The organism is Arthrobacter sp. P1_H7 (genome assembly GCF_056405215.1).
In genome coordinates this window covers 1-55,713 of sequence record NZ_JBFUCO010000012.1, presented here as the reverse complement: position 1 = coordinate 55,713, position 55,713 = coordinate 1, and the positions used below count along the sequence as shown (strand labels likewise).

The window sequence follows — 55,713 nt, the reverse complement described above, 5'->3', positions numbered from 1 at the left end:
GTCATCCAGACCGGGCACGATCCGCGGCGCTTCGTCGAGGACCTGCTGGAACGCTTCCGCGACCTCATCATCGTCCAGGCCATGCCCGAGAGCGCCCAGTCCATCCTCCGCGGCATGCCCGCGGACCAGATCGCCCGGCTGCAGAACCAGGCGCACAACCTCGGGGCGGCCGAACTCTCCCGCGCCGCGGACGTCACCAATACCGCTCTCACTGACATGACCGGGGCCACCTCACCGCGCCTGCACCTGGAACTGCTGTGCGCCCGCATCCTGCTGCCCAGCTCCGAACAGACCGAGCGTGGCATCGCGGCCCGGATCGACCGCGTCGAGCGTCGTTTGAACTACGCCGGGAACGACGTCGGAGCTCCCCTCGCCGGCGCCCCCGCACCTGCCGCCGTTTCGCCTGCACGCACGGAGCAGGCGGCCGCTCCACAGCGGCCGGCAGCGCACCTGGCCGCCGCGCCGTCACACGCGGCACCGGCTGCCGCAACCACCAACGCCCCACCCGCCCCGCCCCAGGGCGAGCAGACGCCGGCCGCAGCCACCGCGCCCGCTCGGCGGGACGAGCCCGTCCGTGAACCGCTGACGGCACCACGGGTCAGCACCAGCGACTGGCCGGTGGACGAACCCGCGGCGGCCAGCCGACTCACCCCCGCTGCAGGTCCCGCAGCCGCGGCTCCGTCCCTGCCCGCGTCAGTGACTGCCCCGGTGGCTGCCGCCCCGGCAGCCGAACCCGCACGTACGGCTCCGCCCGAGGCGGCCCCGTCCGCCGCAGCACCTTCCGCCGCTACGGCATCTACCCCCATGCCCTCCGTCCCTGCGCGGCCCGAACCTGCCGAGCCGGGCAGGGCGCCTGCCGCTGTTCCCAGCCCTGCGCCCGGCCCTGCCGCCGGCCCCGGAGCCGACGTGGAGGTTTTGCGCCGTGCCTGGCCCGAAATCCTGCAAACGCTCACCAAGATCAAACGCAGCACCTGGGCGCTGGTGGAACCCAACGCCCAGGTGGGCCATTTCGAAGACCACGTCCTGACCCTCGCGTTCACCACCACGGGACTGGCGGGGGCCTTCGGCCGGGCCGACCACGCCGAGAACCTCCGGCAGGCGATCCACAAGACGATCGGCATCGATTGCCAGATCCGGGCCGTGGCCGGCGGCAGCAACAGCCCAGCGAGCTCTGAGCCAAACCCAAAAGCGCCGGCTAGCCCGGAGACCCCGGCATCGTCTGCGACGCAGGCGACATCGGCCGACGTCGCCTGGGGCCTGAGCCCGGCTCCCCAGCAGCCGGCAGCTCCGGCCAACGACACTGCTGAAGCCGTCGCCTCGGGGGTTGCCCAGGCCCACGTTCCCGCCGCCCCAATGCCATCGGCGCAACCCACTCCGGCCCCCACGGGAGCCGAGCCGGCGGTGGAACCGCAGGCGCCCGCCCCCGCGGCCCCGGTCCGCGCAGCCGGGCCAGCATCGGAACCGCACGCGCCCGGCCCCGCGGCCCCGGTCCGCGCGGCCGCGCCGGCAGCCGAATCGGACGGCCCTTCGGAGCCTTCCGGGTCCTATGCCGACCCTGATGACGACTGGGGACCGCCCCGCGACGAGGACGCCCCTCCGCTCGACGAAGAACCGCCGCTGGATTGGGACCCGTCGCCCGCCGCCGCCGCGCCGCGCCGCGCCGAGTCCGCGGCTGCGCCCGCGGCTCCAGCCCGCAAGTCCCCGGCCGCGCAGGCATCCAACCCTGCCCGCTCCCTGGCCGGGACCTCGTCCGCAGGCCCTGACGCGTCGGCTGACGCGTGGGCCCGCGCCGTCGAGCAGTCACCCGGCATCTGGACGGTCGGCACAGATTCGAACCTCGGCCGGTACCCGACGCCGGAAGTCGAGCCCGCGGCGCCCGAGCCCGAACCGGCTCCAGTGCACTACGAGCCGGCGGCGGCACAGATCCCGGAGTATGCCGGCGTCGTGTCCGCGCCGTCGGGACTGTCCTCGGAACACCCGGCCCGGGCCGAAGCGGCTGCGGCCGTTGCCGAGCCTGCTGCGCCGCGGGTGGCCCCCGCTGCCGCTGCCGTTGCGGAGGCTGTTGCGGTGGCCGCCGTTTCGGAGGCTGCTGCCCCGACGGGCCGGCAAAGCTTGTACCAGCGGCTTTCGAACAGCCCCGAGGCCGAGGCCGGACGGGCGAAAGCCCCCGCCCGCGCAGCTGCCGCGACCACCGTCTACGTACAGGACATCCCGAGCGCCGACGACGAAACGATCGAGGAATCGGGCGTCTTCGGCCGGGCCGCCGTCGAACGCATTCTGGGCGGCAAACTGGTGGAGGAGCGCTCCCTGGACGGAAGCCCCCTGCCGCCCCGCTTCTAGCAGACCCCCCAGCCGGCCGCCACCGGCCCCACTCCAAACGAACGAGGACATTGTGTACGAAGGCGCAGTTCAAGAGCTGATCGACGAGCTCGGACGCCTTCCCGGGGTGGGGCCCAAGTCAGCCCAGCGGCTGGCCTTCCACATCCTCGAGGCCGATCCCCAGGACATGAAACGACTTGTCGATGCCATCACCACCGTGAAGGAACGGGTCAAGTTCTGCACCGTTTGTGGAAACGTGACGGAGCAGGAACTATGCAACATCTGCCGCGACCCGCGCCGGGACCCCACGGTGATCTGCGTCGTCGAAGAATCCAAGGACGTCCTGGCGGTGGAGCGCACGCGGTCCTTCCGCGGCAGGTACCACGTACTCGGCGGCGCGATTAATCCGATCGCTGGGATCGGTCCGGAACAGCTCCGGATCCGTGAACTGCTGACCCGGCTCAACGACGGCGCCATCCAGGAAATCATCATCGCCACCGACCCCAACCTCGAGGGCGAGGCCACGGCGACCTATCTGGCCCGGATGCTCAAGTCGATCGGCATCGCCGTCACCCGGCTGGCGTCCGGCCTGCCCGTAGGCGGGGACCTGGAATACGCCGACGAAGTAACGCTCGGCAGGGCCTTCGAGGGCCGCCGCAACGCCCTGAGCTGACGGACTCGTGGCAGCCACCGGCAGCGACACCCCCGGGCCCCCACCCGGCCCAGCGGACGTGCCCCGCGCCCGCGCCCGGCAACGGACATAATGCCCTCATGCCCACTCCCGCCTGCCAAGAATGAGCATGCCCCACGGGCACCGGTGAACTTGCCCACCCCCTGGCCCGCACTCCCCCACCCGGCCCAGTGGACATGTCCAGCGCCCGCGCCCGGCAACGGAAATAATGCCCTCATGCCCACTCCCGCCCGCCAAGAATGAGCATGCCCCACAGAACCAGTGAACATGCCCACCCCTTGCCCGCAACACTGGGCATGTCCCGTGGAGACAGACCCGGCGTGTCTGCCATTCGGTCACAATTCAACGGCGCGGGCAGCACGGCGATAAACTGGGGTGAGAAGTTACGCCGTCGCGCCGTTTGGTTGCCTGGCCCAGAACCCCGATGATCCAGTGAGGGTGCGCGAATGAGTTTGCCCACTACCGAAGTCCAGCCCGGATCGCAGACGCTGCCCGTCTCGGCCGCCGCCACCAAGCACCTTGTCGTGAAGAAATTTGGTGGGTCCTCGGTGGCGGACGCAGAAGGCATCAAGCGCGTCGCCCGGAGGGTCGTGGACGCCCAAAACGCCGGCGACGAAGTGGTGGTGGTGGTTTCCGCCATGGGCGACACCACCGATGAGCTCCTTGACCTCGCCAGCCAAGTCACCGATTCCGCGCCCGCCCGCGAAATGGACATGCTCCTCTCCGCCGGCGAGCGAATCTCCATGGCGCTGCTGGCCATGGCCATCAACAAGTTCGGCGCCTCGGCCCAGTCTTTCACCGGGTCCCAGGCCGGCATGATCACCGACGGCATCCACGGCAAGGCCCGGATCATCGACGTCGACCCGCATCGCATCCGCACCGCCCTGGACAAGGGGCACATCGCGATTGTGGCCGGGTTCCAGGGCATGAGCCACACGACGAACGAGATCACGACGCTCGGGCGCGGCGGTTCGGACACGACGGCGGTGGCCCTGGCCGCGGCGCTTGACGCCGATGTGTGCGAGATCTTCACCGACGTCGACGGCGTCTACACGGCCGATCCGCGTGTGGTCGCGTCGGCCCGGAAGATCGACCGCATCTCCAGCGAGGAGATGCTGGAACTGGCCGCGTCCGGCGCTAAGATTCTGCACCTGCGCTGTGTCGAATACGCCCGCCGCTTTGGGGTGCCCCTGCACGTCCGTTCCTCATTCAGCCAGAACGAAGGCACTTGGGTCCTGCCCGGCGCCGACGACAAGATCACGACTCAAGAGGGAGTTGCCTTGGAGCAGCCAATCATCTCCGGTGTTGCACACGATCGGTCCGAAGCCAAGGTCACGGTTGTCGGCGTACCTGACATCCCCGGCAAGGCAGCGGCGATCTTCCAGGTCATCGCGGACGCGCACTCGAACATCGACATGATCGTCCAGAACGTGTCCACCCACGGCACGGGCCGGACCGATATCTCCTTCACCCTCCCAATCGTCGAGGGCGCCGAGGCCCTGGCCGCGCTGCATGCCGCCCAGGACCGGATCGGCTTTGAGAGCATCGAATACAACGAGAAGATCGGCAAGCTTTCGCTGATCGGCGCCGGCATGCGCTCGCACCCGGGCGTGTCCGCCCGCTTCTTCGCGGCCCTCTCCGAGGCCGGGATCAACATCAACATGATCTCCACCTCGGAGATCCGCATTTCCGTGGTCACCCACGCGGATCTGCTCGACGACGCCGTCCGCGCCATCCACAGAGCGGCACCTGCCGCTCCCTTCCCCATCTCCGCACGTCGTCGGCCGCGTCCCCACATCTCCGGCCGCATTCCCACGTTTCCGGCCGCGACCCACGCGTCGCCCTGGACGCCCCCGGCACCCGGGGTCCCCCGGAACCGTCGGAATCGGCGAAGCGGGCCCCGTCAGACCTCTTCTTTCCCGAGATCCGCTTTCCGGACAGCGTAGTGGTGTCCCTGGTCGTCCGTCTCGACTTCGAAACCTGCCAGGTCGTCTTCCGAGGCGTGCTCGAAGTCGTCGTGCTTGTGAACTACAGGCGCCGCGGTGTCGCCTCGATTTGCGGGCCCGAACAGCAGCCTCAGCTTGTCGGTCTTTTCCATGAAAGCCCTAACAGCACGTGTCACTAGTCCCACCCCCTTTCCTCGTCCCGGATGGTTCAGGATGCTGCACAGCGGTGTGTCAGTGCCCTCATTTTACGCCCGGCGGCGGGAAATGGCCCGGGTGGGGTGGCGCTAATAGGGACCTAGCGCAGGGATTTGTCGTCAGGGTTTCGGGGGACCACATAGGTGCTGCCGTCGGGCCGGTGCAGCGTTTCCCACTTTTCAGTTTCAGCCTGCCGCATCGCCAGCAGCCGCCTGTTCTGGTCGGTCATCTCGTGGCCGAGTGAACTGCGGTTGGCCGGCCCGAACACCGCCCGGAACTTCCCGGTGGCCCGCATGAACCTCTCGACGGCGTTTTCCTTGGCCATGGCTATCCTTTCCTGGGAGCAAGACAATGCTCCCAGTGTACGCTAATCATTAGTGCACTAATCATTCGAAGGAGTCGGTGTGACCAAAGGAAGCCCAGCAATCCAGGACAAGCGCGTCACACAGGCAGCACAGGACTCGCAGGCAGCGCAGGACGACCTCCTGCTGGAACAACAGCTCTGCTTCGCCCTGACGGTGGCCTCCCGAAGCGTCGTAGGCGCCTACAAACCCGTCCTGGACAGGCTCGGCCTGACACACCCGCAGTACCTCGTCATGCTGTGCCTTTGGGAAGCAAGCCCCCGGTCGGTCCGCGACATCAGCGAGGCCCTGGCCCAGGAGCCGGCAACCATTTCGCCGCTGCTGCGCCGCCTCGAGACGGCCGGCTTCATCACCCGCCAGCGGATGGAAGGCAACGAACGCACCCTGGATGTCCGGCTAACGCCGCGCGGCGCCGCCCTTCGAGAGCAGGCCACCGAAGTCCCGGGCATCATGATGGCCCGGCTGGGCCTGACCCGTGAACAGGTCGGCCAGCTGCATGCCACCATGATGGACCTGATCGCCGCCACACGGCCCGGTCCGGACGACGCGCCCCGGCGGTAGACTGGGCAAAACAGAGGAGGACTGCTGATGCGCACGCAATCGGGCCGCCCGGCACTTGTCCTGGCGGCCGTCCTGATGGCCGTGGCTGGACTGGCCGCCTGCACGCCGAACGGCGGGCCTACACCTTCTCCCTCCACCAGCACCACGACGGGCACCCCCTCCAGCCCGTCACCCACAGCACCGTCCGGCTCCCCGTCCCCGGAGACGGAGACGACCTCGCCGGCCCCGTCCCCCTCCGCGGTCCCGCTGCCGTCCGGCCCGGGCCAGGGCAACGCCGAGCTCGCCATCATGGTCAAGCCGTCCGAAACCGGCACCGCGGCCAACCTCACGCTGGTCTGCCAGAACGGGGTTCCGGCGGCCGAAAGCCAGCACCCCAACGCCGCCGCCGCGTGCATCGCCATCAAGAACAACCCGGCCATCCTCAGCCCCGCCCCGCCCGCCAAGAACCAGACCTGCACCCAGCAGTACGGCGGCCCGCAGGTGGCGACCGTCACCGGCGTCGTGGATGGCAGGGCGGTTCAGGCGAGCTTCAGCCTGACAAACGGCTGTGAAATCGCCGCCTGGAACGCCGCCAAAGATGTTCTGGGCTCATCCGGCGGGGCGAGCTAAGCCCTTGCACCTTCAGCAGGAAGAGTGGCTGCCGCGCCAGGCCGCCCACGTCCAACGTGTCCGCCGCTACGCGGACCCCTACCTCGAGCGGCGCTCCGCAGGCCGGAAGCACCCGGTGGAGGATTTCCTCTTCACCTACTACACCCAGAAGCCCGGACAGCTGCTGCGCTGGCACCCGGGCGCCGGCGTCGTGCTCTCCGGCCCCGAGGCTGCGGCGCGGACCAGGTGGAAGTATTACCGCGCGGCCGACGCCGCGGAACTCGCGGCCGCCGGGCTGCCGGCGGAGTCGCCGGCCGTGACGGTCGACGCCGACGCCTTCCTGAGGGAGCGCCGGGAGGCACTGCAGTTCGCAGGGATCATCCTGGCCGGGACCGCCGCGCGGCCGGCCCAGTTCGGCTGCTTCGGGCTGCACGAGTGGGCCATGGTCTACCGGCAGGACAAGTTCGATCTCCGGCACGAGTACCTGCAGCTGCGGCTGGGGTCCGGGCGCACCGACGAGGTGGTGGAGGAGAACCGGATCCGGTGCTCGCACTTCGACGCCTTCCGCTTCTACACCCCGGACGCCGTTCCGCTGAACAGTATGGTTCCCAGCCGGGAGAACCAGCGAGCCATGGAGCAGCCGGGCTGCCTGCACGCCAACATGGACCTTTACAAGTGGGCCTACAAGCTGTCCCCGCTGCTGCCCAGCGAGCTCGTCATGGCCTGTTTCGAACTGTCGTGGCGGATCCGCGCCATGGACATGCAGGCCTCGCCCTATGACTTGCAAGAGTGGGGGTATCCGGCGATCCGGATCGAGACACCGGAGGGCAAAGCTGCGTACGTTGAGCACCAGCGGGCTTTTTCAGCCGAATCACAAGAACTGCGGCAGCGGCTGTTGCAGGAGCTTTCTCCCCTGCTCCAGTCGATGGGTTCCGGCCCTGCCCCCGAACGCACGGAAGGACAGCAATGAACGCTACGCACGAGCGTCACAGCCGCCACGACATCGATCTCACCGTCCGGTTGACGGAGGCCCCGGAAGCGCCGGAGTACACCTTCCGGCTGGCGGCCGACGGCGGCAGCGTCGCCCCGGCGTCCACGCTGCCGGATTCGGCGGCCGCCCTCGCGGCGGTCACGCAGCACGGCGAGGCCATCTTCTTTCCCAAGCCGGGACCGCCGAAGATGTGCACGCAGCAGTACGGCGGTCCGCAGGTCGCCGTGGTGACCGGCTGGTTCCTGGGCCGGGAAGTCCACAGCACGTTTAGCCGCACCGATGGCTGCGAGATCGCCCGCTGGCGGGCGATGGCGCCGCTGCTGGGCGGGGTTGCGGGTTCCACCGGCGCAATTTGAGCCCCGCGGAACCTCGCAGGCGTCATCACTTAACAAGCAAAGGCAATGGCCGGCGGTGCGAACCGCCGGCCATTGCCTTTGTTGTCAGGTTGAGCTGCGCCTAGATGGCGTTGTTGGGGCGCTCAAGCTCCTGGTTCTGGAACTTGGACTGCGCGGCCGCGCCTTCCGAGGTCGGCGCCACCGAGGCAACCCCTGCAGCGTTCACGACGACGCTGACAAACGTCGGCTCGCTGGCACCGTCGAAGGTGATCCGGCCAATGTAGGAGCCGGGCTTAAGACCGGTCCAGTTCAGCGTGATCTTGCCCGTCTCACCGTTCGGCAGCACCAGAGGGTTCGGCGAGATGGTCGCATTGTTCTCGTTGGCACCGAGAATCGCGGCATCAACGCTTGCCTTCGTGGCCTTGCCGCCCGGGCTGGAGTACAGGTTCGCGTAGATCGTGTACGTCCCGGCAGCGGGATCCGCAATCGAGAGCGTCTCGCTGGACGACGACGTCGCCACCTGCTCGACGCCCTGTGGCGTGACAACCCACATGTCGAAGTCCGAGTTCGGGTCAGAGGAGATGACCGAGAACTTGGCCAGCGGAGCACCCGCCGGGACCTTCACAGTCTTGACGAACGTCGAGGCATCGGCGCGGCCCGCGAAGGGTCCGGGAACCAGCTCCACGGCAGAAGAATCCGCCTTGGACAGGCCGTCCAGCGTCATGTTTACGGGCAAGTTGGTGCCGGACACAACGCTGATGTCGCCCGAACCGGTGCCGGATTCGGTGCTCAGGAAGACATCCTTCGCGGCGACGACAGACTGCGGCCGGACTGCGATCGGCGAGGTGACGGTCTTGCCTGCACCCTCCCAGCTCAGTGAACCCATGGCGAACTTGCCCAGGGCCGCGCTCTTGTTCTCAAAGCTGACCTTGAAGGTCTTCTTCTCGCCAGCGGCCTTGAAGTTCAGGGCTGCCGGAGCCACGTTGACCTGAATTCCGGGTACATCGGCTTTGACCTTGTAGACGCCCGGAGTCAGGGCGGTCAGGGTCCGGGTCACGGTGATCTTGCCGGTGAGGTTGCCCAGCGAGAAGGACGGGACGTTCATGTCCCGCGGCAGGGTGCTGGACGCCAGGCCGAGGTTGATTCCCGTGCCCTGAATGAACTTCCAGTAGTCCTCTTCGTTAGCGTCGTAGACAAGACCCGGGTCGACCATGCGTGCCGGATCCACCTGGCCGGCGCCGGTGGCGTGGACGTCGGTGTTCTTGGAGCCGTCGGCGTTCACCACTTTGCCTGCCGTGGTCATCATGGCGGACTTGACCGCTGCCGGGGACCAGTTCGGGTTCTTGCCCAGGAGCAACGCGCCGAAACCGGCAACGTGCGGTGCCGCCATGGAGGTGCCGGACAAGAATCCGAACTTTGCACCATCAGCGCCAATCGGCGACACACCGGCCAGGACTGCAACGCCCGGCGCGGTAACGTCCGGCTTCAGCAGGTCCGAATCGGTGGCCAGCAGCGGGCCCCGGGAGGAGAACCCGGCAATCTGCGGCTGCGCCTCCAGCGGCAGTCCGGTCGTGTCCTTGTTGACAAGGGACACCTTGATATCCGGGGTGGCGGTTACCTTGGCCTTGATGGCCTCGGTGGCCGGCGGGTTCACGTGCACGGTCGGGACAGCGTGCTGATCGGTGTCCAGCGAGGAATTGCTCAGGTTCACCAGGATCATGCCGACGCCGCCGCCACGGGCAACCTCGGCGCTCTTGGCGACGCGGTCGACAACGCCGCGGTCGCAAACGACGACCTTGCCGGCGACCTTCGCCGGGTCCAGGGTGCCGGGCCCGCACAGTGCGGGGCTTGACGGCGGGGTCGCCGCGGCAGCGTTGGCAGCCAGCACCACGCCCGCGTCCTTGACTTCCTTGTTCATGATGCTGGCGCCGCGGAACTTGGTGCCGTCTGCGAATTCAACGGTGCCCTGAAGCTCCTGGGAGAAGCTGCTGGCCGCAACCGTGGTGACCCAGGGGCCGCCGTGGTTGACAGTGCTTGCCGTCGGGCCGGAGTTTCCGGCCGATGCTGCGACGAAGATGCCTGCGGAGGCAGCGTTCAGGAAGGCAATCGAGACCGGGTCGATAACTGACGTCGCAGAACCGGAGATCGAGTAGTTCAGCACGTCGACGCCGTCTTTGATGGCCTGTTCGACGGCGGCAACGGACGAGGAGCTATAGCAGCCGCCCGTGTTGGGGTCGGTGTCTTCCCAGCAGACCTTGTAAACGGAGAGCTTCGCGGCCGGCGCGATGCCGCTGGTCAGGCCGAAGCTGCGCCCGTCGACGAAGGTCTCGACGTTGGCGTTGCCCGCCGAGGTGCTGGCCGTGTGGGTGCCGTGGCTGGCGACATCGACCGGGGACAGCAGTTCTTCCGGAGCACGGTCGCCCGGGGGTACGAACTGCAGGAAGTCCTCGGCGAAGTAGTGCGCGCTCAGGACCTTGGAGTTGCAGGCAGAACCGTCGAAGTCCTGGCCCTTCTGGCACTCACCGATAAATGTGTCGCCGTCGGACTTGAGCATTGCGATCTTGCCGTCCGCCATCCTGTACGGCACACCGACGACAGGCTTGCCGACGAGGGGTTTGACCTCTTCCCCGGCGAAAAACGCACTGGACGGGGTGTAGCCAGTGTCGATGACGCCGACGACGACGCCCTTGCCGGCGCCGTTCTGGCCGCCGAACTTCGTGTTCCAGGTTCCGTTGGGCCCGCTGAGCTTCAGGAAATCGGTGCTGGAGTAGTCCGGAGCGTTTTCCGTGTCAGGGGCAACCGTCAGCACGCTGGGGTCCTTGGCCAGTTTGATGGCCTGATCCGCGGTGAGGTGTGCACTGAATCCGTTGAGGGCAGCGGAGAACTGCCGATTGATCTTGACGCCCTGCTTGCCGGCCACCTGGGCCTGCTTCTGCTCCAGGTGCGCCTGGTACTTCTTCACTTCAGCCCTGTTGGCATCCAGCTTCTTGCCGGGCGCGGGCTTGGTGGCCGGCATGCCGGCCGTCCCGCCGGCATACGTGGCAGCCGCTTTCTCGGTCAGGACAACGATGTAGCGGCCGTCCTTGTAGTTGTTCGGATCAACATTCTTCTGTGCGACGCCGGCTACGGTCTGGCCTTGCGCCGGGGCCGCGTTGGCCGGGGCGATCGCGATGCTGGACAGAAGAACCGGCAAGCCCAGGGTCAGTGCCGCGGCCCTCCGGAGTCCCCCGCTTCGAAGGAAGCTCTTTCCTGGTGATGTCACGAGTGTTTGAACCTTTCGTAAAGGAACGGCCCGGCTGCAACGCCGGGCCCAACGGACTGGCGGGAACTCACCGGGCGGTCGCCCGGCCCGCCCCCACGGAGACCAGCCGATTCATACAGTACAGACTGAGAGCGAGATATGACATAGACCACAAGGGGGTATTTAAAATTTGTCACGCAATGCGACACGACGCGATGGCGACGTCGCTGAACTGCGTCAATTGGAAGTTCCGGCCGCGTGCGGCCTCACCGCCGCGGTACCTCGGTGCGCGGGGAACCGGCCCGTCATGGTCGCGGGGCCTGCCGCCGGCCCGCTCGTGACCCGCTCGTGACCCGCTCGTGGACCTCTCGTGACCCGCTGGCCTATTTTCGGGGAGTCCGGACCACGTCGCTGATCCATGCGCGGGTCTTCTCATCCAAGGGCCCGGCCACCTTCGTCGCCTTCGCCGCACGGTCGGCCTTGATCTTCTGCAGGACCATCCGGCCCAGCCCGGCGAACACTGCGACGGCCACAACAGACAACACCACGGATTTCGGATTCTCAGCCATGCGCACATCCTACTGACCCGCGGCAGCCCCGACCATAGGACGCAGCCGCCCCCCGCGGCGCCATTTCTCCAGTTCAAGGACCCGCCGGGGAGGCCGTGTTCACACTCCCAGCCCGAATACGGCCGGACGCGCCGTGGCCGGTAGAATGGGCATGCAAGCTCGCGGAGCGCCCTTTCACGCTGCATTCACCAGGCAGTCCTCAACACACAGCGGATCGGCGTGAGACGGCACCACTCCGCTGCGCCCTTACCCAACGCTCACGCACAGGAGTTGCCGGATGCCCCGGATCGTTGTCGACGTCATGCCCAAGCCCGAGATTCTGGACCCGCAGGGGAAGGCCATCGTCGGTGCTCTGCCCCGGCTGGGCTTCACCGCTTTCAGCTCTGTCCGCCAGGGCAAGCGCTTTGAACTCACGGTCGACGGCGAGGTGACCGAGGAGATCCTGGCCCAGGCCCGCGACGCCGCGGAGACCCTGCTGTCCAACCCGGTCATCGAGGACGTCGTCAACGTCGAGGTCGTTGAGGCCTGAAATGACTGAACTCCCCCTGATCGGCGAGGCCGTCGCCGTCGCCGCCAACGCTCCTGGTGCTCGCAGGCTGGCCGGTGCGAAGATCGGCGTCGTCACCTTCCCCGGCACCCTCGACGACCGTGACGCCGCCCGCGCGGTCCGTCTGGCCGGCGCCACCCCGGTGGAGCTCTGGCACGCCGGCACCACCCTGGGTGACGTTGACGCCGTCGTGATTCCCGGCGGGTTCTCGTACGGCGATTACCTCCGCGCCGGCGCGATCGCCCGCTTCGCCCCGCTGATGTCCAAGATCATCGACGCCGCCAATTCCGAGGCCAAGCTGCCCGTGCTGGGCATCTGCAACGGCTTCCAGATCCTGACCGAGTCGCACCTGCTGCCCGGTTCCATGATCAAGAACGACCACCTGAAATTCATGTGCCGGGACCAGGTGCTGCGCGTGGAGAACAACACCACCGCCTGGACCGGGGACTATGCCGCCGGCCAGGAAATCACTGTGCCGCTGAAGAACCAGGACGGCCAGTACATCGCCGACGAGAAGACCCTGGATGCGCTTGAGGCCGAAGGCCGCGTTGTGTTCCGCTACGTCGGCTTCAACCCGAACGGCTCCCGCCGCGACATCGCCGGCATTTCCAACGCCGCAGGCAACGTGGTGGGCCTCATGCCGCACCCCGAGCACGCCGTCGAGGCCGGCTTTGGCCCCGAGCTCGGCTCCGGCACCGAGGGCCTCGGGTTCTTCACCTCTGTCCTGAACAAGATCGTGGGAGACAACAAATGACGGAGACACCCGCAGTGGCGGCACCCGCGGAGACCGCCCGGAAGTTCAACATCGACACCGTCGAGAACGCTGCCAAGACCCCGGACACCGAACTCCCCTGGGCCGAGCTGGGCCTGAAGCAGAACGAGTTCGACGAGGTCGTGAAGGTCCTGGGTCGCCGCCCCACCGGCGCGGAACTCGCCATGTACTCGGTGATGTGGAGCGAACACTGCTCCTACAAGTCCTCGAAGAACCACCTGCGCCAGTTTGGCGACAAGGTGACCGAGGAAATGAAGAAGGACATGCTCGTGGGTATCGGCGAAAACGCCGGTGTCACCAACCTGGGCGACGGCTGGGCCGTGACGTTCAAGATCGAGTCCCACAACTCGCCGTCGTTCGTGGAGCCCTACCAGGGCGCCGCAACCGGCATCGGCGGCATTGTCCGCGACATCATCTCCATGGGCGCCCGCCCGGTCGCGGTGATGGATCCGCTGCGCTTCGGCGCCATTGACCACCCGGACACCGCCCGCGTCATGCACGGCGCCGTGGCAGGGATCGGCGGCTACGGCAACTCGCTGGGCCTGCCCAACATCGGCGGCGAAATGGTCTTCGACTCCGTCTACCAGGGCAACCCGCTGGTGAACGCGCTGGCCGTCGGCGTGATGCGCCACGAGGACATCCGCCTCGCCAACGCCTCCGGCAAGGGCAACAAGGTGGTGCTGTTCGGTGCCCGCACCGGCGGCGACGGCATCGGCGGCGCCTCCGTGCTGGCCTCGGAGTCCTTCGATGACACCAAGCCGTCCAAGCGCCCCGCGGTCCAGGTGGGCGACCCGTTCGCCGAGAAGGTCCTGATCGAGTGCTGCCTGGAGCTGTTCAAGGGATCCCTGGTCGAAGGCATCCAGGACCTCGGCGCCGCAGGCATTTCCTGCGCCACCTCCGAGCTCGCCTCCAACGGCGACGGCGGCATGGAAGTCGAGCTGACCTCCGTCCTGCTCCGCGACCCCACCCTGACCCCGGGCGAAATCCTGATGTCCGAGTCGCAGGAACGCATGATGGCCGTGGTCACCCCGGAGAACATCGCCGCGTTCGAAGCGGTCATGGACAAGTGGGCGGTGGAGTACTCCTGGCTGGGCGAGGTGACCGATACCGGCCGCCTCATCATCACGTGGGAAGGCGAAGTCATTGTCGACGTCGACCCGCGCACCGTGGCCCACGACGGTCCGGTCTACGACCGTCCGTACGCCCGCCCCGAATGGCAGGACGCCGTCCAGGCCGACTCCTTCACCGGGTCCGTGCAGGACGCCGGACGCCCCTCCGCCCCCGCGGAGCTGGCCGCCGCCATCACCGAACTCGTCGCCTCACCGAACATGTGCGACAAGTCCTGGATCACCAAGCAGTACGACCGCTACGTCGGCGGCAACACCGCCATGGCGTTCCCGGACGACGCCGGCGTGGTCCGGGTGGACGAGGAAACCGGCTTGGGCGTGGCCCTGGCCACCGACGCCAACGGCCGTTACACCTACCTGGACCCTTACCACGGCGCGCAGCTGGCCCTGGCCGAGGCCTACCGCAACGTCGCCACCTCCGGCGCCGTGCCGATGGCCGTCAGCGACTGCCTGAACTTCGGCTCCCCGGAGGACCCCGACGTCATGTGGCAGCTGGCCGAAGCCATCCGCGGCCTGTCCGACGCCTGCATGGTCCTCGGCATCCCTGTCACCGGCGGCAACGTCTCGCTGTACAACCAGACCGGGACCACCCCCATCCACCCCTCCCCCGTGGTGGCTGTGCTGGGCAAGTTCGACGACGTCGCCCGCCGCACCCCGTCGGGCTGGAAGGAAGACGGCCAGGCCATCTACCTGCTGGGCACGACGGCGGCTGAGCTGGACGGCTCGGAATGGTCCAACATGCGCGGACACCTGGGCGGCCTGCCGCCCAAGGTTGACCTCGACGCCGAGCGCGAACTCGGTCAGATCCTGATCAACGCCTCCCGCGACGGCATGGTGGATTCGGCCCACGACCTCTCCGAAGGCGGCCTTGCCGCGGCCCTCGTGGAGTCGTCCCTGCGCTACGGCGTGGGCGCCCGGATCGCCCTGCAGGACGTCCTGGACCGCGACGGCGTGGACCTGTTCACGGCGCTGTTCTCCGAAACCCAGGGCCGCGCCGTCGTCGCTGTGCCGCGCTCGGAGGAAATCCGCTTCACGGACATGTGCACCGCCCGCGGCTTTGCGCACGTCCGGATCGGTGTGGTGGACGCCGAGGGCGGCACGCTGGAGATCAACGGCGTCGAGACCATGAACCTCGACGCGCTCCGCGAAGCCCACGAGGCGACCCTGCCGAAGTACTTCGGCTAACAAGTTCCATCGATTGCTCCGCAGCTGCCCTTTTGACCCTCAAAACGGCAGTTGCGGAGCAATCGTTCGTTAACGGCCGGGCCGCCAGCCCGCCTGCAGGAGCGCGGCACGGACCTTGGCCACCGCGGCCTTGGCATCATCGTGCATATGCCGCTTGGAGATTCGGACCTCGGTCCAACCGAGGGCCGTGTACCTCTCCGAACGGGCGATGTCCCGGACGATCTGGCCCTCCTCACCGTGGAGTTCGCCCTCGTACTCGACGCCGATTCTGTATTTCCGATAGGACAGGTCGGGTTCGTGGTGCCGGGTTCCTGCATCGTCGATGATCGGCACGTTCAGCTCTGGTTCCGGAAGGCCGGCCCGGACTATGGCCAGCCTCAGCAAGGACTCCTGCGGCGAATCCGATCCCACCCGAATGAGGGCGATGGCTTCCTTCGCCTTGCGGAGTCCGCGTTTTCCCTTGTGGCGGTCGATCATCCGCTGCAGATCCTGCAGGCTGCAGAGCGGCACATCCCTGCCGTCGAGCTCAGGCCGGGGCATCCGGACGCAGCTGTCGCCGGCCACGACGAGTTGGTCTACGGTCAGCATTTCGGCCAGATCCAGCCAGGTCCGCTCCGGGGTGGTGATGGGAATCCCGTCCAGCAGCGTGATCTCGTCGTCGTAGAGCTTCATGCGGTGGACGATTACGTGTGGCCGGTTGAGATGGGCCGCGCCCTCGGGCCTGATCACGTGGTACATCGGTGGTGCCTCCTTCTGCTGCCGCACCGGAAGCGAACCAAGCTCCGCCGCGGTGAGGTGCGACGCGGCGCATCGCTCATTGACCTCAATGAATGGCCGCACTCGCACGCACAGGGGAAGCCCCGGCGTCGGGCTTTGCACACGGATTCCCCGGCCCAGCGCGGCCAGGGACCGGTGGCGGAGCCTTTTCGGTGACACACCAGCCGCAGCCGCTTCGACGACAGTAAAGGGGCGTCGCCGGAAATCGTCCGGCAGCGGGCGCGCGGTCTTCATGGCTTCATCAGACCAGTTCGGCGCGTACGCCGCAGGAGTTATCCACAACCCCCATCGACTGCTCCATAAGTGCCGTTATGAGGCCTCAAAAGGGCGCCTACGGAGCAGTCGACGGGGTTGGCGGAGCAATCCGCGGGGATCAGTCGTCGCTCCGGAGCTCCCGTTGCCGTGCGCTGAGGAGTTCGAGTTCGGGCCGGGCTGCCACGAAGCGTTCGACGGCGGTCAGCACCTCCACGACGTGTGCCCGGTCTGCTGCCACCAGGCCGGCGCCCAACTGCGTGCGGCGGTGCTGCTCATGGTCCCCGACCTCGGCCACGGAGACATCAAAGCGGCGCTTCAGCTCCGCCAGGAGCGGCCGCACCACGGAGCGTTTCTCCTTCAGGCTGTGAACGTCGCCCAGAAGGATGTCGAATTCAATCCAGCCGATCCACATGCGCTAAGCGTATCCATTGCCGGTTAGATGGTGAGCTCGCCCATCCGGTCCCAGCCGTCGCCGTCGAGCTGCCGGCTGATGATCCGGGGCGTCTCGGCCAGCGCCTGCGGCATGGCCGCCATGGCCTGCTTGAAGTGGGCGCTGTTCACGTGGTCCCCGGCGGCGTCGTCCTTGAAAGCCTCAACGAGGACGAATTCATTGGAGTCCTCCACACTGCGGGACCAGTCGAACCACAGGTTGCCGGGCTCCTGGCGGGTGGCCTGGGTGAAACCGTCCACGAGCCCCAGCCAGCGCTCAGACCAGTCCGGCTTGACCTTGAATTTGACGACGATGAAGATCATTGGCTGAAGCCTTTCATTGGTTTTCCGGAGGTTCCATTCTTCCAGCATGACAACCCTCCAGCATGACAACGCGCAGTCACATGGCCCGTTGCCGGGTCAACAGGCCTTGATGGCCTCGCGGGCCAGTTCCTGCTGCCGCGGGGTGCCGATCCGGTCGGCCCACTGTTCGGCGAGCTGGAACTCCACCATGGCCTCGGTGCAGCGGCCGGCGTCGTGCAGCGTCCAGCCGAGGTTGTTGTGCAGCGAGACCACCCACCGTTTGGTCCGTTCGTCGTGGACCGTGGAGGCATACTCCAGGGCGCTCCGGGTCCAGGTCTCGGCGTGGGCGGAGTCGGCGATGGCGAGCATGTGCAGCGCGTCCACGGCCAGGAATTCCTCGCCCAGGTGGTCTGCCAGTTCGGCCGCCTGCTCAAAGAGCGGCACGGCCATCTCCGGGTGGCCGCTGGAATTGAGCACCCGGCCCCGTTCCAGCAGCACCCGCACGGCCACGGTGGGCTCGTCGGCGTCGACCGAATCCAGCAGGGCGTCGGCTTCCTCGAAGCGGCCCTGCAGCCCGATGGCCCGCCCCAGCTGGGTGGTGAGTTCGGCGCGTTCGTCGGTGTCGTAGCTGTCATCCGCCGCGGCCGCCCGGAACCGGGCTTCGGACCCGGCGGGGTCCTCGAAGTTCCACAATTGGTCAAGGGTTTTCTGTTCCAGCATCCATCTGCTCCTGATCAGCTTTCACCTGCGGCCAGTTCGTGTGCACTCCCAATGTAGCGGGAAGTGACATGCCTTTGTGCCCGTCCAGCGAGGGCGGCGCCGGCCGCGTAGAACCAGTTGGACGGCCGGCTGAAGGCCGTGATTTTCAGGAACACCCGCCCCGCGGCGTCGATCTCCACTTCGAAGGCCTCCTCGCCCCGCACGGGATGCCCGGGAAGCGTGCCGTACCCGAACCCGGCTCGTTGCGGCCCGTCGCCGGGCACCGGCCGGCGCACCCACACCACCTCGCAGGGCGCGTTAATCCGGAAGGGTCCGACGCCGAATCCACTCACCACGCGCGCGCCGGGCACGACGGCGTCGGCGTCGGTGCGGATGCGCAGTCCGGAGCGTTTCTGCAGCTGCCAGGTCAGAATCCCCTGCGCCACCCTCCGGTACAGGGCCGGCCCGTCGCCAAGGTACGCCCGGGACACCAGGCAGGGAAAGCCATCCGGAGCCTGCCCGTGCTCAGTGGAGCCAATGCCCGGATAGTTCAGCCCGCCCCGCGCGCCGCGGCCGGCACCGGGATCACCGCTCATGTGTCCTCACCCCTGGCGAGTCCCGCCCAGCCCAGCTGTTCCCGCTGCTTCCGGCTGAACGAGGCGACCACCAGGTCATAGGAATCCTCCACCATGTCCCGGACCATGCCATCCGGCAGCGATCCGTCCAGCCGGACCCCGTTCCAGTGCGTCTTGTTCATGTGCCAGGCGCCGGTGATTTCCGGATGGATGGCCCGCAGTTGTTCGGCTAGGGCCGGCTCGCACTTGAGGCTCACGGACCAGTCGGCCGGGTCCATGGCCGACGCCGCGAACATCTTGGCGTCCTGCCGCGTGCCGCCGGCTGTACCCGCCCGCACCTTGAAAACCGATGTCTCCGGTCCGAAGGGAAAGTCCTCAAACGCGCCGGGGAAGCTCAGGCAAATCTGTCGGAGGGTGGCAACGTCCATGGCACGAGCCTATCCGGCTGCGCGCTATCCGGCTGCGCGGGCTATCCGGCTGCAGCCTGTCCGGCAGTGCGGGCGTCGCCGATGCTGTGCAGCCCTTCGGGAGTGGTGCCGTTGACTTCGTAGTCGCCCACGGTGCGCGCCTTGAACACGGCGGGGTTGTGGGTGGCCACGGTCCGGGCGTTGCGCCAGTGCCGGTCCAGCGATTTCGACTTCGACGTGGCGGACGCTCCGGTCACGTCGAAGAGCTGCTGGGCCGCGGACTGGACAAGTTCGGGCACCAGCAGCTGCGCCTTTTCCACCGCAATCTCGCCGCGGACGTAGCGCTCCTCCGCGGTGAGGTCCAGGCCCTGGTCGGCACCGGCGTCGAGCTCCCGGGCGGCGGCCAGCACCACGGACTCCGCCGCGAAGACCTTGGCCGAGAGCTGGCCCACGAGCTGCAGGATCAGCGGGTCGCTGCGGAACAGGTCGCCGGACCCGGTGTTGAACGTGCGCTTGCGGTCGCGCACGAGTGCCCTCGCGTCGACCAGCGCCGCCCGGCCGATGCCCGCCAGGACGGCGAGCAGGACCAGCTGGAAGAAGGCCGGCTCGTGCGTGGTGGATTCCGAGCGCCGGATGATGTTGGCGTCCGGCACCACGGCGTCGCGGAAAATCGTGGTGCCGGTGCCGGTCAGCTGCTGTCCGAACCCGTCCCAGTCGTCGAGGATCTCAACCCCCGGCTGGGTGGTGCTGACCACGGCGTACTGCCGGCCCTCCACACCCTCGGTGCTGGCCATGACGGCAATCCACTCGGCGAAGATGGTGCCCGTGGTGTAATACTTCCTGCCGTTGAGCAGCCAGTCCCCGCCGTGGCGCTTCAGCTTGGTCCCGGTGGTGCCGAGGACATTTCCGGACTTCTCCGTGGCGGCGTTTCCAAAGATCTCCCCGGCCACCACCTTCGGGTACCAGCGGTTCCGGAAAACCACGGATTCCAGCCCGACGGTTTCCACGAAGGCGAAGTGCGAGCGGTAGAGGTGGGCCACGGAGGAATCCGCCGCGGCGAGTTCGATGAGCAGCCGGAAGAAGGGCTCGAAGCCGATGCCGTCGCCGCCGTGTTCCGTGGGCACCCGCAGCCGGCCGAAGCCTTCCTCGTTCAGCCAGCGGACCTGTTCGAAGGGCAGGACCCGGTCCTGCTCGCGGGCCAGCGCGCCCTCCGCGATCCGGGCAAACACGGGCCGGAAACGCTGCGCGAGCGTCTCGTAGGCAGCTTCAGCCGAAGGTGCTGCGGCCGATGGCGCGGCGGGGGCTGTGGTCTCTGGTGCGTAGGACATGCGTTCCCTCGGTTGCTGTTGGCCGGACTAGAGCTTGGCGACGTCGGCGGCGGGATCCTGGTCCCAGGGGGTGGGCAGGATGCCCTTCTGGTAGCTGGCAAACCAGGCTTTGACCTCCGGGGACTGGAAGGCGGCCTTGAGGGCCGCAGCCTTCTCCGACCCGGCGAAATCCTTCCGCCCGGCAACCACGATCCGGAACGGGACCTGGTCCGCATCCGTTTCGAAGGCCAGCGCGTCGTCTTTGCTGTGCCCGGCGTCGGCGGCCATCCGGGCGACCAGGAAGCCGGCATCGACGTCGGGAAGGGTCTTGGCGAGGGACTGCTGGTCCACTTCCACGAACTGCAGCTTCTTCGGGTTGGCGGTGATGTTCTTCTGCGAGGTGTGGATCACGGTTGCGTCGGACAGCTCCAGCAGGCCGGCATCGCGCAGCATGAACAGGGCCCGGCCGTTGTTCGCCGGGTCCACGGGGATGCCGATCTTGGCGCCGTCCGGGAGCTCGTCCAGGGACTTGTACTTGTCAGACCAGATGCCGCCCGGCGCGCTGTAGACGTAGAACAGTCCCACGTTCTCCAGGCCCTTGTCCTGGTTGAACTGCTTCAGGTAGGCGTTGTGCTGGAAGAAGTTGGCGTCGAATTCGCCGTTGGCCACGGCCAGGTTGGGCTGGATGATGTCCGTGACGTACGTGGGCTCCAGGGTCCAGCCCTGGGCCGCGAGCAGCTTCTGGGCCAGCTTGGTTGGTTCCTGGTACGGGGCGGACTCGGTGACGATGATCTTGATCGTCTTGCCGCCGCTGGCGCCGGCACCGCCGGGGTTGGTGAGGCCGCAGCCGGTCAGTGCCGCGGCGGACACTGCGCCGGCGCCGGCGAGGGCATACTTGAGGAAATTTCTACGCTGCATGGTCTTGGTCCTTTGTGGTGGTTCGCGCTGAGCTATGGCTAGGCCGTGACGGTGGCGGGCTGGTTTTCGGCAGCCGCGGAGAATTCGGTGAAGGCTCCCCGGAAGGCGGCGGCGGGGTGGCGGCCGTTGAGGCGCGGCCCGGCGCCGAAGAGCTTTTCGCGCAGGGTTCCCGGCGCGTAGCCGGTCTGGGCCAGGCCACGGCTGCGCAGTTCCGGCAGCACCCCGTCGATGAAGTCGGTGTAGGAGCCGGGGATGGTCTGGTTGATGATGTTGATGCCGTCGATTCCGGCGTCCTGCCACTGCTCGAGGCGGTCGGCTATCTGGTCCGGCGTTCCCACCACCCGGTTGGCCCGGCTGCGGTAGAGCGCAATGTCGCGGAGGGTGGGGTTGCCGCCACGGACGGAGGCGCGGATGGCCGTGAGATGGCCCTGGCTGCCTTCGGTCTCCAGGTCACCGAGCGGCGTGTCCAGCGGCAGGCCGCCGAGGTCGACGCCGAACCCGCCGCCCACGTGGGCCAGCAGGGCCTCAATGTCCAGGCTGTCCTCGAGTTCGTCGGCTTTGCGGTTCGCCTCGGCTTCGGTGCCGCCCACCACGAAGTGCATACCCTGCAGGAACTTCACGTCATCCGGATGGCGGCCGGCGGCAACGGCCTGATCCCGGACGGCCGCGGTGTACTTCGCGGCCACCTCGGTGCTCGGCGCGAGGGTGAAGGTGGCCTCGGCGTTGGCGGCGCAGAACTGCTGGCCGCGGCCGGAGCTCCCGGCCTGGAAAAGCACCGGGGTGCGTTGCGGCGACGGGGCCGCGAGGTGGGGCCCGTCGATCGAGTACCGGGGTCCGCGGTGGTAGATCTTGCTGACTTTCTCCGGGTCCGCGTGGACTCCGGTCTCCTTGTCCCGGAGCAGCGCATCGTCTGCCCAGGACCCTTCCCACAATTTGTAGGCGGCCTCGACGTATTCGTCCGCCCAGTCGTAGCGTTCGTCATGCTTGGTCAGCTCTGTGGCGTTGAAGTTCCGGTGCGCGTTTTCCAGCACGCTGGTGACGATGTTCCAGGCCACGCGGCCGCCGCTGATGTGGTCCAGCGTGGACATCTGCCGGGCGAACTGGAACGGGTGGCTCTGGATCACCGACGACGTCGCGGCCAGCCCGATCTCCCGCGTTCCGGTGGCGAGCGCGGACAGCAGGATGAGGGGGTCGTTGGAGGGCACCTGCAGTCCCTTTTTCAGCAGCGATGCCCAGCCGCCGTCGTAGTCGCCGTAGAGACCGACGACGTCGGCGAAGAAGATCGCGTCAAACTTCGCGTCCTCGAGCTGGCGGGCCAGGTCGACCCAGAGCTGGAGTTCGTTGAACCGGTGCTGCTGGGCTTCCGGGCGCCGCCACTGGCCGCCCATGATGTGGCTGGACGTGTTCATCACGAAGGCGCTGATCAGCAGGCGGGGGCGGGGTCCGTCGAAGCGGGTACTGGGTGTTGAAGTCATGGGGTGCTTTCCGCTGGGGAGGTGGGAAGAGGGTGCTGCGGGACGCTCAGAGGCGCTTGTCCAGGCGCCGGGCAACATAGGACCCGCCCAGCTGAACGATGGTGACCAGCAGGATCATCAGGACAATCGCGGTGATCATGAGCGGAGTTTCGTAGCGGTAGTAGCCGTACCGGATGGCGAAGTCGCCGATTCCGCCGCCGCCCACCAGGCCGGCCATCGCCGAGTAGGAGATGAAGCTGACGGTCATGATGGTGATGGAGCTGACGAGTCCGGGCTTCGCCTCCACAATCAGGACGTCCCGGACGATCTGGGACCGGCTGGCGCCCATGGACCGTGCCGCTTCGACCACTCCGCCGCCGAGCTGGCTCAGGTTCTGTTCCACAAAGCGGGCGAAATAGGGGATGGCGTTGAGAGTCAGCGGGACAATGACGGCGGCCGTGCCGATGGTCGTGCCGACAATGAACCTGGTCACGGGAATGATCGCGATCAGCAGGATCAGGAACGGGAACGAGCGGAGCAGGTTGACCAGTCCGTCCAGGACGCGGTGCAGTTTTGGCCGGTGCTTGAGCCCGTTGGGACCGATGGTGTAGAGCAGGACACCCAGCGGTGTCCCGAGGAGCACCGCCAGCGGGATGGCCACCAGCAGCATGGTGAGGGTCTGCCCCATGGCGACGCCGATTTCGGGCAGGACTTCCAGGACGCGGTCAAACATTGATCAGGCCCTCCGACTCGGCTGTGGTGTGGGTGCCCCTCCCGGAGCGGTCCAGCTGGATCTCATCGGAGACCAGGTAGCGGCCGATCGACGTCGCCGGGTGGAAGCCGGGGCGCCGGAGTTCGGTGAGGTCGAACTGCTCCACCACCCGGCCCTCTTCCATGACCGCGACGTTGTCCGCGATGGCCTTGATGACGTTCATCTCGTGGGTGACCACCACGATCGTGATGCCGAATTCGGCGTTGACGTCGGCCAGGTACTGCAGGACCGATGACGTCGTCCGGGGATCGACAGCCGACGTCGGCTCGTCGCAGAGCAGCACCTTGGGCCCGGTGGCGAGGGCGCGGGCGATCGCCACCCGCTGTTTCTGGCCCCCCGAGAGCTTGGCCGGATATGTCCCCGCCTTGTCGGCGAGGTCCACGATTTCCAAGGTTTCGGCGGCCCGCCTTCGGCGTTCTGCCTTCCCGACGCCGGCGAACTTCAGGGACAGCTCCACATTTTCCTGGGCCGTGAGGTTGTTGAGGAGATTGAAGTGCTGGAAAATCATGCCGATGTCGTGCCGCTTGGTCCGGAGCTCGGCGTCGGAGAGGGTCACCAAGTCCACGCCGTCCACCAGGACGCGTCCCGACGTCGGGCGCTCGAGGAGGTTGATGTTGCGCAGCAGCGTGGATTTGCCGGCGCCGGAGAACCCGATGATGCCCTGAATGGTGCCCCGCCTGATGTGCAGGCTGACGTCGTCGACGGCCGTGAAGGGGCCAGCGGCCGAAGCGAAGGACGTGCTGACGTTCTGGATCTCGATCACAGGCCCCCACCTGCTCGGGGCCGCGGCGCTGCCGCTGTCTGCGTGTTCATGATTTCCTCCGGGCTCGCCCGAGGAAAGCCCTGGGTCCTGGCTTCCGGGCAGCGCTGAGCGAAGCCGCGGGAGCCTAAGAACACAGTGGTTCTCCATCGGTCCTGGCGGTAGCACCGTCCTCAAAGAGGGGGTTGCTGCGGCGTCACAGAGCCAGATCTCTCAGCCGCTCGGGATGGTTACGAGTCCATCTCACACGGCAATGCGGCGGATACGGAAAAAGCCGGTCACATTTTGTAACCGACTCTTCCCAACCTGTTGATCGTCATTCCCGGGCCGTTAGATGCCCACGCGCCAGCCTTCGCGGGCCGGGCACGCGTCCACGACGACGTCCAGCCCGGCGGCTTTGGCGCGGTCCGCCGCGGCCTCGTCGAAGACGCCCAGCTGCAGCCAGACGGCTTTGGCGCCTACGGCGATGGCCTCGTCAATGACGGCCCCCACCCTGTGGGAGTTGACGAAGCAGTCCACGACGTCGATCGGGTGCTTCTCCGCCGGGATGTCCGCCAGGGAACGGTACCCCTTCTCCCCGTGGACGTCGTCGCCGGGAAGGTTGACCGGAATGATGGTCATGCCCATCCGGTCCCGGACATAGAGGGAGACTTCGTACGCCGAGCGCCATTCGTTGGTGCTGAGGCCGACCACCGCCCACGTGCCTTTGGTTCGCATGAGGCGGTCAATGACTGCCGGATCGTTAACATGGGCCATGCATCAACCTTACTCCTGCGGCCTTTCCGGACAATCGCCGAATAAATGAATGATTTCGACCGGGCCCAGGCCGCGTGAACGAATATTACAGCGCTCCCAGGCGTCGATTTTGTGGAATCCTGCATCTGAAGTTCTAGTAGGTAATGACCATCCCGAGCGGCCGAGAGACCTGGATCGATGACGCCGCAGCAACCCCCGGTGACGTGAGATGACCATTCCCACGGAACTGTTCCGCCCTCCTTCGAGCAAATTCGAGGGAACCGGAGGGACCAAGGGTGCTACTGCCAGGACCGATGGAGTGCAGCAATGACCCCTGAGAATTATTCCGCCCTGCCCACCTTTCCCCGGCACGGCGCCGCCGCGACGGCGGGAACTGCCCAGGCAGAGACGGTTGCGTTCTGGGAAACCCAGGCTCTCCGCCTCGACTGGGCGGACGTGCCCGGCGGCGCAATGGAGCGCGCCAAGCCCTGGCACACCGCGCACCGCCGGGTCCCGGCCGACGTCGAGGCCGGCATCGGACCGCAGATCACCTGGTTCGAAGGGGGCAGACTCAATGTCGCCTACAACTGCGTCGACCGCCACGTAGCGGCGGGGCGCGGGGACAAGGTGGCCCTGCACTTCGAGGGCGAGCCCGGTGACCGCCGTGCCGTCACCTACGCCGACCTCCAGCGCGAGGTCTCCAAAGCCGCCAACGTCCTCCTGGATCTCGGCATCACCAAGGGCGACCGGGTGGTCATCTACCTCCCCGTCATCCCCGAAACCGTCATCATCACCCTCGCCGTGGCCCGCATCGGCGCCATCCATTCCCTGGTCTTCGGCGGGTTCTCCGCGGAGGCCCTGAAGTTCCGGGTCGAGGACACCGGCGCCAAGCTCCTGGTCACCACCGACGGCCAGTTCCGCCGCGGCACCGCCGTGCCGGTCAAGGACAACGCGGACGCCGCCGTCTCCGGCGACAACGCCATCGAACACGTCCTGGTGGTCAACCGGACCACTCCCGCGGGCGAACTGGACACCGTCCCGATGACCGCGGGCCGCGATGTGTGGTGGCACGACGCCGTCGGGTCCGCCTCCGAGACTCACGTGGCCGAGGCGTTCGACGCCGAGACGCCGCTGTTCATCATGTACACCTCCGGCACCACCGGCAAGCCCAAGGGCCTGGTCCACACCTCCGGCGGCTACCTCACGCAGGCGTCCTGGAGCTTCGAGCACCTGTTCAGCAACCCCGACCCGGCGCTGCGGGAGAAGGACGTGCACTGGTGCACGGCCGACCTCGCCTGGGTCACCGCGCACACCTACGAGCTCTACGGCCCGCTCTCCAACGGCGCCACGCAGGTCATCTTCGAGGGCACACCCAACACCCCGCACCCGGGCCGGCACTTCGAGATCATCGAACGCTACGCGGTCACGCAGTACTACACCGCGCCCACCCTGGTCCGCTCCCTCATGGGCTGGTTCCCGGACGGCGTCCCGGCCACGTACGATCTCTCCTCCATCCGTCTGCTCGGCACGGTGGGCGAGGCCATCAACCCCGAGGCCTGGCGCTGGTTCCGGGCCAACATCGGCGCCGGCACCGCCCCGATGGTGGACACCTGGTGGCAGTCCGAAACCGGCGCCACCATCCTCTCCCCCGCGCCGACGGACACCGCGTTCAAACCCGGCTGCGCGGCCCGCCCGCTGCCCGGCGTCAGCACACGAATCGTGGACGACGCCGGCAACACGGTGCCGCCCGGCGTACAGGGTTTCATCGTGGTGGACTCCCCCGGCCCCGCGATCGCCCGGACGGTCTGGGGCAACCCGCGCCGGTACTTCGATTCGTACTGGCGCCAATACGCCGAGCAGGGCTGGTTCCTCGCCGGTGACGGCGCCAAGTATGACGACGACGGCGACATCTGGATCCTCGGGCGGGTGGATGACACCCTCAACGTCTCCGGACACCTGCTCTCCACCATCGAGGTCGAATCGGCGCTCGTCTCCCACCCGGACGTGGTGGAGGCCGGCGTCTGCCCGGTCGCGGACCCAAAGACCGGCCACGCGATCGTCGCGTTCGTGGTCCCCACCCGCACCCTCCCCTCGCAAGCTCGGGCAGGGAACCCTGCGGGCGTGGGCCCAAACTCATTTGCTGAGGAGCTCCGCAACCACGTCGCGAAGCAGATCGGGCCGATCGCGAAGCCGCGGGACGTCGTCGTCGTTCCCGATGTGCCGAAGACCCGCAGCGGCAAGATCATGCGCCGGCTGCTGACCCAGCTGTTCGAAGGCACAACGCTCGGTGACACCACCTCGCTGCAGAACGAACTATCCATCGCGGGCATCCAGGATGTGCTGCGCGACCGCGCGGCGGAATTCCTGGCAACAGCAAGCCCCACCCGGAAGTAAAGGAACACCCATGACTGAGATCAGCAACGTCGCCCGTCTTTCCGAACCGCTCAAGTTCGCCTACTGGGTCCCCAACGTCTCCGGCGGCCTGGTGGTGTCCACCATCGAACAGCGCACTGGCTGGGACTTCGAGTACAACAAGAAGCTGGCCAGGATCGCGGAAAACTCCGGCTTCGAATACGCCCTGACCCAAACCCGGTACGCCGCCTCCTACGGCGCGGACAAGCAGCACGAGGCCACCTCGTTCAGCCTGGCGCTGCTGGCCGCCACCGAGCGCCTCAAGGTGATCTCCGCCGTCCATCCGGGCATGTGGCACCCCGGCGTGCTGGCGAAGTACATCATCACCGCGGACCACATCTCCAACGGCCGCGCCGCCGTGAACATCGTCTCCGGCTGGCTCAAGGATGAATTCACCAACTTCGGTCTCGAATGGCTCGAACACGACGAACGCTACGTCCGCACCGAGGAGTTCATCAAGGTCCTCCGCGGGCTCTGGACCGAGCAGGACTACAGCCAGTCCGGCAAGTACTACAACATCACCGACTTCACCCTGAACCCGGCACCGGTGGACGTGCCGGGCCGGGCGCACCCGGAGATCTTCTTCGGCGGCAACTCCACGGCCGCGCAGGCCACCGCCGGCCGGGTGGCTGACTGGTACTTCTCCAACGGCAAGGACCTCGAGGGGTTCAAGGAGAACATCGCCGGCGTCGTCGCCGCCGCCGGCGACAGCGGGCGCGGGGCCGGGAACGCCCAGCCCAATCTGCCTTCTCCCAAGTTTGGCCTCAACGGGTTCGTGATCGCCCGGGATTCCGAGAAGGAAGCCCGCGACACCCTCCGCGAGATCGTCGAGAAGGCGCACAAGCCCGCCGTGGAGGGGTTCCGCGCCGCCGTCCAGGAAGCCGGGGCGTCCACCAAGGACGGCAAGGGCATGTGGGCCGACTCGAGCTTCGAGGACCTGGTCCAGTACAACGACGGCTTCAAGACCCAGCTGATCGGCACCCCGGAGCAGATCGCCGAGCGGATCGTGGAGTACAAGAAGATCGGCGTGAACCTGTTCCTGACCGGCTACCTGCACTTCCAGGAGGAAGTCGCCGCGTTCGGCCAGGACGTCCTGCCGATTGTCCGCGAACTCGAGGCCGACCTCGCTCGGAAGAACGGCGTCGAGCTGGACCTGTCCCGGACCCCGGCGGCAAACGCCGGCACTACCAGCAAGCTGGTGAACGCGTAATGGCTGACCGCAAGTACGGATTCCGCACCCGCGCGCTGCACGCCGGCGGCACCCCCGACGCCGAGCACGGCGCCCGGGCGGTGCCGATCTACCAGACCACCTCCTTCGTGTTCAAGGACACCCAGGACGCCGCGAACCTCTTCGCGCTGCAGAAATACGGCAACATCTATTCCCGGATCGGCAACCCCACCGTGGCCGCGTTCGAGGAGCGCATCGCCTCCCTGGAGGGCGGCATCGGCGCGGTGGCGACGTCCTCGGGGATGGCGGCGGAGTTCATCACCTTTGCCGCGCTGACCCAGGCCGGAGACCACATCGTGGCCGCCTCCCAGCTCTACGGCGGCACGGTGACCCAGCTGGACGTCACCCTGCGCCGCTTTGGCGTGGACACCACGTTCGTGGCCGGCACCGATCCGGCGGACTACGCCGCCGCGGTCCGGGAGAACACCAAGGCGATCTTCGTGGAGGTGGTGGCCAACCCGTCCTCGGAAGTCCAGGACCTCGCGGCCCTCGCGAAGGTGGCGCACGACGCCGGCGTCCCGCTCGTCGTCGACGCCACCTTGAGCACGCCCTACCTCGTGCGGCCGATCGAGCACGGGGCGGACATTGTGATCCACTCCGCCACCAAGTTCCTCGGCGGCCACGGCACCACCCTGGGCGGAGTGATTGTCGAAAGCGGCCGCTTCGATTGGGGCAACGGCAACTTCCCGACCATGACCGAGCCCGTGGCCTCCTACGGAGACGTGTCCTGGTGGGGCAACTTCGGCGAGTACGGGTTCCTCACCAAGCTGCGCTGCGAGCAGTTGCGCGACATCGGCCCGGCGCTGTCCCCACAGTCGGCGTTCCAGCTGCTGCAGGGCGTGGAGACGCTCCCCCAGCGCCTCGACGAGCATCTGAAGAACGCCCAGGCCGTGGCCGAATGGCTGGAAGCGGACGAGCGCGTGGCCTACGTGAACTTCTCCGGCCTGCCCTCGCACCCGCACTTCGAGCGGGCGAAGAAGTACCTGCCGCTGGGTCCGGGCTCGGTGTTCTCCTTCGGCGTCAAGGGCGGCCGGGCCGCGGGCCAGAAGTTCATCGAGTCCCTGCAGCTGGCCTCGCATCTGGCCAATGTGGGCGACTCCCGGACGCTGGTCATCCACCCCGGGTCCACCACCCACCAGCAACTGAGCCCCGAACAGCTTGAGTCAGCAGGTGTCCCCGAGGACCTGGTCCGCATCTCCGTGGGCCTCGAGGACATCGATGACATCCTCTGGGACCTGGACCAGGGGCTGGACGCCGCTTCGGAGGCAGCAGCCCCGGATGCATCAGAGGCTGAAGCCTGCACGATCGGAGCGAACTGATGAGCGTTGAAGAACGGACTTGGACCGGACCGTCGGCGCCGGAGCGCCTGAACCTGCTGCGGCAGGCGAAGTCGATCGCGATTGTGGGCGCCTCGGACAAGCCGTCGCGGGCGAGCTATTTCGTGGCCACCTATCTGCAGTCCTCCACCCGGTACAAGGTCTATTTCGTGAACCCGGTGGTGAAGAAAATCCTGGGTCAGCCGACGTATGCGTCGCTCGCGGACCTGCCGGAAAGCCCGGACATTGTGGACGTGTTCCGCAAGCACGGTGATTTGCCGGGAGTCCTGGACGAGGCCATCGCCGCCGGCGCCAAGACTCTCTGGCTGCAACTGGGCTCGTGGCATGAGGACGTTGCCAAGGAGGCCGAGGCCGCCGGGCTCGACGTCGTGATGGATCGCTGCGTGAAGATTGAGCATGCCCGGTTCCACGGCGGCCTGCACCTGGCCGGGTTCGACACCGGCGTCATCTCTTCCAAGCGGCAGGTCCTGGCCTAAGTCCAACCCACCTGCCAACCCACCCGTTGCGCTATCACTTACGGTCGTTCTCAGCGCTCATGACCGCCCTAAGAGATAGCGCAACCGGGGTTTAAGGGCGGCCTATGGCTGGCCGGGGGCCTTGGTCGGAACGACGCCCGGCAGGGTTGGCATAATGTGGCCCGGAACGCGCGGCAGGTCCTTGCCTGCGTTTCCGCCGCCGCCCGGAAGGCCGGGTGACTCGGGCAGTCCCGGCGCCCCGGGCCGCTGGCCGGGGGTCGGCAGGATGCCGTCGCGGCCGACGGCGGGCGGCGTGGCGGGCGGCGCGTGTCCGGCCGCCAAGGAGCCCGGAGCGCTGGAGCTGCTGGGCGTCGATGCTCCGAACGGGGCAGCGCCGGGCGTGCCGGGACCCGTCGTGGCGCCGGGCACGGGAAGGGCGGGGATGGTGGACGGCGAGGGCTGGACATGCTCCGGGGCCGGCGTGCCGTGGCCCGCGGGCTGGAAGATAACCCCGACGGTGTGGCTGACGCTGTGCCGGAAGTCCTCGCTGGACGCCGCCACGGCGCCGGCACCAAGAGTCATGGCACCCACGACGGCGCCGCCGACGATGGCCAGCCGACGCTTCCGGCCGCGGCGCTCGGCGAGGCTGGTGACCCCGGCTGGCAGCGATTTATCGGCGTCATTCTTCGCGGACGCTACCGTGGGCAGCGCCGTCGTCGTGGCTGAGTCAGGGGCGGCTGGACCGGCTGCTCCGGCCGTTCCGGCGGCGAGCAGGGCCGCGAGGTCGGCGCGGGCTGCGGGAGCCGCATCCGGGACCACGGCGCGGAGCTGTTCCAGCGCGCTCCGAAGCTCGGCCGCGGATTCGAGGCCGGAGTCGCTCAGCATCGCCTGGATGCTGTCCTCCTGCTGGGGATCGCGGGTGCCGGTCATGATGCTGCGTGGTCCTTTTCGGTTACGAGTTCGCGCAGGGCACTGAGCCCGCGGCGCTGAAGCTGTTTGATGGCACCCGGCGTCTTGTCCATGATGCCGGCCACCTGTTCGATGGAAAGGTCCGCGACGATCCGCAGGACCAGGACTTCGCGTTGCTCCTCATTGAGCCTCGCGAGGGTGTCCGAGATACCGCCCAGGGATCCGAGCGCCTCGTCCTCGGCCGATGCCGAGTACCGCGCGTCGTTCAGGGGGTCGTATTCGGCCAGGTGCGGCGTGCGTTCTGCCCGCCGTCTGTAGTCGACCAGCCGGGCGTGGGCGACGGAGAAAATGAACGTCCGCAAACCCGTGTGGCCGCCGCGGACGCCGGCCAGTTTCGGCAGCACGTCCACGAACACGTCCTGGGTGAGGGCCTCGGCGTCGTCCACGCCCCGGGCCCGGAAGTAGCCCAGCACGGCCGGGGAAATGACCGCGTACACCGCGCTGAAACCAGAAGGGTCACCAGCTAAAGCGGCTGACAATTCGTCGTCGCTTAGCTGCTGTGCCAAGAGGCTGTCCTTCCGTTACTGCTGGGGTGCGGCCCCCGCAATTCTAGCGGCCGCACCCCCGAGCCCTTCAAGGTGAGGGCTCCCTCCTTGCTGTCAGACCCGTGCCGGGTCCAGGCTATACAGCCGGATATTACTTGTCGTGCTGGGGCAGCTCGACGGACGGCTGGGCGGGAACGGCCGGCACGGCCGGAGTTGCCGGAACGCCGTTGGCGCCGGGAACCGCGGGGACGGCTGGGGTTGCCGGAACTGCGGCGTTCACGTTGGCGTTGGCGTGCGCCTCGCCGGCAGCACCCTTGACACTGGCGCCGCCCTTGACGGTGGCACCCTCCTTTGAGTCCACGGAGCCTTCGGTGCCATCAACCTCGGCGTCGGCGTCGGTGTGGCCCTTGGCGGAGCCGTCGGTGGACTGAGTGGCCGGAACGGCGGGGACGGCGGGCTTCGCCGGGAGCGTCGGAGTGGCCGGGACAGCCGGGACAGCCGGCTTGGCGGGCGTAGCGTGCTTCACTTCAGTCTGCTGGGTGCTGGAAACCTGGGCCGCGTTGGCCAGTCCGATGCCGGAGAAACCTCCGACTGCCAGGATGGCGGCGCCGACAGCAATCTTGGTGGTCTTGCTAACACTCTTCATAACAGCAGTACATCCTTTGTTTTTTTGGTGGAAGGCGGGCTGAGGCCTCATAGGGGCAGTCGACAGCCCGCTCTCGCCATGGAAGGCTGGCCGGCGCCCGATGGGGACAGGCGCCGGCAAGCGCTTACGGTAAAGGGCCGACCGGAGACCAGATGGGGGGAAGGCGCCGGTCGGCGCTTACGGTGGAAGGCCAGCCGGTGTCTGGTGGGGGGTCCGAACTCCGGCGGCGCTTACAAAGAGGTAATCGCTGGGCGGGCCCGAAAGGTTACGCACCGATCGGAATTTTCTTGATTTCTTTTTTAGCCGGCGCTGGCGGGGCTTAACGACGACCGCGGGCCCCGCCAGGGAACCCGCCGCCGTCGTGCGCCGTGTCAGGACCGGAAGAGCCCACTGTAGGCGTTGAGGGCGATCTGGCCGCCGAGGTGGGCGTAGAGGACATTGCTGCCGGCCGGAATCTCCCGGCTTTTCACGAGGTCGATCAGCCCGGCGAGGGACTTTCCTTCGTAGACGGGGTCGGTGATCATGGCCTCGAGCGAGGCGCCCAGGCGGATGGCCTCCAGGGTGGACTCGACGGGAATTCCATAACGGTCCCCGGCCCAACCCTCCATGACGTTGATTTCGTCGTCGCGGAGTTCCCGGCCCAGGCCGATCAGCTCGGCGGTGTTCCGGGCGATGCGTTCAACCTGGCCGCGGGTCTTCGCCAGCGTCGCGGAAGCATCGATGCCGATCACGCGGCGCGGCTTGTCCTGGCCGGCGAAACCCGCGATCATCCCGGCGTGGGTGGAGCCGGTGACGGTGCAGACGATGATCGTGTCGAAGAAGATGCCGAGCTCGCGCTCCTGCTCTTCCACCTCGTAGGCCCAGTTGGCGAAGCCCAGCCCGCCCAGCCTGTGGTCGGACGCGCCCGCCGGGATCGCGTACGGCTTGCCACCGGCGGCCTCAACCTCTTCGATCGCGGTCTCCCAGCTGCTGCGAATGCCGATGTCGAAGCCCGCACTGTCCAGCCGGACGTCGGCGCCCATGATGCGCGAGAGCAGGATGTTGCCTACCCGGTCGGACAGCGGATCCGGCCAGTCGACCCAGTTTTCCTGAACCAGGCGGGCTTTGAGGCCAAGTTTCGCGGCCACCGCCGCGACCTGGCGGGTGTGGTTGGACTGGTAGCCGCCAATCGAGACGAGGGTGTCCGCACCCTGCGCCAAGGCATCCGGGACGAAGTATTCAAGCTTGCGCGTCTTGTTCCCGCCAAACGCGAGGCCGCTGTTGACGTCCTCCCGTTTCGCCCAGATTTGCGCCCCGCACAGGTGCGCGCTGAGCCGCGGCAGCGGGTGGATGGGGCTCGGTCCAAACATCAGGGGGTAGCGCTCAAAATCGGTGATGGCCATCGTCGGTCCTTCGCTCGCGGTGGGAAACGGCTGGGTGAGCAACAAATATGCAATATATTGCATTGTCGGATACCTGCCCCGGGAGGGCAAGGGCAATATACGATATGTTGCATGCCCGTTCCCTCGATCTCCGGAGTCCACAAGCGGCCGCTGCTGCGGGACAACGTCTTTGAATCGATCCGGAACGCGATCGTCGACGGCACCTTCGAGCCCGGCGAACGGCTGAAAGACACAGAACTGGAAGCCTGGCTGGGCGTGAGCCGGACACCCATCCGGGAGGCGCTGCTGCGGCTGGAACGCGCCGGACTGATCGTTGCACTGCCGGGCAAGGCGACCATCGTCGCCCCCTGCGACCAGGCCTCGACCCTGAGCACGCAGCAGGTGGTGGCAGGACTGCACGAACTGGCCGCCCGCCTGGCCGTCCCGCTCCTGTCGGCGGAGCACCTCTCCGCCATGGCCGAGGCCAATGCGCGCTTCGAACAGGCCCTGCAGGCCGCGGAGGTCGAGTCGGCGCTGCAGGCCGATGACGATTTCCACGCCGTCTTTGTCACGGTCAGCGGCAACCCGGTGCTCCAGAAACTCCTGGAACAAACCACCCCCGTCCTGCGCCGGGTGGAGCGGATGCGCTTCGGTTCCTTTGCCGCCCGGGAATCGGTGGCGCAGCACGCCGAAATCATCCGGCTCGCCCGCCTTGGCGACGCCGAGGCCGCCGCCAGGGCATGCCGGGAGAACTGGCTCTCGCTGCAGTTCACGCCCGCGGAAGACCCCGCTGAGACCCGGCCTTAACTGCGACGGCGGCGGGCCGCCCTTGCCAGGGTGACCCGCCGCCGTCGTACGCCGGTTGGCGACACGTTCAGCTACTGAAGCGTCAGTCGTTGATGAGGTCGTTGACCACGATTGTCTGGTCGCGGTCCGGGCCGACGCCGATCGCGGAGAACCGCGTGCCGGAGAGCTTTTCGAGGGCCAGGACGTAGTTCCGGGCGTTTTCCGGCAGGTCCTCCAGGGTGCGGGCGCCGGTGATGTCCTCAGTCCAGCCTTCGAAGTATTCGAAGATCGGCTTGGCGTGGTGGAACTCGGTCTGGGTCATGGGCATTTCGTCGTGCCGCACGCCGTCGACGTCGTAGGCCACGCAGACCGGGATCTGCTCGATGCCGGTCAGCACGTCCAGCTTGGTGACGAAGTAGTCCGTGAAGCCGTTGACCCGGGAGGCGTGCCGCGCCAGCACGGCGTCGTACCAGCCGCAGCGGCGGGGACGGCCGGTGTTGACGCCGAACTCGCCGCCGGTCTTCTGCAGGTACATGCCCATCTCATCGAACAGTTCCGTCGGGAACGGACCTGCGCCCACGCGCGTGGTGTAGGCCTTGATGATGCCGATGGAACGCGAGATCCGGGTGGGGCCGATGCCGGAGCCCACGGAGGCGCCGCCCGCGGTCGGGTTCGAGGACGTCACGAAGGGGTAGGTGCCGTGGTCTACGTCCAGGAAGGTGGCCTGGCCGCCCTCCATGAGGACCACCTTGCCCTCGTCCAGGGCGGTGTTCAGGACGTAGGTGCTGTCGATCACCAGTGGGCGGAGGCGCTCGGCGAAGGACAGGAAGTACTCCACGATCTCGTCCACCTCGATGTCGCGGCGGTTGTAGACCTTGACCAGGAGCTCGTTCTTTTGGCGCAGCGACCCCTCTACCTTCTGGCGCAGGATCGAGGCGTCAAAGACGTCCTGGACGCGGATGCCGAGGCGGGCCACCTTGTCCATGTAGGCCGGGCCGATGCCGCGGCCGGTGGTGCCGATGGCGCGGCTGCCGAGGAACCGCTCGGTGACCTTGTCCAGGACCTGGTGGTAGGGCGCCACGAGGTGCGCGTTGGCGGAGACGCGCAGCTTGGAGGTGTCCGCGCCGCGGGCCTCCAGTCCGTCGATCTCCTGGAACAGGGCTTCCAGGTTCACCACGCAGCCGTTGCCGATGATCGGAATAGCGTTCGGGCTCAGGATGCCGGCCGGAAGGAGCTTGAGCTCATACTTCTCACCGCCTACGACGACGGTGTGCCCGGCGTTGTTGCCGCCGTTGGGCTTGACGACATAGTCAACGCGGCCGCCAAGCAGGTCAGTGGCCTTACCTTTGCCTTCGTCGCCCCATTGGGCTCCGACGATCACGATTGCTGGCATGGGATCCTCCCCCATTCGTTCGGGCCGAGCTGCGTTTAATGACCAGGCGGTCACGGCAGCTCAGCGCCGTTCATGAGAATGCCCCGAATCTATCGCTGTGTTCGTATCCAACGCCAGAGTTCCGGGGCTCTTACGACCCAAGTTTAGCCGAAATCGGTGGCTGGCATCGCTTTGGGTCCTTGCTTGGACGCGCCGCCTGGCCGGTGGTGAACGCCAGGGCGGCTTCCGCGAGGGCGGGCCACGCGTCCCGACACATAGCGGGCACCTCTTGCGGGACCGCGCGGTGTGGAATTGAGTGGGAGTGAGAATCCCGAACGGCTGAAAGGAAACCGCGCCATGTCCAGGACCACCGACCACATCCGTGTGACCCATGCTGGCTCGTTGCCCCGCACGCCGGAGCTGATCGCCGCGAACGAGGCCAAGGAAACTGACGGCATCACGCCCGAATTCCTGGACCTGCTCGAAACCTCGGTGGTGGACGTCGTCCAGCACCAGAAGGACCTGGGCATCGACATCCCCAATGACGGCGAGTACGGGCACACGATGTCCAGCTCCGTGGACTACGGCGCCTGGTGGAATTACTCCTTTTCAAGGCTCGGCGGCCTGGAACCGACCGACGTGGACCGCTGGGCCGACGCCAGGGTGCACCGCTCCTCTCCCGGCCACATCGTCCTGACGTCCTTCCCCGACCGGCGGGACCGGCAGAAGTTTGAGGACGCCTACGACGACCCTTCCTCCGGGATCCTGGCCCACCGCAGGGCCGTCACGCAGCCGAAGATCGCCGGGCCGCTGACGTACACGGGCCAGGAGCTCGTGGCCTCGGACGTTGCCAACCTCAAGACCGGCCTGGCCGCGGCCGGGCTCGCCGAGGGGTTCATCGCCTCCCTCTCCCCCGGTTCGTGCGCCCGGGTGGCCAACGAGTACTACGGCAGCGACGAGGAACTCCTCTACGCCTGCGCCGACGCGATGCGCGAGGAATACAAGGCCATCATCGACGCCGGCCTGACGGTCCAGCTCGACGACCCCTCCCTGGCCGAGAGCTGGGACCAGATCAACCCCGAGCCGAGCCTGGCGGACTACCTGAAGTTCATCCAGCTCCGGGTCGAAGCAACGAACTGGGCGCTGCGCGGCCTTCCCCAGGAGCAGATCCGGCTGCATGTTTGCTGGGGTTCCTGGCACGGCCCGCACACCACGGACATCCCCTTCGCGGACATCGTCGACTCAGTCCTGCAGATCAATGCCGGCGGTTACTCCTTCGAGGCGGCCAACGTCCGGCACGAGCACGAATGGCGCGTCTGGGAGGATGCGAAGCTTCCCGAGGGGAAGGTCATCATCCCCGGCGTCGTCTCCCATGCCACCAACGTCGTGGAGCATCCGGACCTCGTGGCCGACCGTATCGTGCGCTTCGCCGAGCTCGTGGGACGTGAAAACGTGATTGCGTCCACCGATTGCGGGCTGGGCGGCAGGGTGCATCCCCAAATCGCGTACGCCAAGCTGGAAGCCCTCGGCGAAGGGGCACGCCGCGCCACCAAGCGGCTCTGGTAGCAGCGCGGGGGCGGCAGGGTCCAGTCCGGCGCTGCATTTCGCGGGGCTTGATAGACTGATAAGGATCGACCAGGAATCGGTCCACACCACATTTTCAAACCACACCATTGCTCCGCGTGCCCGTATTCGGCGTGCCTGCATCCGGTGTGGCAGCTTTGCCAATCCCGCAGGAGACCCAGCAACATATGACAGCCCTGGCCACCGAAAATTTCCGCGAAGAGCTTCTGAGCCGCCGGTACGAACCTAACGTCGCCCCCGTCAACGAGCTCCTTGACGTCCTCCAGGCAACCAAAGCTGGCACCGCTGTCCCCTACGTGGACCCCATGCACGACGTCGACGAGTGCCGGATTATCAGCCTGTACTCCAACATCGGCACCGCGGACGCGTCAGGCTTCATCACTGCCGGCGACGACGAGGCCGCCACCCGCATGCTGGGCATCCAGTGGAAGCTGGGCCTGCGCCCCGAATTCGTCATGCCGTGGAACGTCCACCCGTGGCACGTCCCCGGCGAGCCGAACGGCAAGTTCACGCCGGACCAGATTTCGGCGGGCCTGAAGCCGTTGCTGAAGTTCCTGGCCCTCGTGCCCCGCGCCTCAGTGATCGTGGCCCACGGCACCGAGGCCAACCGCCTGGCCAACCTGCTGCTCAAGACCGAAGTGCCCATGATCTGGCGCCGCGGCCTGAAGACCTACAAGGTCCGCTCGCTCAGCGGCCGGGCGTTCGCCGGCACCCCGGCCCGGCAGGAAGAGTACCTGGCGGAGATGCACACCGCGTACGCCGATGCCATGGCCCGCACGGGCCTGGCCAAAGTGAGCTAGTCCCCACCCGCACCCTGAACATTTAAACGACGGCGGGCTTCCACCTCAAGGTGGGAGCCCGCCGTCGCCGCTTAAACCCCAACGCGGGGTCACTTACGGCCCATCCACCGGGGTGGAATGGGCCGTAAGTGACCCCGCGTTGGGGTTGATTGCCCGCCTCAGCCTTCGGCTTCGATGGCCGCCTTCGCGCCGGGATCGGAATCCTTCAGGAACTTTTCAATCCGCTCCGGCTCCTCGGCCTCGCCGATCGCCGCGGACGCGCGGCCAAGCGAGTAGAGGGAGCGCAGGAAGCCGCGGTTGGGTTCGTGCTCCCACGGGATCGGCCCGACGCCGCGCCAGCCGTTGCGGCGCAGCGAATCTAGGCCGCGGTGGTAGCCGACCCGCGAGTACGCGTAGGAATCGATGGTGCGGCCCTCGTTCCAGGCCTCCTCGGCGAGGATGGCCCACAGGAGCGAGGACGTGGGGTTCTTTGCCACGAGGTCCACGGCTTCCTGGCCGAGCGCGAGATGCTGGTAGATCTCGCTCTCGGCAGGCAGGAGCGTGGGTTCGGGACCCATCAGGTTTTTGCGGAACTCGTCGGACATGGCTAGAAGGTCTTGCCGGTGGAGCCCAGCTGCTGGGCGGCCTCGACCACGCGGGCGGCCAGGCCGGCCTCGGCCGAAGCGCCCCAGACGCGGGGATCGTAGAGCTTCTTGTTGCCGACCTCGCCGTCGACCTTCAGCACGCCGTCGTAGTTGCGGAGCATGTGGTCCACCACCGGGCGGGTGTAGGCATACTGGGTGTCGGTGTCGATGTTCATCTTGATGACGCCGTAGGAGACGGCGTCCGCGATTTCCTTGTCCGAGGAGCCGGAGCCGCCGTGGAACACGAGGTCGAACGGGTTGGCCTTGCCGATCTTGGCGCCGACCTGCTCCTGGATGTCCTTGAGGATCTCCGGGCGGAGCTTGACGCCGCCGGGCTTGTAGACGCCGTGCACGTTGCCGAAGGTCAGCGCCGTGATGTAGCGGCCGTTTTCGCCGGAACCGAGCGCGTCGATGGTGGCCAGGGCGTCCTCGACCGTGGTGTAGAGCTTGTCGTTGATGGCGTTCTCGACGCCGTCTTCCTCGCCGCCCACGGTGCCGATCTCGACTTCGAGGATCATCTTGGCGGCCGCGGTGCGCTCGAGCAGTTCACGGGCGATCCGCAGGTTTTCCTGCAGGGTCTCGGCGGAACCGTCCCACATGTGCGAGTTGAAGAGGGGGTTGCGGCCGGCCTTGACCTCGGCTTCGGAGGCGGCGAGCAGCGGGAGCACGAAGCCGTCCAGCTTGTCCTTGGGGCAGTGGTCCGTGTGCAGGGCGATGTTCACGCCGTAGTTCTTCGCGACCTCGCGGGCGAACGCGGCAAAGCCGAGGGAACCGGCAACCATGTCCTTGGTGGCGGCGCCGGACCAGTAGGCCGCACCGCCGGTGGAGACCTGGACGATGCCGTCGGACTCGGCCTCGGCGAAGCCGCGGAGGGCTGCGTTCAGGGTCTGGGAGGACGTGACGTTGACCGCCGGGAAGGCGAAGCCGCCCGTCTTTGCGCGGTCGATCATCTCGGAGTAGATCTCTGGGGTTGCAATGGGCATGCTGACTCCTAATGTGAATTTCGTCTACGGGCTGGTGATCCTGGAGGGAACCTCGTCGGCTAGGAACCATCCTAGCCATTCCTGCGCCGGGGCCGTGTCTCCGGTCACGTGGGCCCTGTAACACTCGCGGGCCGCCCTGTCCGGGGTCCCTGGTTCCGTCGAGTTGGCATTTCACGGCAGTGTCGCGTGAAATCATTGCCGTGAAATGTCACCTCGCGCGCCAGCCCCGACTCTCGAGGGCGGCACGAACCTTGCGCACGACGGCGGGACGGTCGCCAACAAGGTCGTCTTTGGACACCCGCACCTCAACCCAGCCATATTCGCGTGTCAATGATTCGCGGCGAATGTCCCTCAGATACTGCTCAGAGCTGGCGTGGCCGGCTCCGTCGTACTGGATAGAGACACGCCACTGAACGTATGCCGCATCCGGCCACAGCACCGGGGCTCCGTGCACTCCCCACAGCACATGGTTCAGTTCCGGTTCGGGCAGTCCGGCACGGACCAAGGCCAAGCGCATCGTGGTTTCGGGCTGGGAGTCGGCGCCGACCCTGATGAGCTCTAGGGCCGCTCGCGCCGCACGGACTCCCCTTGCCCCGGGGTGGTCCGCAACTATGGCGCGCAACTCCGCCACAGTGCACAGTGGTTCGCGCAGCGCCGGGAACTCAGGACCGTGGAAGCACACCAGGGAGTCGCCCGCCACGACCAGTTCATCGACGCCGGCCATGGACGCCAGATCGAGCCAGGTCCGGGCAGGCGAGGTGAGCCTGACGCCGTCGTACTCCACGAGCTCGCCGGGAAGGAGCGTCATCAGGTGTCCCACGACATTGACCCGGCGGGGCATGCTGAATCCAGAACGACGGCCAAGGTGGACACGCCAGTCATCCTCCAGCCGCCAGCTGAGGGCAGCGCCCCAGACCCGGGCGGCGGAAACGTGGGTCAGTGCCGAAGAGTCGTCCAGTTCCGTGTACGCCCGCAACGCCGCGGCACCCTTGGCGCCGGAGTCCAAAGGCACACGGATGCCCCGGGAAACGGTGGCAAGGTCCTTGGCCTCCGTGCGCGTCCTGCTGACGCCAGATTTGTCGGACATGCGCAGTGAGAACGAACCGGCCGTCAGGTGTTCGGGGAGCGGAGCCCTGTGCATGCCCAGATTCTGCCCGATGGGAGTCCGCCGCGGACGGTTATCCACAGGCTGGCCTCCGGTCGCGGCAACGAGATTGCACTTCGCGGCGATGCCGAGGGCCGTCACCGCCGCGAAGTGCCATTTCGGCGGGAGTTAGACGTGTTGGCCGAACACGTGGCGGCGGATCCAGGCGTGCATCGCGATCGCGGCGGCGGAGGCTGCGTTGATGGAGCGGGTGGAGCCGAACTGTTCGATCGACAAGGTGTCCAGCGCAGCTTCGTGGACTTCAGGGGTCAGGCCCGGGCCTTCCTGGCCGAAGACCAGGACGCAGTCCCTGGGCAGTTCGTAGGTCTCCAGCGGCACGGAGTCCGGGAAGATGTCGATCCCGATGATCGCCAGCCCCTCCCCCTGCGCCCAGGCCACGAAGTCCTCAACGGTGGGGTGGTGGCGGACGTGCTGGTAGCGGTCGGTGACCATGGCTCCGCGGCGGTTCCACCGGCGTCGTCCGATGATGTGGACTTCCTTGGCGAGGAACGCGTTGGCGGTCCGTACCACGGTGCCGATGTTGAGGTCGTGCTGCCAGTTCTCGATCGCTATGTGGAAGTTGTGCCGCTTGGAGTCGAGGTCGGCCACGATCGCCTCGTGCTTCCAGTAGCGGTATTTGTCCACCACGTTGCGCCGGTCGCCGTCCGCCAGCAGGTCCGGGTCCCAGTGCTCGCCTTGGGGAACTTCGCCATCCCAGGGTCCGACGCCGACCTCCGCCTTCGGTTCCGGCCCTTCCTCTGCTGCGGGAAGGGAAGGGGCGGGGATCTCGGGTTCAGTCACGCCTCAACATTAGACTGGGTGACAGGAAGCGGCACACTTAGGCGGAGGACAGCATGGCAGATCAGCGCGAAGAGCAGGGTACCGATTCAGACGAAGGCCGTTCATACGCCTCGATGTACCGCAGCGGCCAGGAAATCGAGTGCTGGCTCACGGACATGGACGGCGTTTTGGTCCACGAGAACCAGCCCATCCCGGGCGCATCGGAGCTGATCCAGCGCTGGGTGGACACCTCCAAGCGGTTCCTCGTGCTGACCAACAACTCGATATTCACGCCCCGGGACCTCGCGGCCCGGCTGAGTTCTTCCGGACTGGAAATCCCGGAGGAGAACATCTGGACCTCGGCACTGGCCACGGCCCAGTTCCTCAAGGACCAGGTCCGCGGCTCAGAATCGGGGAACCGCGCCTACACGATCGGCGAAGCAGGACTCACGACGGCGCTCCACGAGGCCGGCTTCATCCTCACCGACCAGAACCCCGACTTCGTGGTGCTCGGCGAGACCCGCACCTATTCGTTTGAAGCCATCACCATGGCCATCCGCCTGATCCTCGCCGGCGCGCGTTTCATCGCCACCAACCCGGACGCCACCGGGCCCTCGAAGGACGGCCCCATGCCTGCCACCGGGGCCATCGCGGCCCTCATCACCAAGGCCACGGGCCGGGAACCGTACATTGTGGGCAAGCCCAACCCGATGATGTTCCGGTCGGCGATGAACCAGATCGACGCGCACTCGGAAACCACGGCCATGATCGGCGACCGCATGGACACCGACATCATTGCCGGCATGGAGGCGGGCCTGCACACGGTGCTGGTGCTCAGCGGCATCACGCACCGGGACGACATCGCCGCGTATCCGTTCCGGCCGAACCAGATCCTGAATTCCGTGGCGGACCTCAAAAACCAGATCTGAGCAACACCCCAGCACGCAATACCTCAGAACGCGGTCTTCTTCCCGCCGCCTCCCGGCAGCGGGAAGAGGCCGTCCTGGAGTTTTTCGATGATGGGCCGGTAGATGAACGGGCTCCAGCCCGGGCTCGCGTGCTCCGGCCTCGCCCCGTCGGTGCGCAGGTCATCCGAGGCCATGTTGGCTTTGAAGGACAGTGACCAGGTGTCCCGGGCGGTCTCGTAATCCACCGTCTTGTCCCGGGGGTTGCCGATGAACGCCATCTTCGTTTCGCCCAGCTTCCCGATGAAACGGCTGGCCTCAAAGTGGTAGATGTAGGCGGATTCTGACTGGATCAGCACGCTGGATGGCGCGATCGGGGACAGCTGCTCCAGGGTCTGGTCCACCACCTGGCCCCAACTGCGCTCATTCTTGTGCAGCATCCGCTCGCCGAGCTCGTAGCCGCCGCGCAGCACTGTGGGGAAACGGAACCCGCTTTCGTAGAGCAGCACCACGCCCTCGAACCAGCTCTGGTCCAGCACGTCGTGCCGGTTCGACGGGCTGGAGTCGAGGAGGATGAACGCCACTTCGACGCCGTGCAGTTCGCGCAGCCGGGCCGCCACCTGGGTTGCCACCATGCCGCCGAAGCTATGGCCGTAGAAGTAGAGGGTGGTGAGATTGTGGGCCCGGACGTGCTCGATCATGGCGATGACCACCTCGTCGATGTCCAGGCCTTCGTTGGAATACCCGACGGCGGCGAGCTGGCCCCTCTTGTTCAGGGATCCGCGCAGGGCGTTCAGGATCCACAGGGCTTCTTCCCAGCTCGTTTTGTAGCCGGGGAACAGGATCCAGCTGGCGTGGGCGTAATACCGTTCGGCAACGTCATCAGGTACTTCGAGGATCCGGCTGGCACGCCGCTCGGCCTGCACGCGCTGTGTGAACAGCATGTCCGCCGCCAGCAGCGACGCGGACCCGGCGCCGATCAGGAACGATCGCCGGGAAACCCGCTTAAGCTCGACGGCGCGGCGGAGCATGCGGGCCTCGGACGCACCGGGGCCTCGCGGATGGTTCGGATCCATCTCGGCCGGCACATCTCTACCGTATCCACGGTTCGGCGGGGATGAGAAACCGGACCATACAGCGGTCCCTCGGGTCAGCCTGGAAGCCCCGTTGGAGCGCGGCTGGAAGGCAGCTGGAGCGCAGTTGGCGCCGTTGCCGGCTACGCGGGTTCGGGCTCGCGGCCAACCTCGCGTCGGCTGATTTCCATGCCGATCTCGTCATAGGTCGCCAGGAGTTCCGAGCGGGCCATGTCAGCGGGATCATCGAGAAGGCCGAACACCGAGTCGCTCGCGGCGAAGAGTTCGTCGTCGGAGAACCGGGTCAGCTTCCGGGTGCCTGAGGGATCGATCGAGGCCATGAACTCCCCGGCCATGTCCAGTGTGGGCAATCCGGCGGAATCGTCGCGGTGCGCGGTCAGTTCCAGGGATACGCCGCCCGGGGCCGGCATGCCGGCGACCTCCGAGCCGGGCGTCCCGCCGTCGATCGCATTGAGGTCGTTGCGCAGGCCGGCCAGCGCCGATGATTCCACAAATGCGGCCAGACCGAGGTCGACGCGGATGTGCGAGATGATCCCCATGCGGCGAACGCGCTGGATAATTTGCATCAGGGCGGGGCGGGAGGCTTGCGTGAGGCTCCCCCGGACACTAATCCGGACGACGTCGGAGACGACATCGAGTTTGACGTGGGCTTGCAGTGTTTGGTCCATAGGTACTCCAAATAAGGATGTCTATGGCCGACGGCTCAACCTCATTCAGCGTATCCGCGCTTGTGGTCGCACACAAGTCATAGGCCGCTGCCGGTTCAGCCAGCCTGTCGCCGGTTCGGCTCTTCGTAGTGCGTCCGGGTAGCCGTTCCGCCGACGGATTGCACCAGTGAGGCGGCGATGTCGCGGAGTTTGACGTTGCCGTTGCTGGAGGCATCGGTGAGGATCCGGACCGCGGTTTCCTGGTCGCAGCGGTTCTGCGCCATGACGATCCCGATCGCCATGTCGATCACGGTCCGGGATTCGAGCGTGGCGCGCAGGTTCGTGGCACTGTCCGTGTGCAGGGAGAAGCGCACGGCCATGCGCAGCGCTTGGGAGATCTGGCGAGTGTAGTCGCGGGCCCGCGCGGCAACGTCGCCGTCGAATTTGTGCGGCACGTCCGAGTACAGGTTCAGCGCAGCTTGGGCTTCGCCCTGCAGGTGGAATGGCACGGAGAGGACCGAACGCAGTCCGTGCGAGGCCACGGCGTTGGCGTAATCGGGACCCCACCGGTCTTCCTCAAAAAGGTCAGGGACGTAGACCTCGCGCTCCTCCTGCGCGGCGGTCAGGCACGGCCCCTGGGCCAGCCGGTACTGGATCTCATCCACTTCCTTGGCGGAGTCGCTGCTCCAGCCGATGGTGGCCGCCTTCCGATCGCGAAGCAGGGTGATGCCGCACAGCGCGTCGTCGCCTTTGCCGGCCACCTGGTGCGCCGAGAACCTTGCAAGCTCGTTGAGGAACTCCTCGAAGTCCGTGCTGTCGAGGATGAGGTTCTGGACCTGATCGACGGTGTTGATGGATGCCGAACTCGGGTATTCCTGGGGCGGGAGCATAGCGCGTTTCTCCAACTACGGGTACGAGGGTACCGATGGGGGTATTGAAAAAATAATAGGTCACCCCCTTAGCGCCGTCCACACGTTTCCGCCGCCGGTGAAACGCCTAGTTCAGGCCCAGTTCGTCCTTGCCGAAGGCGAAGAGATACGGAACACCGGCTTCGGCCTCGATCTTTTCCTTGGCCCCGGTGTCGCGGTCCACGATCACGGCGACGGCCACCACGTTGCCGCCGGCCTTGCGGACGCCTTCGACGGCGGTCAACGCGGACCCGCCGGTGGTTGACGTGTCCTCCAGGACCAGGACCTTGCGGCCCTCGACCGAGGGGCCTTCCACCTGGCGGCCCATGCCGTAGGACTTCTGCGCCTTGCGGACCACGAAAGCGTCCACCGGGCGGCCGGCGTCGACGGCGGCATGCATGACGGCGGTGCCCACCGGGTCCGCCCCCATGGTGAGTCCCCCGGCGCACTCGAAATCGATCCCGGCGTCCTCCATCAGGGAGAGCATGACCTGTCCGACGAGTTTGGACGCCTCGTGGTGCAGGGTGATGCGGCGCAGGTCGATGTAGTAGTCGGCCTCGGCGCCGCTGGAGAGGATGACCTTGCCGCGGACTACGGCCAGTTCCTTGATCAGTTCCAGGAGTCGGGCACGGGCAGCGGCAGCGTCGGCTGCGAAGTCACGGGTGGCAGTCATGGCTCCCAGTTTAGTGGCTGGTCCGCCGCGGATTCCCAGCCGGATCCGTGTATGTCGGTCCCGGGACCTTTTGCTCTGGGCGGCGCCGGCAGACGGGAGTCCGATGGAACCATGACGGCAGGAACCGAACCCTCCATCCGCTGGCCTGCGATCAACAAGGACATCGGCAGATTCCGGGTGCGGCCGAACCTGGTGGACTATGACGCGACGTGCGCGGCCTTCACCTGGGATGAGGGCCGGCGGGCCCTGTCCGGACTCCCCGGAGGCCGTGGACTGAACATCGCCTACGAGGCGGTGGACCGGCACGCGGCCGGCAGCGGCGCCGGCCGCGAGGCGTTGCGGTTTGTCCGGGCCGATGGCAGCACCCATTCCCTGGGCTACGCCGAACTCGCCGAACAGACCAACCGCTTCGCCGGGGTCCTGCGCAGTCTCGGCGTCGGCCGCGGGGAACGCGTCTTCTCCCTCACCGGCCGCGGCCCCGCCCTGTACGTCGCGGTGCTTGGCACGTTCAAGAACGCGAGCGTGTTCTGCCCGCTGTTCTCCGCGTTCGGTCCCGAGCCGGTGCGGCAGCGCCTCATGCTGGGCTCCGGCCGGGCGCTGGTCACCACGCGGGCGCTGTACCGCAAGAAGATCGCCCAGCTGCGCGGGCAGCTCCCGGAGTTGCGCCACGTCCTGCTCATCGACGCCGACGGCGATCCCGAGCCCGGAACTCTGGACCTGGCCGCCCTCATGCGCCAAGCCCCGCCGGACGGGGAGATCGCGGCCACCCAGCCGGAGGACATGGCCCTGCTGCACTTCACGTCCGGCACCACCGGCACTCCCAAGGGCGCGGTACACGTGCACGACGTCGTGACCGCCCACCACGCGACCGGCACCTTCGCCCTGGACCTGCACCCCGGAGACGTCTACTGGTGCACGGCCGACCCGGGCTGGGTCACGGGCACCTCGTACGGCGTGATCGCACCCCTGAGCCACGGCGTGACGGCCATCGTGGACGAGGAGGAAATGGACGCCGACCGGTGGTACCGGATCCTCGACGAACAGCGGGTCACCGTCTGGTACACGGCACCGACGGCCTTGCGCATGCTCATGAAGGCCGGGGCCGACCGCGCCGCAGGCCACGACCTGTCCGCCCTGCGCTTCGTCGCCAGCGTCGGCGAGCCGCTCAACCCGGAGGTGGTGGTGTGGGGGCAAGAGGCTTTCGGCCAGCCGGTGCACGACAACTGGTGGCAGACCGAAACCGGCGGCATCATGATTTCGAACTACGCCGCCACCGAGATCCGGCCCGGTTCCATGGGCCGGCCGCTCCCCGGCGTCGAGGCGGCCCTCGTGGCCCGGGAGGCGGACGGCACGCCGGTCATCCGCGACGGCGAAGCGGTGCTGGTCACGGCGCCGGACACGATGGGTGAACTGGCTCTCCGGCCCGGCTGGCCCTCCATGTTCCGCGGCTATCTGCACGAGGAGGAGCGCTACCGCCGCTGCTTCGCGGGCGGCTGGTACCTGACCGGTGACCTCGCCAAACGCGACGCCGACGGCTATTACTGGTTTGTCGGCCGGGGCGACGACGTCATCAAGTCCTCGGGGCACCTGATCGGGCCGTTCGAAGTGGAGAGTTCCCTCATGGAGCACCCGGCCGTGGCCGAGGCCGGCGTGATCGGGGTTCCGGACCCGGTGGCCGGCGAGGTGGTCAAGGCCTTCGTCGAGCTCCGCACCGGTTGGGAACCGTCCGGGGAACTGGCGCTGGAGATCATCGGCTTCGCCCGCAAGCGGCTGGGCCCCGCCGTCGCGCCGCGGCTGCTCGACTTCACGACCGCGCTGCCCAAGACCCGCAGCGGAAAGATCCTCCGGCGCCTGCTCAAGGCCCGCGAGCTCGGCCTGCCCGAGGGTGACACCTCCACCATCGAGACGCCCCCGGCCCCACCAAACCCAAGCCCGCCCCACATCGAACAGACCAGCACAGGGCAGGCCAGCCCAGAACGGGCCAGTACAGGCCGGGCCAGCACAGAGCAGGCGCCGAAATGACCGGCCCGGCAGGCGCGCGCGGAGGCACTGTGGACGCGGCCCACGGCCGGCACCTGCTGCTGCAGATGGTGCGCGTCCGCCAGCTCGAAGAGAAATGCGTCGAGCTGTACAGTGCGGCCAAGATCCGCGGCTTCCTGCACGTCTACATTGGCGAGGAGGCCGTTGCCGCCGGCGTACTGGCGTCGTTGGGACCGGAGGACGCCGTGGTCGCGACGTACCGGGAGCATGGGCATGCGCTGTTGCGCGGCGTATCGGCTGGGGCGATCCTCGCCGAAATGTACGGCTACGTTGAAGGGTGCTGCCGCGGCCGGGGCGGGTCGATGCACCTGTTCGATGCCGCCACCCGCTTCTTCGGCGGCAACGCGATCGTCGCCGGGGGCCTGCCGCTCGCCGTCGGCCTGGCACTGGCCGACAAGATGGCGGGGCGCTCCAATGTCACGGTGTGCTTCTTCGGCGAAGGCGCGGTGGCCGAAGGCGCATTCCACGAGAGCCTGAATCTGGCGGCCCTGTGGCAGCTGCCCGTGCTGTTCTGCTGCGAGAACAACCTCTATGCCATGGGTACTGCGCTGGCCCGTTCCGAATCGCAGACGGACATCGCCCTCAAGGCTGCCGGGTACGAGATCGCCGCGTGGGCCGTGGACGGCATGGACGTCCTGGCCGTCGAGGAGGGTGCACGCCGCGCGGTGGACGCCGTCCGCTCCGGCGGCGGACCGCACTTCCTGGAGCTGCGGACATACCGTTTCCGGGCCCACTCGATGTTCGATCCCGAACGCTACCGGACGAAGGATGAGGTGGCGCGGTGGATGGAACGGGACCCGATCACGCTGCTGCGGACCGCGCTGGAGTCCGCGGGCCACCTCTCACCCGCCGAGTGGGAGCAGCTGCAGGCGGACGCGCAGGCGGAGATCGCGGCCGCCGTCGAGTTCGCCGAGGCCGGCACCCCGGAACCGGTGGAGGAACTGACCCGCTTTGTCTATAGCGAGCGCGGGACCGGAGACGGCACGGGCACGCCATGAAATCCAGCTACCGTGAAGCGCTCCGGGCGGGCATCCGCGACGCTTTGATCCGCGACGAACGCGTGTTCCTGATGGGCGAGGACGTAGGCGCCTACGGAGGCTCGTTCGCGGTCAGCCTGGGCCTGCTGGAGGAGTTCGGCCCGGGCCGGATCCGCGATACCCCGCTGTCGGAATCGGGATTTGTCGGCGCCGGGATCGGGGCCGCGCTTGGCGGCATGCGCCCGATCGTGGAAATCATGACCGTCAATTTCAGCCTCCTGGCCCTGGACCAGATAGTGAACAACGCCGCCACCTTGCTGCACATGTCCGGCGGGCAGTTCCACGTACCGCTCGTGATCCGGATGACCACGGGGGCGGGCCGCCAGCTCGGCGCCCAGCACTCGCACAGCCTCGAGGGCTGGTATGCGCATATCCCGGGCCTGCGGATCCTCGCCCCGGCTACCCTCGAAGACGCCCGCGGCATGCTGTGGACGGCCCTCCAGGACCCGGATCCCGTGCTGATCTTCGAGCACGGCTCGCTGTACAACGTCCCCGGCGAACTGGCCAACGACGCCGGCCCGGTGGACATCGTCACGGCCGCCATCCGGCGCCCCGGCAACGACATCTCGCTGATCACTTACGGCGGGACCCTTCCCGTCGTGCTCGACGCCGCAGAGCAGCTCGCGGCGGAGGGGATCGACGCCGAGGTACTGGACCTGCGCACGCTCCGGCCGCTCGATGACGCCGCCATCCTGGCTTCCGTGGCCCGGACGCACCGGGCCGTCGTGGTCGATGAAGGCTGGCGCAGCGGCAGCCTGTCGGCCGAGGTAAGCGCACGGATCACCGAGCAGGCGTTTTTCGACCTCGATGCGCCGGTGGGCCGGGTCTGCAGCGCCGAGGTGCCAATCCCCTATGCCAAGCACCTCGAGCTGGCTGCGCTGCCTTCCGCGGCAAGGGTCGTGGCCGCGGCCAAGACGGCGGTGGACGCCGGTGGGTGACTTCCTCATGCCCTCGCTCGGGGCGGACATGCAGCACGGCAAGCTGGTCGAATGGCTCGTCAAGCCCGGCGATTACGTGCGCCGCGGCGACCTCGTGGCGGTCGTGGACACGGACAAGACCGTCATGGACGTGGAGTCCTTCCAGGAGGGCGTCGTGGCAGACCTTTTGGTGGGCATCGGTGAAACCGTTCCGGTGGGAACCCCGCTGGCACGGATCACCCAGACCCCTGCGGAGGTCGGGTCTCCGGCGCACGAGGCGCCCACACCGCGGGTGCCCACGAAGGCCCACGCGGTCAAACCGCAACATCCGGAAGCGCCCGGCCCGGCACTGGGCCCCCCGATCGCGCCACCGGTGCGGCACCTGGCGCACCGGCTGGGCGTGGACACCGGCAAGATCCAGGGCACCGGCAAAGACGGCGCCATCACCCGGGCGGACGTGGAACACGCAATGGCGGCCCGGGCCGGTGGCACAAGCAGGGTGCGTTCCTCACCGCGGGCCCGGCGGCTCGCGGCGGAGCTCGGGATCGGGCTTTCCACCGTGACCGGCACCGGTCCGGACGGTGCCGTGACAGTGGCCGACGTGCAGGGCGCTGCAGCCAAAGTTCCAACGCCGGGTCCCCCGGAAGCCGGTCCCCCGGAGCCCGGTCCGGTCGCATCCGCACCGGAAGCGCCGGCTAAGGGGAGGGCGGCGGCAGAGGAGGCCCGCGAGCGGGTGGCCAGCCTGCGCCGTGCCATCGGCGCCCTGATGACGCGCTCAAAGCAGACCATCCCGCACTACTACCTCAGCACCACGCTGGACCTGCGGGCCGCCGTCGCATGGATGCAGTCCGTCAACGCGCACCGGCCCGTGGCCGCCCGGCTGGTCCCATCGGCGCTCCTGCTCAAGGCCGCGGCGCTCGCGGCAAGGGATGTGCCCGAGGTCAACGGCTTCTATGACGACGGCGGGTTCCGGCCCAGCGCGGCGGTGCACCTGGGCGTCGCGGTAGCCCTGCGCCGGGGCGGCCTGGTGGCCCCGGCGATCCACGACGCCGAGACCCTGCCCCTGGACGTACTGATGGAGCAGCTGCGGGATCTCGTCAGCCGGGCCCGGGCGGGGCGACTGCAGCGCGCCGAGATGGCCGACCCGACGCTGACCGTGACCAACCTCGGAGATCTCGGCGTGGACAGTGTCTACGGCGTAATCTACCCGCCCCAGGTGGCCATGGTGGGCTTCGGCCGGGTGATGGAACAGCCCTGGGCCCTGGACGGGCTCCTCGGGGTCCGGCATGCCGCCATCGCCACGCTCTCCGCGGACCACCGGGTCAGCGACGGCCTGCGCGGTGCCCGCTACCTCGCCCGGATCAACGAGCTGTTACAGGAACCTGAGCACCTGTGACACCCAAAGCCAGGAAACCGGAGGAACCATGAACGAACAGGACGCCCGGGCGGCGGTGCACGCCGCGATCGGCGCGGTGGCCCCCGACGTCGAACTCGACGACGTCGACGAGGACGCCCGGCTGCGTCAGGACCTGGAACTCGATTCGCTTGACTTCCTGCGGCTCGTGGAAACGATCGACACGGCCACCGGCGTGGACATTCCGGAACGCGACTACCCCGCGGTGGCCACCATCAAGGGCCTGATCGGCTACCTCACGAAGCACGGCTAATCGCATCGATTGCTCCGTAAGCGCCCTTTTGGAGGCTCTAAAGGGCGCTTACGGAGCAATCGACKGGGCGCCGGCCGGCGGGGAAAGCAGGGCTAGGGCTGCGGCTGGGGTTCGGCGCGCCGCGCGAAGGCCGGTGCGTGCTCGGGGCGCGGACCAAAGGCGATGAAGCGGGGAATGATCTTCCGGAACGCCGGAACATGCCGGGCAAAAAACAATGCCGCGGCCGGAGCCTTTGACCGCTTCCCAGTCATGATCGGGCCGAAGACTGCACGCTGCATGAGCCGTTGAACGGTCTGCACAATCACGGTGGGCAGCCGGCGCCGTCGTTCGACTTTCTCCAGGTCTGCCGTGGTCACCCGGCCCCGGAGCAGTGCGGGGGCAAGGTACTCGGCGGCAGCGGCCGCGTCCTGGATGGCGAGGTTGATTCCGACGCCGCCGGCCGGGGACATCGCGTGCGCGGCGTCCCCGATGAACAGCAGCCCGTTGATGTGCCACGAGTGCAGCCGATTCAGGCGCACGTCCAGCCAGTGGAGGTCATCGAGGGACGCGATGGCGTCAACCCGGTCCGCAAGGTCCGGGCGGAGTGCCGCGACCCGCCGTCGGAAGCCCTCGACGCCTTCTGCGCGGATCCGGGCGTCGGCGCCCTTGGCGGCGAGGTAGCCCATTTGGTAGTAGTCGTTGCGGAACAGGGCCAGCAGCGCCTCGCCGGGGCCGAACGCCGGCACGAGCCCGGCCACCTCACCCGTTTCGGAGGGATAACGGGGCAGCCTGAACCACCATGTGTCGAAGGGCACCGGGAACTCCTTTGGCGCCAGCCCGGCCGCGGTGCGCAGCACGGAATGGCGGCCGTCCGTGGCGACCACAAGGTCCGCCAGGAGTTCGTCCTGCGTGCCGTCGGCGGTCCGGAAGCGGACTCCGCGGACACGGCCTCCGTTGCGGACCAGGCCCGTGGCGGTGTGGCTCATGAGCAGCGTGAACCCCGGCTCCTGGGCCGCGGCGTCGGCGAGGAAGCTCAGGAAATCCCATTGCGGCATCATGGCGATGTAGTTGTACGGCGGCGGCAGGGCGTCAAAGTCGCCCATGGTCACGGCTGCCCCGCCCGGGACCGGGAAAACGACATTCTTCAGGCGGCTCTGCGGCAGCCGGCGGAACTCCTGGCCGAGTCCGAGTTCGTCAATGAGCCGGATGGTGGACGGGTGCACGGTGTCGCCGCGGAAGTCGCGCAGAAAATCGGCGTGCTTCTCCAACACCGTCACCCGCACCCCGGCCCGTGCCAGGAGCAAGCCCAGCATCATCCCTGCAGGTCCACCGCCCACCACCGCGCATCCGGTCTTCTCCATGGCCCCACGCTACGCCTGCGCGGGGTGCCGCGGGAGGGGGTTTTCGCGCCGGTTTCGGGCGTTCGCGGCGCAAAATACCCTGCGCTACGGGAATCCTCCTAGCGCAGGGTAATTTGCGCCGCGTCAGGTCAGGAACGCAGCGTGGTTTAGAGCCGGGTGTCGAAGGAGTCGCAGAAGACGTTCTCGTTGAACGTGCCCTGGAACTCCGACTTGCCCTGGATCTTCTCGATGGCGGCCCGGATGGCTGCCGGCGTGCCCGCGTGGGCGTGGATGGCGGTCTTGACCATCGGCACGTCAATGAGGTGGTTCGGCTGGTTGAGCGAGACGAACACCGTGGGGACCTCGGTGGTGTACCAGGGGATCTCGGCGGCCATCGGCGTGGACCACTTGATCCGGATCGCTGCCTCCTGCGCGAAGCCCTTCACATTGGCAAACACGAACGCGGCGTCATACTTGTCGGCGTAGTCCCCGGTGGCTTCCTCGGAGATGACGGACATGAAGTTCACGCCTTCCTCCCCTGCCGCCTTGCGCTGCGCCGCCGTCTTGAAGAGGTGCACCTCAAAACCGGCCCGCTCCAGTTCCCCGGCCACCACATCGAGGTAGGCCAGAGGATCCGCCATGGTGAAGTCCGCGCCGCCGGAAATGCCGTACAGCCGGATCCGCTTGTGCGTCTGCGGGGTGATGGGCAGGTTCTGGGCAGTGTCCTTCACCAGGGTGACGGTCTTGTCCGCAACCTCGGCGGCGATGGCCAAATGCGCCTCGCTGCCGATCCGTGCCAGAGCCTCCGCCGGCGGAACCAGCGCCTCCCGGGACTTCAGGTGCAGTCCGAGCGAAGCCTTGAGGGCCAGGATCCGGCGCAGGGCATCATGCAGCCGCGCCTCGGTGATGACACCGGACTTGTAGCCGTCCAGCATGTACCCGAAGTCCTCGGCCGGGTTCCGGAAGAACAGGAACATGTCGCACCCGGCCGCAATGGTGGCCGGGACCAGCTCGCTGCGCTTCATGGCCTGGGTGAGGCCGATCATCTGGGAGGCATCGGTGAGGATCAACCCGTTGAAGCCGAGCTCGCCGCGCAACAGGTCCTGGAGGAGTTCCGGCGCCAGAGTCGCGGGCAGGATGTCCTCGGCCGCGAGTCCCGGACGGAAATGCCGTGACAGGTCCGGCGCACCGATGTGCCCGACCATGATGGACTGCACGCCGTGCCCGATCATCTCCCGGTACACGTGCCCGTAGGTCTCGTTCCACTGCTCGTAGCCGAACGTGTTGTAGGACGTGACCACGTGCTGGTCGCGCTCGTCCAGGCCGTCACCGGGGAAGTGCTTCATGGCGCACACGGTGGGCGATTCGCTGATGCCGTCGAAGTACTCCTTGGCCCGTTCCACCACGATTTCCGGGGTGTTGCCGAAGGCCCGGGTGGAGATGACGGTGTTGCGCCAGTTGTAGTGGATGTCCACGATCGGCGCGAAGGCCCAGTTGCAGCCCAGCGCGGCTGTCTCCACGCCGGCAACGCGCCCCATCTGGCGGGCGATGCCCTTGTCCGGGTGCGAGCCGGCCTGCAGGTGGGTCGAGACGAACGTCCCGTCGTCGCAACTGCCGGCGCCGCCCATTTCGGGGTTCGACGCAATCAGCAGCGGCACCCGTGTCTTGGACTGCGCGTAGCGGATGTGTTCCTGCACCTCGGCCGACGGCCCCGGCCGGTACCGCATGCCGCCCACGTGATACTGCTCCAGGACACCGTCGAGGTATTCCGGGGAGTAGTCGTTGTTGTGGTTGATGAACAGCTGCCCGATCTTTTCCTCGTCCGACATGGAGCCGATGGTGGACTCCACCCACGCAATCGCGGCATCGTCGAGGTTGAACGGCGCGGCCTTCAGGTCCACCAGGAACCGGGCGGCCCCGTCCTGCAGCCCGTCAAGGGCCGCGACAGTGTCGTCAACGATCTGGTTCACTGACGTGGCGATATCCACTACAACACTCGCTTCGTCGGTTTGGAGTTCTTCCAGGGTTTCCAGCTGCGAATCCAGCAGCGAGAGCGGCATGAAGTGCCCCGGACGCGCGGCCATGCGGCTGCTGAGCAGTTCCCGGGTCCCGTGCAGGTGCACGAACACCACGGAGGAGTCCCCGCTGCGGATGATGTCGCGGTAGGACCGCTTGAGCGCGCTGCACGCGATGACCAGGCCAGAGTCCGACGCCGCGAAGCGCCTGCCGATCTCGGCCAGCCAGGGTGCCCGGTCGTCGTCGTCCAGCGGGGTACCCGAGGCCATCTTGTCGATGTTCGACTGCGGGTGCAGCGAGTCGCCGTCGACGAATTCCGCGCCGAGACGGTCGGCGATGGCCGCGCCCACGGTGCTTTTGCCGCAGCTGGTCACGCCCATCACCACGATGTGGGCGGGACCGGCGGGCTTCGGATCACCAGTCATGGACGGTGCCGTCGACGAGGCGGTTGTAGGGCAGGTAGGCCTGCTGGTAGGGGAACGCGGCGGCGGCTTCTTCGTTGAATTCGACGCCGATGCCGGGTTTGTCGCCCGGGTGCAGGTAGCCGTCCACGAACGTCATGGATTGTTCGAAGACCTCGTTGGTCGCATCCGAGTGCTGCATGTATTCCTGGATGCCGTAGTTGTGGATCGCCAGGCCCACGTGCAGCTGCGCGGCGAACCCGACCGGCGAGATGTCGGTGGGGCCGTGGAAGCCGGACTTGAT

At 67.4% G+C, this 55,713-nt stretch carries 54 protein-coding genes, 1 pseudogene and 1 riboswitch (1 of these 56 only partly in view); of the genes and pseudogenes, 23 read left to right on the top strand and 32 right to left on the bottom strand.

The features are described 5' to 3' along the window. The 3 genes and pseudogenes from AC1DXI_RS13575 to AC1DXI_RS13565 all read left to right on the top strand — a co-directional run. Positions 1-2,340, top strand: partial view of a DNA polymerase III subunit gamma and tau gene (locus AC1DXI_RS13575; protein ID WP_476939073.1) — the 3' portion only. It extends 822 nt beyond the left edge of the window; 2,340 of the gene's 3,162 nt are visible here — the last part of the coding sequence; its start codon lies off the left edge, out of view; the stop codon is at positions 2,338-2,340. A 52-nt stretch (positions 2,341-2,392) separates the two neighbouring features. After that, entirely contained in the window at positions 2,393-2,992 is a 600-nt protein-coding gene (gene recR, locus AC1DXI_RS13570; RefSeq protein WP_018774392.1) for a recombination mediator RecR, read from the top strand. A gap of 464 nt (positions 2,993-3,456) precedes the next feature. Beyond that, positions 3,457-4,755: pseudogene (locus AC1DXI_RS13565) on the top strand (aspartate kinase); the annotation flags it as partial. A gap of 158 nt (positions 4,756-4,913) precedes the next feature. Here AC1DXI_RS13565 and AC1DXI_RS13560 read toward each other — a convergent pair. Continuing rightward, positions 4,914-5,108, bottom strand: a complete 195-nt coding sequence (locus AC1DXI_RS13560; protein ID WP_476939072.1) for a hypothetical protein — start codon at positions 5,106-5,108, stop codon at positions 4,914-4,916. Positions 5,109-5,251: 143 nt separating this feature from the next. Then, the gene (locus AC1DXI_RS13555) at positions 5,252-5,476 is read right to left on the bottom strand and encodes a hypothetical protein (protein WP_476939071.1); all 225 of its coding nucleotides are present in this window, start codon (positions 5,474-5,476) and stop codon (positions 5,252-5,254) included. A gap of 100 nt (positions 5,477-5,576) precedes the next feature. Between AC1DXI_RS13555 and AC1DXI_RS13550 the strand changes: the two genes are divergently transcribed. Genes AC1DXI_RS13550 through AC1DXI_RS13535 form a run of 4 tightly spaced genes read left to right on the top strand, consistent with a single transcriptional unit; the run spans position 5,577 to position 8,009 of the window. Beyond that, positions 5,577-6,074 (top strand): MarR family winged helix-turn-helix transcriptional regulator, encoded by a 498-nt coding sequence (locus tag AC1DXI_RS13550; protein WP_476939186.1) that lies wholly within the window; start codon positions 5,577-5,579, stop codon positions 6,072-6,074. Between the two features lie 27 nt (positions 6,075-6,101). Next, positions 6,102-6,683, top strand: coding sequence for an SSI family serine proteinase inhibitor (locus AC1DXI_RS13545; RefSeq protein ID WP_476939070.1), 582 nt, complete (start codon positions 6,102-6,104; stop codon positions 6,681-6,683). Beyond that, positions 6,652-7,632, top strand: coding sequence for a 3-methyladenine DNA glycosylase (locus AC1DXI_RS13540; protein WP_476939069.1), 981 nt, complete (start codon positions 6,652-6,654; stop codon positions 7,630-7,632). Before AC1DXI_RS13545 ends, AC1DXI_RS13540 begins: the two co-directional genes overlap by 32 nt. Continuing rightward, positions 7,629-8,009 (top strand): serine protease inhibitor, encoded by a 381-nt coding sequence (locus tag AC1DXI_RS13535; protein ID WP_476939068.1) that lies wholly within the window; start codon positions 7,629-7,631, stop codon positions 8,007-8,009. Before AC1DXI_RS13540 ends, AC1DXI_RS13535 begins: the two co-directional genes overlap by 4 nt. Positions 8,010-8,109: 100 nt before the next feature. Here AC1DXI_RS13535 and AC1DXI_RS13530 read toward each other — a convergent pair whose 3' ends face one another. Together AC1DXI_RS13530 and AC1DXI_RS13525 are read right to left on the bottom strand one after the other, a co-directional pair. Beyond that, complete coding sequence (locus AC1DXI_RS13530) at positions 8,110-11,250, bottom strand: S8 family serine peptidase (protein WP_476939067.1); 3,141 nt, start codon at positions 11,248-11,250, stop codon at positions 8,110-8,112. A 362-nt stretch (positions 11,251-11,612) separates the two neighbouring features. Further along, a complete protein-coding gene (locus AC1DXI_RS13525; protein ID WP_018776109.1) occupies positions 11,613-11,798 on the bottom strand; it encodes a hypothetical protein in 186 nt (61 codons plus the stop codon). Positions 11,799-12,075: 277 nt separating this feature from the next. Here AC1DXI_RS13525 and purS point away from each other — a divergent pair, with 277 nt between their 5' ends. From purS to purL, 3 genes are read left to right on the top strand one after another with little or no spacing between them, the layout of a single operon-like run. After that, positions 12,076-12,327 (top strand): phosphoribosylformylglycinamidine synthase subunit PurS, encoded by a 252-nt coding sequence (gene purS, locus AC1DXI_RS13520; protein WP_018776110.1) that lies wholly within the window; start codon positions 12,076-12,078, stop codon positions 12,325-12,327. 1 nt (position 12,328) lies between these two features. Beyond that, a complete protein-coding gene (gene purQ, locus AC1DXI_RS13515; protein ID WP_476939066.1) occupies positions 12,329-13,099 on the top strand; it encodes a phosphoribosylformylglycinamidine synthase subunit PurQ in 771 nt (256 codons plus the stop codon). Continuing rightward, the gene (gene purL / locus AC1DXI_RS13510; RefSeq protein ID WP_043423412.1) at positions 13,096-15,429 is read left to right on the top strand and encodes a phosphoribosylformylglycinamidine synthase subunit PurL; all 2,334 of its coding nucleotides are present in this window, start codon (positions 13,096-13,098) and stop codon (positions 15,427-15,429) included. Before purQ ends, purL begins: the two co-directional genes overlap by 4 nt. Positions 15,430-15,498: 69 nt before the next feature. On the opposite strand, the gene AC1DXI_RS13505 is transcribed toward purL, so the two are convergent. From AC1DXI_RS13505 to AC1DXI_RS13450, 12 genes are all read right to left on the bottom strand, one after another. Next, entirely contained in the window at positions 15,499-16,167 is a 669-nt protein-coding gene (locus AC1DXI_RS13505; protein WP_476939065.1) for a hypothetical protein, read from the bottom strand. Between the two features lie 412 nt (positions 16,168-16,579). Next, positions 16,580-16,873 (bottom strand): DUF503 domain-containing protein, encoded by a 294-nt coding sequence (locus tag AC1DXI_RS13500; protein WP_476939064.1) that lies wholly within the window; start codon positions 16,871-16,873, stop codon positions 16,580-16,582. A gap of 23 nt (positions 16,874-16,896) precedes the next feature. Beyond that, complete coding sequence (locus tag AC1DXI_RS13495) at positions 16,897-17,214, bottom strand: putative quinol monooxygenase (protein ID WP_476939063.1); 318 nt, start codon at positions 17,212-17,214, stop codon at positions 16,897-16,899. 96 nt (positions 17,215-17,310) lie between these two features. After that, the gene (locus AC1DXI_RS13490) at positions 17,311-17,913 is read right to left on the bottom strand and encodes a hypothetical protein (RefSeq protein ID WP_476939062.1); all 603 of its coding nucleotides are present in this window, start codon (positions 17,911-17,913) and stop codon (positions 17,311-17,313) included. 14 nt (positions 17,914-17,927) lie between these two features. Then, on the bottom strand, positions 17,928-18,488 hold the full coding sequence (locus tag AC1DXI_RS13485) for a DUF1990 family protein (RefSeq protein ID WP_476939061.1): 561 nt from the start codon (positions 18,486-18,488) through the stop codon (positions 17,928-17,930). Beyond that, on the bottom strand, positions 18,485-18,895 hold the full coding sequence (locus tag AC1DXI_RS13480; protein WP_476939060.1) for an MmcQ/YjbR family DNA-binding protein: 411 nt from the start codon (positions 18,893-18,895) through the stop codon (positions 18,485-18,487). The genes AC1DXI_RS13485 and AC1DXI_RS13480 overlap by 4 nt, the downstream gene beginning before the upstream one ends. Positions 18,896-18,936: 41 nt before the next feature. Further along, positions 18,937-20,202 (bottom strand): acyl-CoA dehydrogenase family protein, encoded by a 1,266-nt coding sequence (locus AC1DXI_RS13475; RefSeq protein ID WP_476939059.1) that lies wholly within the window; start codon positions 20,200-20,202, stop codon positions 18,937-18,939. Between the two features lie 27 nt (positions 20,203-20,229). Then, the gene (locus AC1DXI_RS13470) at positions 20,230-21,099 is read right to left on the bottom strand and encodes a MetQ/NlpA family ABC transporter substrate-binding protein (protein WP_026539330.1); all 870 of its coding nucleotides are present in this window, start codon (positions 21,097-21,099) and stop codon (positions 20,230-20,232) included. A gap of 38 nt (positions 21,100-21,137) precedes the next feature. Continuing rightward, the gene (locus tag AC1DXI_RS13465; RefSeq protein ID WP_476939058.1) at positions 21,138-22,574 is read right to left on the bottom strand and encodes an LLM class flavin-dependent oxidoreductase; all 1,437 of its coding nucleotides are present in this window, start codon (positions 22,572-22,574) and stop codon (positions 21,138-21,140) included. A 46-nt stretch (positions 22,575-22,620) separates the two neighbouring features. Continuing rightward, positions 22,621-23,286 carry a methionine ABC transporter permease gene (locus tag AC1DXI_RS13460; protein WP_476939057.1) on the bottom strand — a complete coding sequence of 222 codons (666 nt, stop codon included), beginning with the start codon at positions 23,284-23,286 and terminating at the stop codon, positions 22,621-22,623. Beyond that, positions 23,279-24,088: a methionine ABC transporter ATP-binding protein gene (locus AC1DXI_RS13455; protein ID WP_476939056.1), complete on the bottom strand. Its 810-nt coding sequence runs from the start codon at positions 24,086-24,088 to the stop codon at positions 23,279-23,281. Before AC1DXI_RS13455 ends, AC1DXI_RS13460 begins: the two co-directional genes overlap by 8 nt. A gap of 140 nt (positions 24,089-24,228) precedes the next feature. Beyond that, a riboswitch (SAM riboswitch) is annotated at positions 24,229-24,318 on the bottom strand. A gap of 97 nt (positions 24,319-24,415) precedes the next feature. Then, positions 24,416-24,841 (bottom strand): CoA-binding protein, encoded by a 426-nt coding sequence (locus tag AC1DXI_RS13450; protein WP_476939055.1) that lies wholly within the window; start codon positions 24,839-24,841, stop codon positions 24,416-24,418. Positions 24,842-25,147: 306 nt separating this feature from the next. On the opposite strand from AC1DXI_RS13450, the gene acs reads away from it, so the two are divergent. The 4 genes from acs to AC1DXI_RS13430 are packed head-to-tail and all read left to right on the top strand — an operon-like array spanning position 25,148 to position 30,273. Then, complete coding sequence (gene acs / locus AC1DXI_RS13445; protein WP_476939054.1) at positions 25,148-27,214, top strand: acetate--CoA ligase; 2,067 nt, start codon at positions 25,148-25,150, stop codon at positions 27,212-27,214. A gap of 10 nt (positions 27,215-27,224) precedes the next feature. After that, a complete protein-coding gene (gene sfnG, locus AC1DXI_RS13440; protein ID WP_476939053.1) occupies positions 27,225-28,442 on the top strand; it encodes a dimethylsulfone monooxygenase SfnG in 1,218 nt (405 codons plus the stop codon). After that, a complete protein-coding gene (locus AC1DXI_RS13435; protein ID WP_476939052.1) occupies positions 28,442-29,779 on the top strand; it encodes an O-acetylhomoserine aminocarboxypropyltransferase/cysteine synthase family protein in 1,338 nt (445 codons plus the stop codon). Before sfnG ends, AC1DXI_RS13435 begins: the two co-directional genes overlap by 1 nt. Then, the gene (locus tag AC1DXI_RS13430) at positions 29,779-30,273 is read left to right on the top strand and encodes a CoA-binding protein (protein ID WP_476939051.1); all 495 of its coding nucleotides are present in this window, start codon (positions 29,779-29,781) and stop codon (positions 30,271-30,273) included. Before AC1DXI_RS13435 ends, AC1DXI_RS13430 begins: the two co-directional genes overlap by 1 nt. A gap of 102 nt (positions 30,274-30,375) precedes the next feature. Here the strand turns inward: AC1DXI_RS13430 and AC1DXI_RS13425 are convergent, their stop codons facing one another. The 4 genes from AC1DXI_RS13425 to AC1DXI_RS13410 all read right to left on the bottom strand — a co-directional run bounded on the left by AC1DXI_RS13425 (position 30,376) and on the right by AC1DXI_RS13410 (position 33,734). Beyond that, on the bottom strand, positions 30,376-31,182 hold the full coding sequence (locus AC1DXI_RS13425; RefSeq protein WP_476939050.1) for a hypothetical protein: 807 nt from the start codon (positions 31,180-31,182) through the stop codon (positions 30,376-30,378). Further along, on the bottom strand, positions 31,179-31,727 hold the full coding sequence (locus tag AC1DXI_RS13420; protein ID WP_026266889.1) for an RNA polymerase sigma factor: 549 nt from the start codon (positions 31,725-31,727) through the stop codon (positions 31,179-31,181). The genes AC1DXI_RS13425 and AC1DXI_RS13420 overlap by 4 nt, the downstream gene beginning before the upstream one ends. A 130-nt stretch (positions 31,728-31,857) precedes the next feature. Next, a complete protein-coding gene (locus AC1DXI_RS13415; RefSeq protein WP_476939049.1) occupies positions 31,858-32,352 on the bottom strand; it encodes a hypothetical protein in 495 nt (164 codons plus the stop codon). A 371-nt stretch (positions 32,353-32,723) separates the two neighbouring features. Beyond that, positions 32,724-33,734, bottom strand: coding sequence for a 1-aminocyclopropane-1-carboxylate deaminase (locus AC1DXI_RS13410; protein WP_476939048.1), 1,011 nt, complete (start codon positions 33,732-33,734; stop codon positions 32,724-32,726). 111 nt (positions 33,735-33,845) lie between these two features. Here AC1DXI_RS13410 and AC1DXI_RS13405 point away from each other — a divergent pair, with 111 nt between their 5' ends. After that, entirely contained in the window at positions 33,846-34,520 is a 675-nt protein-coding gene (locus AC1DXI_RS13405) for a GntR family transcriptional regulator (protein WP_476939047.1), read from the top strand. Between the two features lie 82 nt (positions 34,521-34,602). On the opposite strand, the gene AC1DXI_RS13400 is transcribed toward AC1DXI_RS13405, so the two are convergent. Continuing rightward, the gene (locus tag AC1DXI_RS13400) at positions 34,603-35,892 is read right to left on the bottom strand and encodes an adenylosuccinate synthase (protein ID WP_018776133.1); all 1,290 of its coding nucleotides are present in this window, start codon (positions 35,890-35,892) and stop codon (positions 34,603-34,605) included. A 336-nt stretch (positions 35,893-36,228) separates the two neighbouring features. Between AC1DXI_RS13400 and AC1DXI_RS13395 the strand changes: the two genes are divergently transcribed. Both AC1DXI_RS13395 and AC1DXI_RS13390 read left to right on the top strand, forming a co-directional pair. Beyond that, positions 36,229-37,437: a cobalamin-independent methionine synthase II family protein gene (locus tag AC1DXI_RS13395; RefSeq protein ID WP_476939046.1), complete on the top strand. Its 1,209-nt coding sequence runs from the start codon at positions 36,229-36,231 to the stop codon at positions 37,435-37,437. A 185-nt stretch (positions 37,438-37,622) separates the two neighbouring features. Then, entirely contained in the window at positions 37,623-38,255 is a 633-nt protein-coding gene (locus AC1DXI_RS13390) for a uracil-DNA glycosylase family protein (protein WP_476939045.1), read from the top strand. A gap of 158 nt (positions 38,256-38,413) precedes the next feature. On the opposite strand, the gene AC1DXI_RS13385 is transcribed toward AC1DXI_RS13390, so the two are convergent. The 4 genes from AC1DXI_RS13385 to AC1DXI_RS13370 form a co-directional block, all read right to left on the bottom strand. After that, positions 38,414-38,839: a DUF3151 domain-containing protein gene (locus AC1DXI_RS13385; protein ID WP_476939044.1), complete on the bottom strand. Its 426-nt coding sequence runs from the start codon at positions 38,837-38,839 to the stop codon at positions 38,414-38,416. Between the two features lie 2 nt (positions 38,840-38,841). Continuing rightward, entirely contained in the window at positions 38,842-39,861 is a 1,020-nt protein-coding gene (gene fbaA, locus AC1DXI_RS13380; RefSeq protein ID WP_370117648.1) for a class II fructose-bisphosphate aldolase, read from the bottom strand. A gap of 208 nt (positions 39,862-40,069) precedes the next feature. Further along, positions 40,070-41,002, bottom strand: a complete 933-nt coding sequence (locus tag AC1DXI_RS13375) for a hypothetical protein (protein WP_476939043.1) — start codon at positions 41,000-41,002, stop codon at positions 40,070-40,072. Positions 41,003-41,134: 132 nt separating this feature from the next. Next, on the bottom strand, positions 41,135-41,806 hold the full coding sequence (locus tag AC1DXI_RS13370) for a TrmH family RNA methyltransferase (protein WP_476939042.1): 672 nt from the start codon (positions 41,804-41,806) through the stop codon (positions 41,135-41,137). A 53-nt stretch (positions 41,807-41,859) separates the two neighbouring features. On the opposite strand from AC1DXI_RS13370, the gene AC1DXI_RS13365 reads away from it, so the two are divergent. Continuing rightward, positions 41,860-42,714: an HAD-IIA family hydrolase gene (locus tag AC1DXI_RS13365; protein ID WP_018776140.1), complete on the top strand. Its 855-nt coding sequence runs from the start codon at positions 41,860-41,862 to the stop codon at positions 42,712-42,714. Positions 42,715-42,737: 23 nt separating this feature from the next. Here the strand turns inward: AC1DXI_RS13365 and AC1DXI_RS13360 are convergent, their stop codons facing one another. The 4 genes from AC1DXI_RS13360 to pyrE form a co-directional block, all read right to left on the bottom strand. Then, positions 42,738-43,766 (bottom strand): thioesterase domain-containing protein, encoded by a 1,029-nt coding sequence (locus AC1DXI_RS13360; RefSeq protein ID WP_476939185.1) that lies wholly within the window; start codon positions 43,764-43,766, stop codon positions 42,738-42,740. 140 nt (positions 43,767-43,906) lie between these two features. Further along, a complete protein-coding gene (locus tag AC1DXI_RS13355; RefSeq protein WP_018776142.1) occupies positions 43,907-44,452 on the bottom strand; it encodes a hypothetical protein in 546 nt (181 codons plus the stop codon). 95 nt (positions 44,453-44,547) lie between these two features. After that, positions 44,548-45,321: a GAF and ANTAR domain-containing protein gene (locus tag AC1DXI_RS13350; protein ID WP_476939041.1), complete on the bottom strand. Its 774-nt coding sequence runs from the start codon at positions 45,319-45,321 to the stop codon at positions 44,548-44,550. Positions 45,322-45,427: 106 nt separating this feature from the next. Next, positions 45,428-46,012: an orotate phosphoribosyltransferase gene (pyrE, locus tag AC1DXI_RS13345; protein WP_277528120.1), complete on the bottom strand. Its 585-nt coding sequence runs from the start codon at positions 46,010-46,012 to the stop codon at positions 45,428-45,430. Positions 46,013-46,123: 111 nt separating this feature from the next. Here pyrE and acsA point away from each other — a divergent pair, with 111 nt between their 5' ends. The 5 genes from acsA to AC1DXI_RS13320 are packed head-to-tail and all read left to right on the top strand — an operon-like array spanning position 46,124 to position 51,673. After that, complete coding sequence (gene acsA / locus AC1DXI_RS13340) at positions 46,124-48,034, top strand: acetate--CoA ligase (RefSeq protein ID WP_476939040.1); 1,911 nt, start codon at positions 46,124-46,126, stop codon at positions 48,032-48,034. Further along, positions 48,031-49,050, top strand: a complete 1,020-nt coding sequence (pdhA, locus tag AC1DXI_RS13335; protein WP_476939039.1) for a pyruvate dehydrogenase (acetyl-transferring) E1 component subunit alpha — start codon at positions 48,031-48,033, stop codon at positions 49,048-49,050. The genes acsA and pdhA overlap by 4 nt, the downstream gene beginning before the upstream one ends. Continuing rightward, positions 49,047-50,027, top strand: a complete 981-nt coding sequence (locus AC1DXI_RS13330) for an alpha-ketoacid dehydrogenase subunit beta (protein ID WP_476939038.1) — start codon at positions 49,047-49,049, stop codon at positions 50,025-50,027. Before pdhA ends, AC1DXI_RS13330 begins: the two co-directional genes overlap by 4 nt. Further along, positions 50,020-51,402 (top strand): dihydrolipoamide acetyltransferase family protein, encoded by a 1,383-nt coding sequence (locus AC1DXI_RS13325; protein ID WP_476939037.1) that lies wholly within the window; start codon positions 50,020-50,022, stop codon positions 51,400-51,402. Before AC1DXI_RS13330 ends, AC1DXI_RS13325 begins: the two co-directional genes overlap by 8 nt. A 28-nt stretch (positions 51,403-51,430) precedes the next feature. Next, positions 51,431-51,673, top strand: coding sequence for an acyl carrier protein (locus AC1DXI_RS13320; protein ID WP_476939036.1), 243 nt, complete (start codon positions 51,431-51,433; stop codon positions 51,671-51,673). A gap of 92 nt (positions 51,674-51,765) precedes the next feature. Here AC1DXI_RS13320 and AC1DXI_RS13315 read toward each other — a convergent pair whose 3' ends face one another. The 3 genes from AC1DXI_RS13315 to AC1DXI_RS13305 form a co-directional block, all read right to left on the bottom strand. Continuing rightward, entirely contained in the window at positions 51,766-53,013 is a 1,248-nt protein-coding gene (locus AC1DXI_RS13315) for an FAD-dependent oxidoreductase (RefSeq protein WP_476939035.1), read from the bottom strand. 146 nt (positions 53,014-53,159) lie between these two features. Further along, on the bottom strand, positions 53,160-55,433 hold the full coding sequence (locus AC1DXI_RS13310) for a gluconokinase, GntK/IdnK-type (RefSeq protein WP_476939034.1): 2,274 nt from the start codon (positions 55,431-55,433) through the stop codon (positions 53,160-53,162). Continuing rightward, positions 55,423-55,713, bottom strand: a 291-nt coding sequence (locus tag AC1DXI_RS13305) for an enolase C-terminal domain-like protein (protein WP_476939033.1), incomplete at its 5' end; no start/stop codon positions are given. The genes AC1DXI_RS13305 and AC1DXI_RS13310, both read right to left, overlap by 11 nt.

Coding starts and splice junctions, on each gene's coding strand:
- AC1DXI_RS13560 (WP_476939072.1), bottom strand. CDS start 5,108: ATGGAAAAGACCGACAAGCTGAGGCTGCTGTTCGGGCCCGCAAATCGA.
- AC1DXI_RS13555 (WP_476939071.1), bottom strand. CDS start 5,476: ATGGCCAAGGAAAACGCCGTCGAGAGGTTCATGCGGGCCACCGGGAAG.
- AC1DXI_RS13545 (WP_476939070.1), top strand. CDS start 6,102: ATGCGCACGCAATCGGGCCGCCCGGCACTTGTCCTGGCGGCCGTCCTG.
- AC1DXI_RS13540 (WP_476939069.1), top strand. CDS start 6,652: ATGTTCTGGGCTCATCCGGCGGGGCGAGCTAAGCCCTTGCACCTTCAG.
- AC1DXI_RS13535 (WP_476939068.1), top strand. CDS start 7,629: ATGAACGCTACGCACGAGCGTCACAGCCGCCACGACATCGATCTCACC.
- AC1DXI_RS13525 (WP_018776109.1), bottom strand. CDS start 11,798: ATGGCTGAGAATCCGAAATCCGTGGTGTTGTCTGTTGTGGCCGTCGCA.
- purS (WP_018776110.1), top strand. CDS start 12,076: ATGCCCCGGATCGTTGTCGACGTCATGCCCAAGCCCGAGATTCTGGAC.
- purQ (WP_476939066.1), top strand. CDS start 12,329: ATGACTGAACTCCCCCTGATCGGCGAGGCCGTCGCCGTCGCCGCCAAC.
- purL (WP_043423412.1), top strand. CDS start 13,096: ATGACGGAGACACCCGCAGTGGCGGCACCCGCGGAGACCGCCCGGAAG.
- AC1DXI_RS13505 (WP_476939065.1), bottom strand. CDS start 16,167: ATGTACCACGTGATCAGGCCCGAGGGCGCGGCCCATCTCAACCGGCCA.
- AC1DXI_RS13500 (WP_476939064.1), bottom strand. CDS start 16,873: ATGTGGATCGGCTGGATTGAATTCGACATCCTTCTGGGCGACGTTCAC.
- AC1DXI_RS13495 (WP_476939063.1), bottom strand. CDS start 17,214: ATGATCTTCATCGTCGTCAAATTCAAGGTCAAGCCGGACTGGTCTGAG.
- AC1DXI_RS13490 (WP_476939062.1), bottom strand. CDS start 17,913: ATGCTGGAACAGAAAACCCTTGACCAATTGTGGAACTTCGAGGACCCC.
- AC1DXI_RS13485 (WP_476939061.1), bottom strand. CDS start 18,488: ATGAGCGGTGATCCCGGTGCCGGCCGCGGCGCGCGGGGCGGGCTGAAC.
- AC1DXI_RS13480 (WP_476939060.1), bottom strand. CDS start 18,895: ATGGACGTTGCCACCCTCCGACAGATTTGCCTGAGCTTCCCCGGCGCG.
- AC1DXI_RS13475 (WP_476939059.1), bottom strand. CDS start 20,202: ATGTCCTACGCACCAGAGACCACAGCCCCCGCCGCGCCATCGGCCGCA.
- AC1DXI_RS13470 (WP_026539330.1), bottom strand. CDS start 21,099: ATGCAGCGTAGAAATTTCCTCAAGTATGCCCTCGCCGGCGCCGGCGCA.
- AC1DXI_RS13465 (WP_476939058.1), bottom strand. CDS start 22,574: ATGACTTCAACACCCAGTACCCGCTTCGACGGACCCCGCCCCCGCCTG.
- AC1DXI_RS13460 (WP_476939057.1), bottom strand. CDS start 23,286: ATGTTTGACCGCGTCCTGGAAGTCCTGCCCGAAATCGGCGTCGCCATG.
- AC1DXI_RS13450 (WP_476939055.1), bottom strand. CDS start 24,841: ATGGCCCATGTTAACGATCCGGCAGTCATTGACCGCCTCATGCGAACC.
- acs (WP_476939054.1), top strand. CDS start 25,148: ATGACCCCTGAGAATTATTCCGCCCTGCCCACCTTTCCCCGGCACGGC.
- sfnG (WP_476939053.1), top strand. CDS start 27,225: ATGACTGAGATCAGCAACGTCGCCCGTCTTTCCGAACCGCTCAAGTTC.
- AC1DXI_RS13435 (WP_476939052.1), top strand. CDS start 28,442: ATGGCTGACCGCAAGTACGGATTCCGCACCCGCGCGCTGCACGCCGGC.
- AC1DXI_RS13430 (WP_476939051.1), top strand. CDS start 29,779: ATGAGCGTTGAAGAACGGACTTGGACCGGACCGTCGGCGCCGGAGCGC.
- AC1DXI_RS13425 (WP_476939050.1), bottom strand. CDS start 31,182: ATGACCGGCACCCGCGATCCCCAGCAGGAGGACAGCATCCAGGCGATG.
- AC1DXI_RS13415 (WP_476939049.1), bottom strand. CDS start 32,352: ATGAAGAGTGTTAGCAAGACCACCAAGATTGCTGTCGGCGCCGCCATC.
- AC1DXI_RS13410 (WP_476939048.1), bottom strand. CDS start 33,734: ATGGCCATCACCGATTTTGAGCGCTACCCCCTGATGTTTGGACCGAGC.
- AC1DXI_RS13405 (WP_476939047.1), top strand. CDS start 33,846: ATGCCCGTTCCCTCGATCTCCGGAGTCCACAAGCGGCCGCTGCTGCGG.
- AC1DXI_RS13400 (WP_018776133.1), bottom strand. CDS start 35,892: ATGCCAGCAATCGTGATCGTCGGAGCCCAATGGGGCGACGAAGGCAAA.
- AC1DXI_RS13395 (WP_476939046.1), top strand. CDS start 36,229: ATGTCCAGGACCACCGACCACATCCGTGTGACCCATGCTGGCTCGTTG.
- AC1DXI_RS13390 (WP_476939045.1), top strand. CDS start 37,623: ATGACAGCCCTGGCCACCGAAAATTTCCGCGAAGAGCTTCTGAGCCGC.
- AC1DXI_RS13385 (WP_476939044.1), bottom strand. CDS start 38,839: ATGTCCGACGAGTTCCGCAAAAACCTGATGGGTCCCGAACCCACGCTC.
- fbaA (WP_370117648.1), bottom strand. CDS start 39,861: ATGCCCATTGCAACCCCAGAGATCTACTCCGAGATGATCGACCGCGCA.
- AC1DXI_RS13375 (WP_476939043.1), bottom strand. CDS start 41,002: ATGCACAGGGCTCCGCTCCCCGAACACCTGACGGCCGGTTCGTTCTCA.
- AC1DXI_RS13365 (WP_018776140.1), top strand. CDS start 41,860: ATGGCAGATCAGCGCGAAGAGCAGGGTACCGATTCAGACGAAGGCCGT.
- AC1DXI_RS13360 (WP_476939185.1), bottom strand. CDS start 43,766: ATGGATCCGAACCATCCGCGAGGCCCCGGTGCGTCCGAGGCCCGCATG.
- AC1DXI_RS13355 (WP_018776142.1), bottom strand. CDS start 44,452: ATGGACCAAACACTGCAAGCCCACGTCAAACTCGATGTCGTCTCCGAC.
- AC1DXI_RS13350 (WP_476939041.1), bottom strand. CDS start 45,321: ATGCTCCCGCCCCAGGAATACCCGAGTTCGGCATCCATCAACACCGTC.
- pyrE (WP_277528120.1), bottom strand. CDS start 46,012: ATGACTGCCACCCGTGACTTCGCAGCCGACGCTGCCGCTGCCCGTGCC.
- acsA (WP_476939040.1), top strand. CDS start 46,124: ATGACGGCAGGAACCGAACCCTCCATCCGCTGGCCTGCGATCAACAAG.
- pdhA (WP_476939039.1), top strand. CDS start 48,031: ATGACCGGCCCGGCAGGCGCGCGCGGAGGCACTGTGGACGCGGCCCAC.
- AC1DXI_RS13330 (WP_476939038.1), top strand. CDS start 49,047: ATGAAATCCAGCTACCGTGAAGCGCTCCGGGCGGGCATCCGCGACGCT.
- AC1DXI_RS13320 (WP_476939036.1), top strand. CDS start 51,431: ATGAACGAACAGGACGCCCGGGCGGCGGTGCACGCCGCGATCGGCGCG.
- AC1DXI_RS13315 (WP_476939035.1), bottom strand. CDS start 53,013: ATGGAGAAGACCGGATGCGCGGTGGTGGGCGGTGGACCTGCAGGGATG.
- AC1DXI_RS13310 (WP_476939034.1), bottom strand. CDS start 55,433: ATGACTGGTGATCCGAAGCCCGCCGGTCCCGCCCACATCGTGGTGATG.